This window comes from Neobittarella massiliensis (ex Bilen et al. 2018) (genome assembly GCF_900289145.1).
GTDB lineage: Bacteria > Bacillota > Clostridia > Oscillospirales > Ruminococcaceae > Neobittarella > Neobittarella massiliensis.
In genome coordinates this window covers 1-57,671 of the sequence record NZ_OKQO01000004.1, presented here as the reverse complement: position 1 = coordinate 57,671, position 57,671 = coordinate 1, and the positions used below count along the sequence as shown (strand labels likewise).

50 protein-coding genes, 1 tRNA gene and 2 rRNA genes (1 of these 53 running past the window's edge) are annotated in these 57,671 nt (G+C 59.6%); 14 read left to right on the top strand and 39 right to left on the bottom strand.

The window, feature by feature from the left end; genetic code table 11:
- The 3 genes in view from C6Y32_RS06260 to C6Y32_RS06250 are tightly spaced (at most 5 nt apart) and all read right to left on the bottom strand, a layout consistent with a single transcriptional unit that may run on beyond the window.
- On the bottom strand, positions 1-26 hold the 5' end (the start) of the coding sequence (locus C6Y32_RS06260; protein ID WP_105204495.1) for an ABC transporter ATP-binding protein. It extends 1,990 nt beyond the left edge of the window; the window shows 26 of its 2,016 coding nt (coding positions 1-26); it begins with the start codon at positions 24-26; its stop codon lies off the left edge, out of view.
- The gene (locus tag C6Y32_RS06255) at positions 23-1,753 is read right to left on the bottom strand and encodes an ABC transporter ATP-binding protein (protein WP_105204494.1); all 1,731 of its coding nucleotides are present in this window, start codon (positions 1,751-1,753) and stop codon (positions 23-25) included. The genes C6Y32_RS06260 and C6Y32_RS06255 overlap by 4 nt, the downstream gene beginning before the upstream one ends.
- A 5-nt stretch (positions 1,754-1,758) precedes the next feature.
- Positions 1,759-2,232 (bottom strand): MarR family winged helix-turn-helix transcriptional regulator, encoded by a 474-nt coding sequence (locus C6Y32_RS06250; protein ID WP_105204493.1) that lies wholly within the window; start codon positions 2,230-2,232, stop codon positions 1,759-1,761.
- A 332-nt stretch (positions 2,233-2,564) separates the two neighbouring features.
- Here C6Y32_RS06250 and C6Y32_RS06245 point away from each other — a divergent pair, with 332 nt between their 5' ends.
- Positions 2,565-3,926, top strand: a complete 1,362-nt coding sequence (locus C6Y32_RS06245) for an aldehyde dehydrogenase (protein ID WP_105204492.1) — start codon at positions 2,565-2,567, stop codon at positions 3,924-3,926.
- Between the two features lie 249 nt (positions 3,927-4,175).
- Here C6Y32_RS06245 and trmB read toward each other — a convergent pair whose 3' ends face one another.
- The 11 genes from trmB to C6Y32_RS06190 form a co-directional block, all read right to left on the bottom strand.
- Positions 4,176-4,838: a tRNA (guanosine(46)-N7)-methyltransferase TrmB gene (trmB, locus tag C6Y32_RS06240; protein ID WP_105204491.1), complete on the bottom strand. Its 663-nt coding sequence runs from the start codon at positions 4,836-4,838 to the stop codon at positions 4,176-4,178.
- A gap of 215 nt (positions 4,839-5,053) precedes the next feature.
- Complete coding sequence (locus C6Y32_RS06235; RefSeq protein WP_105204490.1) at positions 5,054-5,458, bottom strand: secondary thiamine-phosphate synthase enzyme YjbQ; 405 nt, start codon at positions 5,456-5,458, stop codon at positions 5,054-5,056.
- 16 nt (positions 5,459-5,474) lie between these two features.
- Positions 5,475-6,653, bottom strand: a complete 1,179-nt coding sequence (locus C6Y32_RS06230) for an SIS domain-containing protein (protein ID WP_105204489.1) — start codon at positions 6,651-6,653, stop codon at positions 5,475-5,477.
- A 22-nt stretch (positions 6,654-6,675) separates the two neighbouring features.
- Complete coding sequence (locus C6Y32_RS06225; RefSeq protein WP_105204488.1) at positions 6,676-7,083, bottom strand: secondary thiamine-phosphate synthase enzyme YjbQ; 408 nt, start codon at positions 7,081-7,083, stop codon at positions 6,676-6,678.
- A gap of 15 nt (positions 7,084-7,098) precedes the next feature.
- Complete coding sequence (locus tag C6Y32_RS06220; RefSeq protein WP_105204487.1) at positions 7,099-8,247, bottom strand: SIS domain-containing protein; 1,149 nt, start codon at positions 8,245-8,247, stop codon at positions 7,099-7,101.
- Positions 8,248-8,313: 66 nt separating this feature from the next.
- Entirely contained in the window at positions 8,314-9,258 is a 945-nt protein-coding gene (locus C6Y32_RS06215; RefSeq protein ID WP_105204486.1) for a carbohydrate kinase family protein, read from the bottom strand.
- A gap of 726 nt (positions 9,259-9,984) precedes the next feature.
- A complete protein-coding gene (locus tag C6Y32_RS06210; RefSeq protein ID WP_129589403.1) occupies positions 9,985-11,808 on the bottom strand; it encodes a hypothetical protein in 1,824 nt (607 codons plus the stop codon).
- Entirely contained in the window at positions 11,805-12,524 is a 720-nt protein-coding gene (locus C6Y32_RS06205; RefSeq protein WP_105204484.1) for a formylglycine-generating enzyme family protein, read from the bottom strand. The genes C6Y32_RS06210 and C6Y32_RS06205 overlap by 4 nt, the downstream gene beginning before the upstream one ends.
- A 72-nt stretch (positions 12,525-12,596) precedes the next feature.
- Positions 12,597-13,160: a pyruvate kinase alpha/beta domain-containing protein gene (locus C6Y32_RS06200; protein WP_105204483.1), complete on the bottom strand. Its 564-nt coding sequence runs from the start codon at positions 13,158-13,160 to the stop codon at positions 12,597-12,599.
- Positions 13,161-13,329: 169 nt separating this feature from the next.
- Complete coding sequence (locus C6Y32_RS06195) at positions 13,330-13,788, bottom strand: HNH endonuclease (RefSeq protein WP_129589402.1); 459 nt, start codon at positions 13,786-13,788, stop codon at positions 13,330-13,332.
- Entirely contained in the window at positions 13,778-14,914 is a 1,137-nt protein-coding gene (locus C6Y32_RS06190) for an aldo/keto reductase (protein ID WP_105204481.1), read from the bottom strand. Before C6Y32_RS06190 ends, C6Y32_RS06195 begins: the two co-directional genes overlap by 11 nt.
- A gap of 1,074 nt (positions 14,915-15,988) precedes the next feature.
- Here C6Y32_RS06190 and C6Y32_RS15845 point away from each other — a divergent pair.
- Positions 15,989-16,093 carry a helix-turn-helix domain-containing protein gene (locus tag C6Y32_RS15845; RefSeq protein WP_164998159.1) on the top strand — a complete coding sequence of 35 codons (105 nt, stop codon included), beginning with the start codon at positions 15,989-15,991 and terminating at the stop codon, positions 16,091-16,093.
- A 12-nt stretch (positions 16,094-16,105) separates the two neighbouring features.
- Positions 16,106-16,279: a hypothetical protein gene (locus C6Y32_RS15300; protein WP_164998158.1), complete on the top strand. Its 174-nt coding sequence runs from the start codon at positions 16,106-16,108 to the stop codon at positions 16,277-16,279.
- Positions 16,280-16,359: 80 nt separating this feature from the next.
- On the opposite strand, the gene C6Y32_RS06175 is transcribed toward C6Y32_RS15300, so the two are convergent.
- Together C6Y32_RS06175 and fabD are read right to left on the bottom strand one after the other, a co-directional pair.
- Positions 16,360-16,848, bottom strand: coding sequence for a MarR family winged helix-turn-helix transcriptional regulator (locus tag C6Y32_RS06175; protein WP_105204478.1), 489 nt, complete (start codon positions 16,846-16,848; stop codon positions 16,360-16,362).
- A gap of 33 nt (positions 16,849-16,881) precedes the next feature.
- Positions 16,882-17,802: an ACP S-malonyltransferase gene (fabD, locus tag C6Y32_RS06170; protein ID WP_105204477.1), complete on the bottom strand. Its 921-nt coding sequence runs from the start codon at positions 17,800-17,802 to the stop codon at positions 16,882-16,884.
- A 354-nt stretch (positions 17,803-18,156) separates the two neighbouring features.
- Between fabD and C6Y32_RS06165 the strand changes: the two genes are divergently transcribed.
- From C6Y32_RS06165 to C6Y32_RS06130, 8 genes are all read left to right on the top strand, one after another.
- Positions 18,157-19,122, top strand: coding sequence for a beta-ketoacyl-ACP synthase III (locus tag C6Y32_RS06165; protein ID WP_105204476.1), 966 nt, complete (start codon positions 18,157-18,159; stop codon positions 19,120-19,122).
- A gap of 107 nt (positions 19,123-19,229) precedes the next feature.
- A complete protein-coding gene (gene fabG / locus C6Y32_RS06160) occupies positions 19,230-19,991 on the top strand; it encodes a 3-oxoacyl-[acyl-carrier-protein] reductase (protein ID WP_105204475.1) in 762 nt (253 codons plus the stop codon).
- 663 nt (positions 19,992-20,654) lie between these two features.
- On the top strand, positions 20,655-21,890 hold the full coding sequence (gene fabF / locus C6Y32_RS06155; RefSeq protein WP_105204474.1) for a beta-ketoacyl-ACP synthase II: 1,236 nt from the start codon (positions 20,655-20,657) through the stop codon (positions 21,888-21,890).
- 37 nt (positions 21,891-21,927) lie between these two features.
- Positions 21,928-22,374: an acetyl-CoA carboxylase biotin carboxyl carrier protein gene (locus C6Y32_RS06150; RefSeq protein ID WP_105204473.1), complete on the top strand. Its 447-nt coding sequence runs from the start codon at positions 21,928-21,930 to the stop codon at positions 22,372-22,374.
- 89 nt (positions 22,375-22,463) lie between these two features.
- Complete coding sequence (gene fabZ, locus C6Y32_RS06145; protein WP_105204472.1) at positions 22,464-22,898, top strand: 3-hydroxyacyl-ACP dehydratase FabZ; 435 nt, start codon at positions 22,464-22,466, stop codon at positions 22,896-22,898.
- Between the two features lie 26 nt (positions 22,899-22,924).
- Positions 22,925-24,304, top strand: coding sequence for an acetyl-CoA carboxylase biotin carboxylase subunit (accC, locus tag C6Y32_RS06140; protein WP_105204471.1), 1,380 nt, complete (start codon positions 22,925-22,927; stop codon positions 24,302-24,304).
- Positions 24,301-25,152 carry an acetyl-CoA carboxylase, carboxyltransferase subunit beta gene (gene accD / locus C6Y32_RS06135; RefSeq protein WP_243562584.1) on the top strand — a complete coding sequence of 284 codons (852 nt, stop codon included), beginning with the start codon at positions 24,301-24,303 and terminating at the stop codon, positions 25,150-25,152. The genes accC and accD overlap by 4 nt, the downstream gene beginning before the upstream one ends.
- Before the next feature lie 15 nt (positions 25,153-25,167).
- The gene (locus C6Y32_RS06130) at positions 25,168-25,971 is read left to right on the top strand and encodes an acetyl-CoA carboxylase carboxyltransferase subunit alpha (RefSeq protein ID WP_105204470.1); all 804 of its coding nucleotides are present in this window, start codon (positions 25,168-25,170) and stop codon (positions 25,969-25,971) included.
- Positions 25,972-26,383: 412 nt separating this feature from the next.
- On the opposite strand, the gene C6Y32_RS06125 is transcribed toward C6Y32_RS06130, so the two are convergent.
- From C6Y32_RS06125 to C6Y32_RS15510, 8 genes are all read right to left on the bottom strand, one after another.
- Entirely contained in the window at positions 26,384-27,115 is a 732-nt protein-coding gene (locus C6Y32_RS06125; protein ID WP_164998157.1) for a GntR family transcriptional regulator, read from the bottom strand.
- Between the two features lie 327 nt (positions 27,116-27,442).
- A complete protein-coding gene (locus C6Y32_RS06120; RefSeq protein ID WP_105204468.1) occupies positions 27,443-27,922 on the bottom strand; it encodes a CD225/dispanin family protein in 480 nt (159 codons plus the stop codon).
- Positions 27,923-28,043: 121 nt separating this feature from the next.
- Positions 28,044-28,775 carry an amino acid ABC transporter ATP-binding protein gene (locus C6Y32_RS06115; RefSeq protein WP_105204467.1) on the bottom strand — a complete coding sequence of 244 codons (732 nt, stop codon included), beginning with the start codon at positions 28,773-28,775 and terminating at the stop codon, positions 28,044-28,046.
- Positions 28,768-29,448 carry an amino acid ABC transporter permease gene (locus C6Y32_RS06110; protein WP_105204466.1) on the bottom strand — a complete coding sequence of 227 codons (681 nt, stop codon included), beginning with the start codon at positions 29,446-29,448 and terminating at the stop codon, positions 28,768-28,770. The genes C6Y32_RS06115 and C6Y32_RS06110 overlap by 8 nt, the downstream gene beginning before the upstream one ends.
- A 109-nt stretch (positions 29,449-29,557) precedes the next feature.
- Complete coding sequence (locus tag C6Y32_RS06105) at positions 29,558-30,355, bottom strand: substrate-binding periplasmic protein (protein WP_164998156.1); 798 nt, start codon at positions 30,353-30,355, stop codon at positions 29,558-29,560.
- Between the two features lie 72 nt (positions 30,356-30,427).
- The gene (locus C6Y32_RS06100; RefSeq protein ID WP_105204464.1) at positions 30,428-31,321 is read right to left on the bottom strand and encodes an MBL fold metallo-hydrolase; all 894 of its coding nucleotides are present in this window, start codon (positions 31,319-31,321) and stop codon (positions 30,428-30,430) included.
- A gap of 190 nt (positions 31,322-31,511) precedes the next feature.
- A complete protein-coding gene (locus C6Y32_RS15295) occupies positions 31,512-31,682 on the bottom strand; it encodes a hypothetical protein (protein ID WP_164998155.1) in 171 nt (56 codons plus the stop codon).
- 827 nt (positions 31,683-32,509) lie between these two features.
- On the bottom strand, positions 32,510-33,781 hold the full coding sequence (locus C6Y32_RS15510) for an HAD-IA family hydrolase (protein ID WP_207204813.1): 1,272 nt from the start codon (positions 33,779-33,781) through the stop codon (positions 32,510-32,512).
- 371 nt (positions 33,782-34,152) lie between these two features.
- On the opposite strand from C6Y32_RS15510, the gene C6Y32_RS06085 reads away from it, so the two are divergent.
- Positions 34,153-35,325 carry a MalY/PatB family protein gene (locus tag C6Y32_RS06085; RefSeq protein ID WP_105204463.1) on the top strand — a complete coding sequence of 391 codons (1,173 nt, stop codon included), beginning with the start codon at positions 34,153-34,155 and terminating at the stop codon, positions 35,323-35,325.
- Between the two features lie 132 nt (positions 35,326-35,457).
- On the opposite strand, the gene C6Y32_RS06080 is transcribed toward C6Y32_RS06085, so the two are convergent.
- From C6Y32_RS06080 to rrf (C6Y32_RS06060), 5 genes are all read right to left on the bottom strand, one after another.
- On the bottom strand, positions 35,458-36,423 hold the full coding sequence (locus tag C6Y32_RS06080) for a DUF308 domain-containing protein (protein ID WP_105204462.1): 966 nt from the start codon (positions 36,421-36,423) through the stop codon (positions 35,458-35,460).
- 42 nt (positions 36,424-36,465) lie between these two features.
- On the bottom strand, positions 36,466-37,023 hold the full coding sequence (locus tag C6Y32_RS06075; protein WP_105204461.1) for a hypothetical protein: 558 nt from the start codon (positions 37,021-37,023) through the stop codon (positions 36,466-36,468).
- 347 nt (positions 37,024-37,370) lie between these two features.
- Positions 37,371-37,970, bottom strand: coding sequence for a chromate transporter (locus tag C6Y32_RS06070; protein ID WP_105204460.1), 600 nt, complete (start codon positions 37,968-37,970; stop codon positions 37,371-37,373).
- Positions 37,967-38,566 (bottom strand): chromate transporter, encoded by a 600-nt coding sequence (locus C6Y32_RS06065; RefSeq protein ID WP_105204459.1) that lies wholly within the window; start codon positions 38,564-38,566, stop codon positions 37,967-37,969. The genes C6Y32_RS06070 and C6Y32_RS06065 overlap by 4 nt, the downstream gene beginning before the upstream one ends.
- Before the next feature lie 149 nt (positions 38,567-38,715).
- Positions 38,716-38,832: ribosomal RNA gene (rrf, locus tag C6Y32_RS06060) — 5S ribosomal RNA — on the bottom strand.
- A 310-nt stretch (positions 38,833-39,142) separates the two neighbouring features.
- Between rrf (C6Y32_RS06060) and malQ the strand changes: the two genes are divergently transcribed.
- Both malQ and C6Y32_RS06050 read left to right on the top strand, forming a co-directional pair.
- On the top strand, positions 39,143-40,690 hold the full coding sequence (gene malQ, locus C6Y32_RS06055) for a 4-alpha-glucanotransferase (protein WP_105204458.1): 1,548 nt from the start codon (positions 39,143-39,145) through the stop codon (positions 40,688-40,690).
- Between the two features lie 168 nt (positions 40,691-40,858).
- Positions 40,859-42,583: a phospho-sugar mutase gene (locus tag C6Y32_RS06050; protein ID WP_105204457.1), complete on the top strand. Its 1,725-nt coding sequence runs from the start codon at positions 40,859-40,861 to the stop codon at positions 42,581-42,583.
- A 1,986-nt stretch (positions 42,584-44,569) separates the two neighbouring features.
- On the opposite strand, the gene C6Y32_RS06040 is transcribed toward C6Y32_RS06050, so the two are convergent.
- The 10 genes from C6Y32_RS06040 to C6Y32_RS05995 all read right to left on the bottom strand — a co-directional run bounded on the left by C6Y32_RS06040 (position 44,570) and on the right by C6Y32_RS05995 (position 57,660).
- The gene (locus tag C6Y32_RS06040; protein ID WP_105204456.1) at positions 44,570-46,576 is read right to left on the bottom strand and encodes a glycoside hydrolase family 13 protein; all 2,007 of its coding nucleotides are present in this window, start codon (positions 46,574-46,576) and stop codon (positions 44,570-44,572) included.
- A 200-nt stretch (positions 46,577-46,776) separates the two neighbouring features.
- A complete protein-coding gene (locus C6Y32_RS06035; protein ID WP_105204455.1) occupies positions 46,777-49,218 on the bottom strand; it encodes a glycogen/starch/alpha-glucan phosphorylase in 2,442 nt (813 codons plus the stop codon).
- 220 nt (positions 49,219-49,438) lie between these two features.
- Positions 49,439-50,947, bottom strand: a complete 1,509-nt coding sequence (gene glgA, locus C6Y32_RS06030) for a glycogen synthase GlgA (protein WP_105204454.1) — start codon at positions 50,945-50,947, stop codon at positions 49,439-49,441.
- A gap of 1 nt (position 50,948) precedes the next feature.
- The gene (gene glgD / locus C6Y32_RS06025) at positions 50,949-52,079 is read right to left on the bottom strand and encodes a glucose-1-phosphate adenylyltransferase subunit GlgD (protein ID WP_105204453.1); all 1,131 of its coding nucleotides are present in this window, start codon (positions 52,077-52,079) and stop codon (positions 50,949-50,951) included.
- Positions 52,080-52,092: 13 nt separating this feature from the next.
- A complete protein-coding gene (locus C6Y32_RS06020) occupies positions 52,093-53,280 on the bottom strand; it encodes a glucose-1-phosphate adenylyltransferase (RefSeq protein ID WP_341480862.1) in 1,188 nt (395 codons plus the stop codon).
- A gap of 15 nt (positions 53,281-53,295) precedes the next feature.
- Positions 53,296-55,143 (bottom strand): alpha amylase C-terminal domain-containing protein, encoded by a 1,848-nt coding sequence (locus C6Y32_RS06015; RefSeq protein WP_105204451.1) that lies wholly within the window; start codon positions 55,141-55,143, stop codon positions 53,296-53,298.
- 1,159 nt (positions 55,144-56,302) lie between these two features.
- The gene (locus C6Y32_RS06010; RefSeq protein WP_105204450.1) at positions 56,303-56,557 is read right to left on the bottom strand and encodes a hypothetical protein; all 255 of its coding nucleotides are present in this window, start codon (positions 56,555-56,557) and stop codon (positions 56,303-56,305) included.
- Between the two features lie 168 nt (positions 56,558-56,725).
- The gene (locus C6Y32_RS06005; protein WP_129589401.1) at positions 56,726-56,965 is read right to left on the bottom strand and encodes a hypothetical protein; all 240 of its coding nucleotides are present in this window, start codon (positions 56,963-56,965) and stop codon (positions 56,726-56,728) included.
- Positions 56,966-57,303: 338 nt separating this feature from the next.
- Positions 57,304-57,420: ribosomal RNA gene (gene rrf, locus C6Y32_RS06000) — 5S ribosomal RNA — on the bottom strand.
- A gap of 165 nt (positions 57,421-57,585) precedes the next feature.
- Positions 57,586-57,660 (bottom strand) — tRNA-Glu (locus tag C6Y32_RS05995).
- Between the last annotated feature and the right edge of the window lie 11 nt (positions 57,661-57,671).

Sequence of the window (57,671 nt, the reverse complement as noted above, 5' to 3'; positions counted from 1 at the left end):
TGGCGGCGTTTCTGGGCGGCGCTCATGCTAATTCCTCCTTTGACAGCTGGGACTGGGCGATCTCGCGGTAGACCTCACAGTTTTCCATCAGCTCTTGATGGGTGCCGATACCGGCCACCTCGCCGTCGTCCATGACCACGATCTGCTCGGCGTGCATGATGGTGGAGATGCGCTGGGCCACGATGAGCACGGTAGAATTTTTGGTCTTGGGTTTTAGGGCGCGGCGCAGAGCGGCGTCGGTCTTAAAGTCGAGGGCCGAAAAGCTGTCGTCAAAAATGTAGATCTCGGGCTTTTTGACCAGTGCCCGGGCGATAGCCAAGCGCTGTTTTTGGCCGCCGGACACGTTGGTACCGCCCTGGGAGACCTCGGTCTCGAAGCGCTCGGGCTTCTCGTCGATAAACTCGGTGGCCTGGGCGATCTGGGCGGCCTCCTCCAGGGCGTCCTGCTCAGCCTCGGGGTCGCCAAAGCGCAGGTTGTCGGCGATGCTGCCGGTAAAGAGGATACCTTTTTGCGGCACCAGGCCGATCTTCTGGTGCAGGTCGTGCTGACTCATCTGCCGCACGTCGATGCCGTCGACCAATATCTGCCCCTGCGAGACATCGTAAAAGCGGGGGATGAGGTTGATGAGCGTGCTCTTGCCGCTGCCGGTTGAGCCGATAAAGGCGGTGGCCTGGCCGGGCAGGGCGGTAAAAGAGACGTTGTGGATGACGTTTTCGTCGGCGCCGGGGTAGGCAAAGCTCACGTCTTTAAACTCCACTACACCAGTCTGGTCGGCTTTGGGGGCCTGCGGCGTTTTGGGGTCTTTAATAGCCGGTTCGCACTCCAACACGTCGAACACGCGCTGGGCCGAGACACTGGCCCGGGGGATCATGACGAAGGCCATAGAGACCATGAGGAACGCCATGATGATCTGCATGGCGTACTGGATAAAGGCCATCATGTCACCGATCTGCAGTGTACCGGCATCGATAAAGTAAGAGCCCACCCACACGATGGCCACCGTCAGCAGGTTCATCACCAACATCATGGCCGGCATCATCAGGGTGATCATGCGGTTTACAAAGAGGTTGGTCTTGGTGAGATCGTTGTTGGCGTCGTCAAAGCGCTGTTCCTCGTGGGCCTCGTTGCCGAAAGCGCGGATGACCAGCATGCCCACCAGCGACTCGCGGGTGACCCGGTTGAGGCGGTCTACCAGCTTCTGGACCATTTTGAATTTGGGCATTGCCAGCGCAAACAGCACGATGATGAGGGTCAATATCATGACCACCGCCACGGCGATGAGCCAGGACATCGAGCCGCTTTTGCCCACCGCGCGGATGACGCCGCCCACCCCAACGATGGGGGCGTAGAATACAAAGCGGAGCATCATCACCACCACCATCTGCACCTGTTGGATGTCGTTGGTGGTGCGGGTGATGAGCGAAGAGGCGCCGAAGTGATCGAACTCGGTCAGAGAAAAGCTCTCGACCTTTTCGAACACATCGTCGCGCAGACGCATCGAGATACCGGCGGCGATGCGGGCGGCCAAAAAGCCCACCGCCACGGTGCACACCGTGCCGATGAGGGCCACTCCCAACATCTTGAGGCCGGCGGGCAGGATGTAATCGAGGTCGCCTACGGCAATACCGTTATTGATGATATCGGACATGTAGTCTGGCAGTGCCAGATCCGCCTGGGCCTGAAAGTACAGCAGTATAAATACCGCTGCGATCTGCCACAGGTAGTACTTGACGTATTTTTTGAGTTTTAACACGTTTTCTACTCCCCCTTATCTGTTTCGTGCTGTAATTGGTGGTAGTCGCGCATGTAGCCAACGGCCAACTGACACAGGCGCAGCATCTCGTCGAACTGCTGCTCCCCCATCTGTTTGGCCACATAGGCCAAGCTGTCGAGCGCGTGCTGGACGCGCCCGGCGATCATTTGACGGCCCTGATCGGTGACGGTGATCACTGCCCGGCGGCGGTCGCTGGGGCTGACGGTGCGCTGTAAAAAGCCTTTGGCCTCCAGCCCGTTGAGGGTAGTCGTCACCGAGGCCCGGCTGACTTCTAGTTTTTTGGCCAGCTGTGACGGAGTGACCCCCTGTATGCCCTGCTGATCGGCGTTATACAGGTGCATCATCACTGCCATCTCGCCGTGAAACAGGCCGCCGGTTGGCGATCTGCGCAGGCGCCTGGCTCCCAGTGAACAGCCCCACTCTAAAAAGCGGCGCGCCTGCTCCTGGTCCCTGTCCATAATACCCCCCCTGAAAAAATTGGTCTGCCGCACAGACAATAGCCCTGCACAGCATTTTTTGGACGTCACTGGCGGCGGCAAAGCGGATCTTTTTACTGCCGCTGTCTCACACAAATAGTTAACCTTATAAATTATTAATGCACCTTATTATACGCGTCTCTATAGTAATTTGCAACAGCCAGTTTGTAACGAAATTGTGAATTATAGACAGTTATCCTGTAAACAGGCGTATTTTTTACCGGTACAGGCCCGCCTTTCGCTGTTTTTCGTTAGGCTGTTTGGGGCAAACGTGGTACAATGCCTGTAAAGGAACACTGTTGGGGAGGTCCGCCATGCACACCGAAATTCTCACCGCTGCACACAACTTTTACGATACCGGCACCACCCGCCGCCTCTCGGAGCGCCGTCGGGCCCTGGGCCATTTATACGCTGCCCTGCAAAAGCACAAAAAGGGGCTGTTGGGCGCACTGCAACTGGATCTGGGCAAGAGCCCCTTTGAGAGCTACGAGACCGAGTTGGGCCTGCTGCTGCAGGATATTGGGCACACCGTAAAAAACATGCGGCAGTGGGCGGCACCGCAGCCACAGCCCATGCCGCTTCTGCACTACCCCTCTAAGAGCTGCGTGACGCCTGAACCGCTGGGCACGGTGCTGATCATCGCCCCCTGGAACTACCCGCTGCTGCTGGCGCTGCAGCCGCTGGTGGCGGCCATTGCCGCCGGCAACTGTGCCGTGGTCAAGCCCTCTGAGTATGCGCCACACACCGCCCGCGCTCTAAAAAAACTGCTGGCAGACTGCCTACCCGCCGGCTGGGTGCAGGTGGTATGCGGCGGTGTGGAGGAGACCCAGGCACTTTTAGACCTGCCTTTTGACCACATCTTTTTTACCGGCAGTACCCGGGTGGGCAAGCTGGTAATGGAGAAAGCCAGCCGGCACCTGACCCCGGTGACGCTGGAGCTGGGGGGCAAATCGCCCTGCATCGTGGAGAAGTCGGCAGACATCCCGCTGGCGGCACGGCGCATCGTGTGGGGCAAGTTTATAAACGCAGGGCAGACCTGTGTGGCCCCCGATTACCTGCTGGTGCAGCGCCAGGTCCTGCCCCGACTGCTGCATGAGGTCGCGCGAGCTATCGAGCGCTTTTACGGGTCTGATCCGCTGCACAGCCCAGATCTGGCGCGCGTGGTCAACGCCCGCCATTTTGACCGGCTGGCCGGTTACCTGTTAAAAGAAGAGGTACTGCTGGGCGGTGACTGCGACCGGGCAGCTTTGAAGATCGCCCCCACGCTGGTGCGGGCCACCGAATCGTCCCCCACCATGGAGGACGAGATATTTGGCCCGATCCTGCCGGTGCAGGTATTCGACACACTGGATGATGCCATTAGCTTTACCAGGCGTTACCCCAAGCCGCTGGCGCTGTACCTGTTTACCCGCCACCGCGATGTACGCCGCCGGGTGCTGGCTGCGTGCCCGTTTGGCGGCGGCTGTGTAAACGACACCATCATCCACCTGACCAGCCCTTTATTGCCCTTTGGCGGAGTGGGGGCCAGCGGCATGGGCCAGTATCACGGCAGGGCCGGCTTTGACACCTTTAGCCACTATAAAGCTGTGGTGCAAAAGGGCTGCTGGCTGGATATCCCGTTTCGCTATCCCCCCTACCGGCACAAGTTGGGACTGCTGCAGCTGCTGATGCACTGACTGGTACCCAGCTCACTCCACCGGTCTTTACATACCGCTGCCGCCGGGTCCGGGATATGGTTTTTGCCGCATATGTGCGCCACCAACGGCGAAAGCATTTTATAGAAGTGTGCTGCTGTGGCCGGAATGCTCTCGGTGTTGCCGGCCACAGGGACAACATAAAAGGTACAAAAAGGCCCAGATATCTGCTGTATGCCAGATATCTGGGCCTTTTTCTATGTATTTATGATCTGCCTACCGGAACCACACTCACCAAAGCGGTGTTTTGGCGATACAAAATTTGATGGGGATACCCTGCTGGGCAAACATCTGCTCGTGCTCGGTGACGATGTTCTCGGTATAATCGCTGTGGTGCAGGTCGCGGGTGAGATAAGTGATCACGAACCCGGCTGTTTTAAAGTACAGCTGCGACTCCTCGAACAGCTCGTCGTCATCGGTCTTAAAGCGGATCTCGGCCCCCGGGGCCAAAAACTGCCGGTACTTGACCAACTGCCGGGTATGGGTGAGCCGCCGCTTTTTATGTTTGCCGCGGGGCCAAGGATTGGGGAAATTGATGTAGATGCGCTCCACGGTATCTTCCGGCGCCAGCAGCTTCTCGATGACCTGTATCTCCTGAGGCATGATCTTGAGATTGTCTATCGGTCGGCCGACCGCCTCGTATGCGGCCTGACACTTGCGCCGTGCCTCGCCCATGACCTCGGTCTTGATATCGATAGCCAGGTAGTTGGTCTGTGCGTTGGCGCTGGCCAGCTGCGAGATAAAGCCGCCTTTGCCGCAGCCCAGCTCGAGGTGCAGCGGCTGGCGGCGCACAAATTGTTCGGCCCAGCGGCCCCGGTACTGGGTGGGTTCTTTTATATAGTAGGGGCACACAGCCAACTCGCGGTGGGCCCACTCTTTTCTACGCATCCTCATGGGGTGTTTCTCCTCTGCCAAATGATAGGCCCGGGCACAGCCTTGACTGCCTGCCGCCCGGCCGTGGACATTGTACCACAAAATAGAGGTCGGCGCAAAGCGGCCGCTTTACCGGCGGCAGCCCTGGTGTAAAAAAGCAGCCGGGCACGCAAGTGCTGCCCAGCTGCTTTTTTATGTGGGAGTATAAGCCCTTAACGGGGACTTGAGGGAGGTGCTTAGCCCTCGATGACTTTTACCCAGTACTCGCGGGAGCGGGGGCCGTCGAACTCGATAAAGAAGATGCCCTGCGACGAGCCGTGGGTCGCTTTGCCGTCTTTGACGATGCAGCTGACCGAACAGCCCATCAGGCTGCTCTTGATATGGCCGGCGGCGTCGAACGGCGTGTCGAACTGGTGCAGGTAGTTGGCCCTGGCCGGTACCATGCGGCCCAGTTCTTTTTGCATATCGGTGTGGCCGCGCTTATCCCAAAAAGAGGTGATGATGATGCCCGAAGTGGTGTGCGGGCAGGAGATGACACAGATGCCGTCTTTGATGCCGCTTTTGGCCACCACGTCGTTTACCTCTTTGGTGATATCGTGTACGCCCTGAAATTCGGTATTTATTTTGATGATCTCCAGCATGTTTCTTGGCCCTCCCTTAAATGATGACGACAGCCGACTCGCGGAAGCGCTTCGCTCCCTCATCCAGCTGGTGGACCGGCGAATCGGGACGGAAGTCGGGGATGCCCTTGATCAGGCCCCAGAATGCAGCCACGTAATCCATGGGGATGTGCTGCATGAGCGGATTGGCCCAGGGGTATTTGGGCTTGGGTAGGGTGATGACATCGACCCCGTCGGGGAACAGGCTGGCGTCGCCGTCGGTGATGACCACGGTGGGGCGGCCGATGACGGTGCAGGTGTGGATGGTCTCGAGCAGGCGGTCAAAGCTGGGGCAGGTGGTGTTGGCCACCACAAAGGTGCCCACCTTCTCGGGGTTTTTCATAAAGTAGTTGATGTGGTTCCAGTCCTCGGAGTCGTCGTTGGTGGTGAGACCGCCAAAGCTCTCGACCATTTTGGCCGAGCCGTAGAAAGCGGTGGCATAGTCGGCGCCGTCACCGATAAAGTCCATATTGTCCACGCCGGCATCGATCCATTTCTGGGTGATGGCCAGCATCTTGTTTTCGAGGTCCTCCATCACGGCGGGCGTGTAGGCGTGGGCGTAATCCACCAGCGCCTGACGGGCCTCTCTCTCCTGTTCCTCGGTCATTTTACCGCGGGCCACGCCGTGATAGAGGCCAAATGCCATCAGGCCGAAGGTGCTGCCAAAATAGCTGGTCACGCAGGGGGCCGGGTGGTTTTCGGGCACGCCCAGGCTCACCACATGCTGTGCCTCTTTGGCAAAATCGCTCTCGGGGTTATCGGTAAAGGCCACCGACACACCGCCGTAGTGGTTGGTCCTGGCCATGGCCTCGATGACCCGGCGCACCTTGCCGGAGATGGAGACGCCCAGCACCAGCGGGATGTCGTTTCCCTCACCGATCCACCAGCGGCGGTAGGTGTCGTAATAGCGGGTGAACTCGATGTTGCGCCAGGCCTCGGCCTTGACGGCGCCCACGTTGTTGATACCGGGGTTTTCGTACACCGGGCGGGCGGCGATGCCGGCGCAGTAGCTGTCGCCGCAGCCGGTGAGGATCACCTTGCGGGTCTTTAAAATATCCTCTTTGGGCACACAGCGGGCAAAGTGCTCGTAGGGCATCGTGGCATTGAGCGAATCCACTGTTTCTACTGCGGTGCGCACCTGGCGCAGCAGCTCGTTATTCATGCTTTTGGGGTCCATATATCTATACCTCCTCGCTGTGTCAGCCGTCGTCTCTCATGACCCGCACGATAACGTTGCGGGTGCGCGGTCCGTCAAATTCCAGCAGCAAAATATCTTCGCTGCGGCCGGCGACGAGCTCGCCGCCGGAGATGATCAGGCTCAGGGTAGAGCCGAACAGGGCGGTCTTGATGTGGCCGGCTGCGTCGTATGGGCTCTCGTGGTGGCAGAAGTCGATGCGGGACGGCACCAGCCGCTCCAGCTCTTCCTGCAGGTCGGCGCGCACGTCGGGGTAACCGGTGGTGGAGCAGATACCGGCGGTGGAATGGGGGATCTGCACCACGCAGATACCTTCCTGCACGCCCGACTGGGCCACTGCCTCTTTGACGAAATCGGAAATGACCACTACATCGAACCTGCAGCTGGTCTCTAAAGTCTTTTTATACAGCATAACTTCACTACCTCCTTACACGATGGTGATCTTGCTCTGCCGGATGCGGGTGCCGCCCTGCTCGACATAGATAGGGTTGTCGCGGCGGAAGTTCTCGACACCCAGCAGCTCGGCGCTGTAGCCAGAGATAAAGTCGTAAGGCAGGTGCTGCATCAGCGGCGACAGCCAGGAGTAGGGGGCCTTGGGGGTGGTGAACACCTCGAACCGGTCGGCAAACTCCGACTTGTCGGCGTCGGTGACCACGATACAGGGGCTGCCCAGCTGATCGACCGCCACCAGCGTCTCTTTTACGCGGTTAAAGCTGGGGGTGTCGGAATTGGTGATGAACACCCGGCCGATGGTATCGGGATCGCGCAGGAAGTAGTTGATGTGGCACCAGTCCTCCGAGTCGTCGTAGGTGGTGTAGCCGCCGTAGGTCTCGAGGATCTTGGCCGAGCCGAAGAAGGCGGTGGCATAGTCGGCATAGTCGCCGACAAAGTCGACACAGCGCAGGTCTTTCCAGGTGCCGGCCAGCTCAAAGCAGCGCTGGTCCATCTCCTCGATGAGCGGCGCGTAGGAGGCGGCGTAGTCCACGATGGCCTGCACCATTTTTTTGTGCTCGCCGTCGGTGATGAAGCCTCTGGCTCTGCCGATGCGCAGGGCCAGGCACATGAGGGCCGAGACCGAGGCGCAGTAAGAGAGCAGGCCGGGGCCGTACTCGCCGGGCTTGGGCATATCCAACAGCAACACGTGGCGGGCTGCCTTGGCTGCCGGGCTGTCGGGGTCGTCGGTGATGAGCAGGCTGTTGGCGCCGTAGTGCTGGGCGCGCTCCATCGCTTCAACTACCCGGCTGACCGTGCCGGAGATGGAGATGCCGATGACCAGCGGCGTGTTGGGCGAGAACCCCAGCTGGCCTTTGTCCATGTAGCGGTTAAACTCGATATTGCGCATCACCTGCACATTTTTCACCCCGCTGACCGATTCGAACAGCGGCCGCGCGGCGATACCGGCCAGCCAGCTGTCGCCGCAGCCGGTGATGACGATCTGCTGTGCGTCCCAGATCTCGGTCAGGGGCAAGGCATTATTGAGCTTGTCGTAGCCCATGCTCTCGACGATGGTCCGCACAAAGCCGGGTGCCAGGCGGGCCTGTCGGGCCATTGCGTTGTCGAACTGCATTTTGTCCATGAGATTCCCTCCACTTGATAATATTGTGACGGCGCCGCCGGAGAGAGGCGCCGGACTCCACTCTATTTAAATATAGACTTCCTCGTAGCTGGCGCTGTACCGGTCGAGCATATCGTGCGCCTGCTGGCGCAGCTGTGGGGTATAGTCGCCGATGAGGCCCATGTGCTGGGCGTTGATGGTGGCGGTGATGGTGCCGATAAGGCCGATATCTTTCATGCTGTGACCGCTGGCGTAAGCCCACAGCACCGCCGAGGTGCTGGTGTTGCCACAACCGGTGGGATCGGCTTTTCCCTCGGCGCGGATGATGGGGAAAAACAGCGCTTTACCGTCCTGTATGTAGTAGCTCCCCTTCTCACCCACCCGGAAGAATACCGGCACGGGGAATTTTTTGAAGAAACTGACCAGCTGCATCTCGTCGCTGATGCCAAACAGTTCCTGGCTCTCGAAGCCGTTGATAGAGAACATATCTACATAGCGCAGGCAGCGAAACAGCGTCTCGATCTTGTTGTAGCTGGCGGCGCGGAAGTCAGAGTACTCCCACATCACCTTGAAGCCGTAGCGCTGGCGGTACAGGTCCATCTCGCGAAACAGGTGCTCATCGGCGCTAAACAGCACATCCAGGCCGGCACAGTCGGCCAGATAGGGCTGCAGCAGCTCCATATCCGGGTCCATGAGCGCGCGCAGTTTTTCGGTGTAGGCCTCGGGGTTCTCTTTGGTGGGGACGCACACATAGGTGCCGTTTTCGGCGTATACCAGCCGGTAGTGTATCGTGTACTTGGCCCGCACACGGTTTCCCTCTAACGGGATGTTGTTTTTGCCAAACCAGCCGCCGAAATAGTCGACGAAATCCTCGCCCACATAGTTGACCGACAGCACATCGTCAGTCCACAGCTTCATGCCCGACATGGCAAAAACTGCCCCGCCGCCCAGGCGGTTTTTGATGGTCTTACCGTCGGCATACTCGATGTCGTCGATGATGACATAACCCGACGCCATAAATTTTTTTGACAAACAAGTGCACCTCCTAATTTATAGGGCAAAACGCCCCTCACCCCTGAACAGACCGGCAACAGTGCTGCCGGTCCACTCAGAAAATATATAATCTGTACATGTTACGTCTCTATATTACACCTAAACCAAGCATTTTGGCCATAAATCGGTGGGAGAAGTTTGTACAAAAAAACTGTATACCTGTGCCAGAGGTTCCTTTTGTTAGGGGCAATTTGCATGTTGTGCTGTGCTGTCGCGTCACTTTTTAAGCAGATTTTCGGGGTGCGGCGACGAGACACCAGGCGGACGGACAGCGCCTTGACCGGTGGCGAGATCTGCATAGAGGTAGCCACAGGCGTACTGTGCCGGCCAAAACCGGCGCGGGTCGGCGGTCGTGAGGTAAAAAAGGCTGGTGACCGGCGGGCCGATAAACTGTAAAAGGAAGTGCCCGGCGCCGGCCGGACAGCTATTTGGACTACCGCCGGCACGGCGCACCGCGCGATGATATGCGGCTTAGTGGCTGGTGGCTGGTGTTAAATATCATAAGCGACAGCAACACTGCGCCCGCTTTCGGGGCTACGGCGACAGCGGGTGCAGGTCCGTCATCTTCGCGACCACACATTGCCCCGATACACATAAAGAGAGCCCCACTGCCCAGATCGGGCGGTGAGGCTCTCCCCATTTGCAGATATTTCGTTTTCCAGCACCGGCGCATAAGACACTGTACCCTGCGCACCGGTAAACGCCCTACTGTACCCGAACGTGGACCACGGTCCTGGCCGGCAACCTGCCGCTGAGCAGGCCGTTTTGTATATCGGCCTCACCGCTGCCCAAAATGATCTCGCAGCTGGCACCGTCTGCCCGGCACAGCGGACCGGTATAGTCGCTGTCGGTATCGTTATAGAAGCTGTAAATGGTCTCGCTGCCGTCATCAGCGGCAAAGCGGTTACAGTATACGTCGTCGGCTCTGGTGGGCCAAAACGGTATGGGATCGGCGCACTGATAGGTGAGCCGATGGGCCATGTACACCGCTTTCCAGCCCTTGATGGTCTGGCGCTGCTCGGCGCAAAACGGCATCCAGCGGCCAAAGATATCCTGCCAGATGACCATGGGCACCGCCGAGAACTGGGAGTACTGGATGAGCAGGTCTTTATCCTCTTTGCGGTACCAGCGGGAGATGACCGGTGCAATGTGCCGCGGCAGCAGATAGCGCAGGATATCTACCTGCGGCATGGGCCGGGTGGCCCAGAACTCGTCCCAAGAGGTGGTGATGATCTCCATGGGGCGTTTTTTGGTGGGGTGAGACTGGGTGGTCATCACCAGACCCGGGCGCACCGCATTACATTTTTCACGGAACGACTCGGGGATCGCGCTGAGCGTATCCAGCTGGTAGCCGTCGGCGTCGGTATCGGCCAACAGCTTGGCAAACTCGTCGCCCAAGCTGTCGGTAGACTCGTGGCTGCCAGCATCCCAGGGGATATAGGGCATAAACACCTGCACGCCGTGCCGGTGAAACTCTTCCACCGCCTGGCGGATGGCCGGGCGCCCGCCGGGAAAATCGTCGAAGAACTGCCACTGGCTGCGGCGGTCGATACCCAGGCGGGGGTACTGGTTCCACACGGTGACGGTGTCGAAACCGCCGAATTCATCCCCCTCGGCCAACAGTTTTTCCACATCGATCTTCTTTTTTACCGGGTCAAAGCCCTCGGTGCCGTAGAGGAAAGTAAAGTTGTGTAAAAACTTTTCGCTGAACCACTTGAGGTCGGGCTTGTCGTACTCTCTGAAATCGTACGGGGCCTCCCACTGGGCGCGGTAGCGGCGAAATGCCTCCGGCCATCCATCCGTGAGGCCGGTGATCTCTAACTCGATGGTGTCGGCATAGGTGGCATCGGGGTTGATGGGCAGACTGTGCTCATGCAGTTCCTCAGCGCTGGCGATGGTAGAAAGACTCATGTTGCGGTTTTGTACCGCCCCGTCATCAGACAGATCGGCCAGCGACGGAAAGCGCACGCTGAAGCCGTACTGGTCCTCGGCATCGGTGACCACCAGCGGGGGCTTGATATCCGAGTTCATGAAACTCTCTTTAGCCAATTTCAGCAGCTGCTTGCCCTCCCGGTTCTGCACGGCACCGGCCGGGTAATAGTACTTGTCGCCGGCACCGGTCATCTGCATCGCGGCCAAAAATGGGCTGTGGATAAACAGCTCGTAGGGGACTTTTTCACGGTAGAGATCTTTTACCTGTAAGAGCACGGTGACCGTATCTTTTTTGTCGCTGATCAGGTGCAGCCGCATAGACAGCTGCAGGTCGCGGTTCTCCAGCAGCACCGTGGCCATCTCGCGGGTATTGTCTTGGGCGGCATAGGCGCCGCAGACCGACAGATCGGCCGAGGTGTACTGCCCGCCCATAAAGGTAAAGGTGAGCAGTTCGCGGTCGGTGTTTGACACCCGGCCGCTGTGCAGGTTGGAAAACTCCTGCATTCTGAGCCCGTTTTGGTAGCAGAGCACCGCCCGGACACTGTTATTTTCCAGGATAAAGGTCTGTTTTTCTCGGTTGTGGGTGATCATGGTCACAGCTCCTCCCCGTCACAGTCTTTGACGCAGCGAAAACCCACCGTGGCGTTGCGGTCCATACCCGGGGCCAGCAGGTGCATCTTCAGATGTGCGTCGTTGGGTTGGGGGCCGCCTTCGGCGTGCCAGTAGTGGTGGGCGCGGTAGTAGCAGCCGCCCCGCAACAGAGTAAAGAAGTGACAGCCGTCATCGTGGGTGTCCTCGACCATCTCCCAGCTGTTGCCGCACATATCCATACAGCCCACCGGCGACACCCCCTGTGGATAGGCGTCGACCCGGCTGAGCGCGTCGGTGTAGAAATTCCCTTTAGAGAGGTCGAGTTTATCGCCCCACGGCCACTTGAGCGCGTCGGGGCCGGCGGCCAGGTACTGCCACTCGAAATCTTTGGGCAGGCGCTTGCCGTAATGGGCGGCGTAGGCGCGGGCATCGTTCTGGTCGATATTGGTGACCGGCTTATCGGCGTCCCCCTCTAAGTACTTGCCGTCTACCCAGTGCTTTAAAAAGTTGGTGTCGTCGGCAGGGCGGTACCCGCTCTCCTGCATAAAGAGCCAGTACATGTGGTTGGTCACCGGGTACACATCGGCCTGTAAGGGGCCCACCGTCACCGGTATAGGGCCGTGCTCACATTGGCAGTCGCCCTCCATCACCCGGTGTACCACCCGGTAAATGTAGCTGGCACGCGGAACTTTCACCAGCTTTTGCTCTAAATAGTTTGCCATAGGTATCTCTCCTGTCGGTCGCGCCGCGGCCCGCCGCCGCGGCAGTTTGAAAAGGCCGGTCGTGACCGGCCCTCAGGCCTCTTCTTTGAGCACCGATTTATCGGGCAGGCACAGCACATCTTTGATGCTGCTCTTTAAGATGGTCTTGGAGTATCCCGGCCGCAGCACCACTGCTGTGTCGGCCCCGTGGCCGGTGCCGCCCACGGCGACGATATCCTCCCCGTAAGGGATGTAGCCGCCATCTAGTGCCATAGCTGCACACTCGACGCAGACCTTGGCCCCCTGCGAGAGCATATACAGCGTGTGGGCGATAAGCTCGAGCGGGTACATACCGCCGGCATCGGTGGAGATGCTGCGCTCACCGGCCGAGAGCGCGTGAGCCGCCGTGCACACGGCAAAGCCGTCGTCTTTTAGCTGCTGGCGCACCGTCTCATCCATCACATTTTGCCCGGGCTTGCGCGAGCCGTAGGCCAGCGTGACGACCGTCACCTGCACCCCGCAGTTTTTAAAGTACTGGGCGGTATAGCCGGTAGAGCTGGCGATGACGATATGCCGGATGCCCCGCTCCTTGGCGGTCTGTATGGCGATACGGGCGGTCTCCTCGGTACCTGCTTTGCCCATTTTAGTAAAGATCATAGTCGTTTCCTCTCTCATTTCGTATTGGCGGACGTCGCTCACCTGACCGGCGGCGCATGCCACTTCATCCAGTCGAGCGCACACGAAAACCGCCGGCGACAGCTGCCGGGATGGGGCAGCGCGCGCTTTTTGATCACGGTCTAATACCTCCTGCCCTCTGTAGACACGGCTACTGAGCTTGTGAAAAGCCCGGCCTATACACCGCGCGCACCAGCCGGTGGCTGTCGGCGTAGAGCGAGAACTGCGCGCCGTCAAAGCGCACCAGTTCCCCCTCTAAAGTGACCCGCTGTACCCCCTGCGCCACGGCCTGCAGCACCTTTTCACGGCTGCCCGGAGGCAGCGGCAAGGCGCCGTCGGCCACCGCGCGGCAAAAGCTATCTATCACGTGCTGCTGCCAGTCCTCGGGCACGGCATCCCCCTTTTGCCGGTTGCAGGACCGGCAGCACAGCACCAGGTCGTAAACGCTGTCAGGCCCGCCGGCTGTTTTGGGCAGGTAGTGGTCGAGGGTGGCATTTTTCATGTTCAGCCGCTTGCCGCAGTAAAAGCAGCGGCCGCGCTCGCGCAGGTAGCAGTATCGGCGCTTGGTCTTATCAAATACGTAGTCGTGCATCGCGCATCTAGCGGCCAAACACCTCGGCCGCCCGCTTCATGTTGGCGATGACCGGCACCGCAAAGGGGCAGGCCCGTTCGCAGGAGCCACAGGCGATGCAGTCGCTGCCGGTATGCTCCAGGGCGTTATAGTGTTCGCGGACGCTGGGGGGCACCTGCCCGCCGCTGACAGTGGCCAGATCGAGGTACTTGTGCACCGAGGCCACATCGATATTTTTGGGGCAAGGCAGGCAGTGGTTGCAGTACATGCAGTTGCCGCGGAAGCTCTCTTTCAGGTCGCCGGCGATGACCGAGAAGTCGCGCTCCTCCTCGCTGGCATCCAGATAGCGCAGCGCCTCCTCCAGCTCTGGCACTGTCTGCACGCCCACCAGCGCGCTGGCTACGGCGGGTTTTGACAGCGCATAGTGGATACACTGCGTGACGCTCAGCGGCACCGAGAACGGCGTCTGGGCCGGGTCCATCAGCTTGCCGGCGCCCAGACTCTTCATCACCGTGATACCGATGCCGTTGGCCTCACAGTACTCGTACAATTTGCGGCGCTCGGGGTCGAGCTGGCCGGCAATGGCCCCGCCGATCATTTCATTGAGCGGCGTGCCGGTGGGGATCATGTCGTAAGCGGGGTTGATGGCGAACATCATGCTGTCAAACACCCCGTGCTGCAGCGCGCGGTAGGCGGTGCTGGCCATATGGGAGCTAAAGCCCAACTTGCGCACCACGCCTTCTTTTTTCAGCTTGAGACAGTAGTCGATAAAGCCGGTCTCGAAAACCTCTTGATAGTCTTTTTCGGTATCGATAAAAAAGACCATGCCCAGGTCGATATAGTCGGTGTGATAGCGCTTTAAAAAGTCGCGCACATAGTACTCAGCCGTCTTTATATCGCGCGAGCGGGAGCTCTGCCCGTTTTGCAGCACCGAGCCGATATGGCCCTGCAAAAACATCTTTTTCCGGTAAGGGGCCAACCCTTTACCCATCTTGTCGCGGTAGTCCTCTTCGGGCATAAACAGGTCGACAATATTGACCCCCGCCTCCACCATGCGGCCGATGACCGCATCGATCGTCTTCTGGTCGCGGGTGCACAGGTGCTCTCCGCCCAGGCCGATGGCACTTACATGAAAGCCGGTCTTTCCCAGTTCCCTGTACAACATGCTTTGGTCCACTCCTTTTTTACTGGCTGATTTCAGTCTAATTGTATCAATTCATCCAATTATATACAGTATAGCACACCCCCGATGGTGCTCCTATCCGCGAAATGCATAACAGTTCTTTCTGTTCCTAGTCAATTTGCTCTATGTATCTCCCTACAAGAGGTGCTCCAGACAGGATCTGTTGGCCGATACAGTTCCTATCACCGTCAAGCAGCGCATAAGCATCTCAGATCCAGTGCGGCGAAGTACACGGCGATCGGGGCTGGAGAAACAAGAGATCCGCTGTAAACAGCGGATCTCTCACAAATATATACTGCATTTTTCGACGCATATTGCGCATCTGGGATATGAGCTGAAAGACGACGTGGGGAGGAGCGTCTCTGGGCACATCACCGAGCACCTCCAGCATGGCCGCACATGCTGTTGGCAGCGCCTCTTTCATAGAAAAGCGCCTGTAGATCTCGACGGTAAGCGGGTCTTTTAGCGACTCCTTATTCTAAAACAGTCCGTTAAGGCAGCCTCAGGGGGCATTCCAGATTTCGCCGTTAATACGACGGCAATCTGAATTTTCCTTTTTAAAGACTGTAGACTGCCCCCAAGGTACGGCAGCCGGTAGAGTCTAAGATCGGCTGGTCTTCTCTGATCCTCCTGAAAGCATTGCGCGTATGGCGCGTGTCGCGTGTATATATCGTATGCGCCCATCTGTATTCCTATATACGATTACGAAAAAGGTCTTATAATGACCATAGCGGACGAAAACCAACCCGTCATTTGAAAACACGATGCGGCCTGCATGCGGTATGTGCCCCGCCAACCCCGCATGTAGTTCATGCCTGACCCGTATCAAATTCGCCCCGATGCAGCGGGTAGATGTCCGTTTCTATCTGCTTTATATATGAAGGCAACTTCTCACCTCTCATGGTTTTTTGACCACCAGCTTGTTCCATTGACCCCATTTATTGTAGCTGTACCAGTCAACCGTACCCTCAACGATTCTTCGCACACCGGCAGTTGGGGTGCAGCGGTGGGGCCAGAGATATTTTTTGCTATTACACATGTATATTGGGGATAAATGTGACCGCCCTCTGTAGGGAAACCGGTATCTCCCCGTCGGCCCTATCCAACTACAGGGTCGGGCGGCTCAAGCGTCTCTCTGCCGACAAGCTGTCAAAAATTTAAGACTACTTTGGTATGACAACAGGCAGACTGTCGGGAAAATCCGCATCGGCCCAGGATGCAGTGGCTGAAACGTCTGATATGGATGTGGCAACTCCAGTCGCCTTTACATACGCCGTGTATCGCGAGAGCCGAACGCTTTCCGGCGAGGATAAAAGCGCGCTGTTTGACATGGCCCGCCTGCTCTAAAAAGGCTCTCCCCCAAAGACGTACATCTATAACGTGCAACAAAAAAGTCTCCCCGAAAAGATGTTTCGGGGAGACTTTTTCTATTCCAGATCTTCCAGTACCTGCTGAGCCAGGATCCCTTTACCCACCAGGTCGGTAAAAAAGTGGTTGATACGGCCCAAAAAGCTCTGCAGTTGGGCGATCTCGGCGTCGCTGAGGGCGGCCGTCAGGTTCTCTACCAGCTTTTCGTGAAAGATCTGGTGCAGCAAAAAGATCTGGCGGCCGGGGTCGGTGAGACTGATGTTGACCACCCGCCGGTCCTGCTCGCTGCGCCGGCGCTGGACGAGCCCTTTGCGGCACAGGCGCTCGATGGCGATGGTCATGGTGGGCATGGTGACCCCCAGCCCGGCGGCGAGATCGCCCATGCGCTGGGACTGATCGAGGCCCACCTTTTCGATGATGTGGGCCTCGGTCACCGAAATGCCCGGGGTGTGGTCGCGGTTGACGGTGGCGATGAACTCTTCCTCCAGTGTGAGGATGCTGCTGAATATATCGGTCAAAAAAAGGTTGATCTGGTCTTTTTCATCCAACGCCCGTCACCTCCTCTACCGGCAGGGGCGGTTTTAAAAACTGTCGAGTATCTTTTTCACATCGTCGGCGGTCTGTAGATTGTGCACCTTCATCTCGCGGCTGATGCGGCGGCCGTTGCCGGTGAGCACCTTGCCCGGCCCGCACTCAGCAGCTTTCAGATGGCCGTCGGCGACCATGTTGCGCACCGTATCTACCCAGCGCACGGGTGAGCACATCTGCCGGCCCAGGTGGGCGGCCAGGTCGCATCCAGACTCCAGCGGGCGGCCGGTCAGGTTGGTGTAGACCGGCAGCTGCAGCGATGAAAAGGCCATGCCTGCCAGCCGGGCTGTCAAGGCCTCGCCTGCCGGTTGCATGTACCTGGTGTGAAAGGCGCCGCTGACTGCCAGCGGGACCACCCGGCTGGCGCCGGCGGCCAGGCACCGCTCGCCGGCCGCCTGCACGGCGGCGGGGTCGCCGGCGATGACGGTCTGTGCGGGAGAATTGTAGTTGACCGCCTCTACATACCCGTCGCTCTCGGCACAGCAGGCCTCGATCTGATCGGGGGCCAGACCCATCACCGCAGCCATAGTGCCGCCGTTATCTGCAGCCGCCTGGCCCATGAGCTGGCCGCGCAGCGCCACCAGCTGAAAGCCCTGCTCCAGTGAAAAGGCGCCCGCCGCGCACAGAGCTGAGCACTCGCCCAGCGAAAAGCCGGCGGCGGCCTCGACCTCGGCCCCGCCCGCCCGCAGCACCGTGGCGATCGCCATGGAGTGGGTAAAGATACACAGCTGCGCATTCTCGGTCTGGGCCAGCTGCTCGGCGGTACCGGTAAAACTCATGCCGCACACGTCTTTGCCGGTGATGTCGCCGGCCATCGTGTACACCTCTTTGGCCAGTGAAAATTGCTCGTACAGATCTTTTCCCATACCGGGGTACTGGGCCCCCTGACCCGGGAACAACAGCGAAATCGACATACTGTCCTCCTGCAAAACGGGCGCTGCCGGGCCGGTGCCGATGCGGGTCTCCCCACCGCTGCCGGCCGCCCACAGGCGCCGCTCGTTTGACAAATATACTGTGATTTATTATAATAAAAAACAATTAGTTTGTCAATCAAACTAATTGCCGGTAGCTGTTGCTCCCGCGCGGTCGGCGCACATTTTGTCAAAATCACCGCGGCTGTATAGAGCCGGGTCCGGTTCGGCAAAAACTTTCAAAAAAGGGAGGTCCCTACCGCCGGTTTGTGCTAAAATAAGAGGTAGTGCCGCCACCGTTTTGCGGCGCCTTTTACGACCTACCGCCCAGTTGGGATAAAAGGAGATATAGGATTTATGGGAATGAGAGTGTTGTCCTGCGGCAGCTATTTGCCCGAGACTGTTTTGACCAATGCCGACCTAGAACAGATGGTGGAGACCAGCGACGAGTGGATCACCGAGCGCACCGGCATTAAAGAGCGCCGCATCTCGGCCGAGATGGGCACCGCCCAGATGGGCCATCAGGCCGCCGCACAGGCACTACAGCGGGCCGAGCTGGCACCGGAAGATATCGACCTGATCGTGGTCACCACCGTGACCCCGGACAACTTTACCCCGTCGGTGAGCTGTATGATCCAGGGCCTGCTGGGATGCAAAAACGCGGTGGCTTTTGATGTGAACGCCGCCTGTACCGGATTTGTGTTCGCGGTGGACATTGCCGACAGCTTTGTGCGCGCCGGCAAGGCAAAAAATGTTTTGATCGTGTGTACCGAGCGGCTCTCGGGCATTACCGATTACCGCGATCGCTCGACCTGCGTGCTGTTTGGGGACGGCGCGGCGGCGCTGGTGCTGTCCAGCGACGACAGCTGCAGTTACCCGATCTCGAACTGCCAGTGTCAGGGGGATAAAGGCGACGTACTGTTGGCACCGGCACTGCGGGGCAACAATATGCACGGCGACAGCGCCCCGGTGGACAGCTTTTTGTCGATGAACGGGCGCGAGGTGTTTCGCTTTGCCGTATCGAACATTCCCAAGGCCATCGACCGGGTGCTGGCACAGGCAGAACTCACCATCGACGATATCGACCGGCTGGTGCCACATCAGGCCAACCTGCGCATCATCGACAGCTTTTCCCGCCGCTATGGGCTCGACCCCAGCCGTATCGCCATCGATCTCGACCGCTACGGCAACACCTCCAGTGCCAGTATACCGCTGTGCATCTGCGAGGAGGTAGAACAGGGCCGCATACGCCCCGGCGACAAGGTGCTGGCCGTCGGTTTTGGCGGCGGCTTAACAGTGGGGGCCACTATCCTGCAGTTTTAAATGGGCGACCTGCTGCGGCCGGTCACCATGATATAGATATATTTTTGATACATCGCGGCTGCACCGGCCGTTGGCCGGCAGCCCCTACCCTACGGAGTGTGTAGAATATGGCAAACGAGAACAAAAAGCCACTGGCACTGGTCACCGGCGGTACCCGCGGTATCGGCGCGGCCATTGCCTTGAAACTGGCCCAGGACGGTTTTGACCTGGTCATCAACTGCTTAAATGACGACGAGCTGGCGCAGGAGATTTCGCAGCAGTCTATCGCCGCCTGCCAGGCGGCTGGTGCCGACGTGTACGCGTTGGCATGGGATGTGTCGGACTATGCCGCCTGTGAGGCGGCGGTGGAGAAGATCACCGCCGACCGGGGCAATGTAGATGTGCTGGTAAACAACGCCGGTATCACCAAAGACGGGCTGATGCTGCGTATGAAACCCGAACAGTTCCAGCAGGTGCTGAATGTCAACCTTAACAGCGCCTTTTATATGAGCAAGCTGTGTGCCAGAGGCATGACCCGCCAGCGCAGCGGCAAGATCATCAACATCTCGTCGGTAGCTGGGGTGTACGGCAACGCCGGACAGGCCAACTACGCTTCCTCTAAAGCCGGGCTCATCGGCCTGACCAAGACCATCTCGAAAGAGCTGGGCAGCCGCGGGATCACCGCCAACGCCGTGGCCCCCGGTTTTATTGACACTGCCATGACCCAGGCCCTGCCTGAAAAGGTAGTAGAGGCCGCCAAGCAGGGCATTTCGCTGCGGCGCTTTGGCACAGTAGAAGATATTGCAGGGGTGGTGGCTTTTCTGGCCTCCCCTGCTGCCGACTACATCACCGGACAGGTGCTGGTGGTGGACGGCGGGCTGGCCATGTAATCTTTTCGCACAACCGGTCAGATAAGACTTATTTCGTCTGGTCTGTCTCATATCCCCGCCAGGCAGTGCGAAAAGCGCAAGATATGCTCTCGGGGCCAAGCCCCTCCCGCCGCTTACGCGGCAACGCATTTCTTGCGGTCTCAGTGCTTTTAGAAGATGCTGTTCGCACGACCGGTCAGGTGAGACTTATTTCGTCTGGTCTGTCTCATATCCCCGCCAGGCAGTGCGAAAAGCGCAAGATATGCTCTCGGGGCCAAGCCCCTCCCGCCGCTTGCGCGGCAACGCATTTCTTGCGGTCTCGGTGCTTTTGGAAGATGCTGCTCGCACGACCGGTCAGATAAGACTTATTTTGTCTGGTCTGTCTCATATCCCCGCCAGGCAGTGCGAAAAGCGCAAGATATGCTCTCGGGGCCAAGCCCCTCCCGCCGCTTGCGCGGCGCGGCAGGCGCGCAGGGGATAGAATTTGATAGGACACACAATTATTAAAGGGCAGTGGCAGCGACGCCTTGCCGGCAACTGTCTTTATATGTTCCATACCCCCAACAGATAGATGGGCCGCCGCAGCTAAAGCGGCCCGCAAAAACGACGGTCTTTGTGCTCTGATCTTGCCGCACAGGTACGGCCGGGCAGAGCGGCACACCCTATATGCAGGAGGAAAAACATATGAACCGTGTAGTCATCACCGGTATGGGTGCCATTACACCTATCGGCAACACCGTGCGCGACTTTTTTGATGCGGCGGTGGCTGGCAAAAACGGCATTGGCCCCATTACTCGCTTTGATACCGACGGCTATAAGGCTACCTTGGCTGCCGAGGTAAAAGATTTTGACCCCACCCAGTTTATCGAGAAAAAAGAGGCCCGTAAAATGGACCGCTACTGCCAGCTGGCCATGGCCGCCGCCGCCGAGGCGATGGGGCAGGCCGGGTTGGACAGCGCCAATATCGACCCCTACCGCTTTGGGGTGATCGTGGGCAGCGGGATCGGCGGCATCGAGACCTTCCAAAACGAGTTTGAGAAGATCTTTACCAAGGGCCCCGGCCGGGTGTCGCCGTTTTTTATCCCCATGATGATCTCGAATATGGCGTCGGCTCAGATATCCATCAAGTACGGGCTGAAAGGCACCAGTTTTTGTCCGGTAACGGCCTGTGCCAGCGGCACCCACGCCATCGGCGAGGCGTTTCGCACCATTAAGCACGGTTACGCCGACGCGATGGTAGCCGGCGGCGCCGAGAGTTGCGCCGTGCCCATTGCGGTGGCCGGTTTCTCGAACATGCACGCTTTGAGCCAGTCGACCGATCCCGACGCCGCCTCGCTGCCGTTTGACAGCCGGCGGGCCGGTTTTGTAATGGGGGAAGGCGCGGGAATTTTGGTGCTGGAGAGCTTAGAGCACGCCACCGCCCGCGGCGCCACCATTTTGGGGGAGATCACCGGATACGGCAGCACCTCAGACAGCTATCACATCACCAGCCCCGACCCCACCGGCCAGGCGCCCAGCATGGCCATGAAATTGGCACTGCAGGAGGCGGGATTGGCCCCGGAGGAGCTGTGCTACATAAACGCCCACGGCACCGGCACCCCCATCAACGACAAGTATGAGACCAACGCCATCAAGCTGGCGCTGGGCGAGGAGGCGGCCAGAAAGGTACATATCTCCTCGACCAAGTCGATGACCGGGCACCTGCTGGGGGCCGCCGGCGGCATTGAGGCCATCGTCTGCGCTATGGCCGTGGCCGAGGACGTCATCCCCCCCACTATCAATTTAAAAGAGCCCGACCCCGCGTGCGACCTGGATTACGTGCCGGGCACGGCGCTGCACACGGCGGTGGAGACGGCCATGAGCAACTCGCTGGGCTTTGGCGGCCACAACGCCACCATCGTGGTGAGAAAATACCGCTGACTGCCGGCGGATACCAGGAGAGAAGAGGAACTGTAGTATGGATATTCGTATTGCCAAAGAGACAGCGCTGGAACTGCTTTCGCGCGCTAAGGCCGAGGGGGCCACAGCCCTCTCCTTTACTGCCGACGAGTTTTCTTTCTCGGTGGAGTTTGCCCCCAAACAGATCGCCGTGGCCGCCCCGGCAACAGCACCTGCCGCCCCGGTAGCCGCGGCCGAGGAGGCCCCGCCGCCGGCGGAGCAGGATGTGCCGGGCACACCGGTGCGCTCGCCCATCGTGGGCACCTATTACGCCGCCCCCGACCCGCAGAGCCCGCCGTTTGCCACCGTTGGCCAAGAGGTGAAAAAAGGCGACACGCTGTGCATCATCGAGGCCATGAAGATGCTCAACGAGATAACGGCCCCCTGCGACGGCAAGATCACCCGCATCTTCTGCCAAAACGGAGATCTGGTGGAGTACGATCAGGTGGTCATGGCCATCCAGTAGCGACCCGCCGCCTGACCCCTGAGTGAGCGCAGATCAGGCGCGGCGCAGAGACGACCGACACGGCATCTTTTTAAAGAGAGGTAACACAGATGAGCGATATACTGCTGGATCAAGAGCAGATCAAAAAGATCATCCCCCACCGGGACACCATGCTCTTAGTTGACGAGATCACCGAGCTAGAGCCCGGTGTACGCGCCAAGGGGCGGCTGCACGTCACCCCCGACAAGATCTTCTTTCAGGGGCATTTCCCCGGCAATCCGGTGATGCCCGGGGTGTTTATCATCGAGGCGTTGGCCCAGACCGGCGCGGTGGCCATTTTGTCGCTGCCGGAGTTCGAGGGCAAGACCGGCTATTTCGGCGGCATCGACGGCGCCCGCTTTAAGCAGAAGGTGCTGCCCGGCGACACACTGGACCTGGAAGTCGAGATCGTCAAGCGCCGGGGCCCCATCGGCATCGGCAAAGCCACAGCCTACGTCAACGGGAAACGGGCCGCCTACGGCGAGCTCACCTTTGCCATCGGCTGATCACATACCCAGGGAGGTCCCCACTTATGTTTGATAAAATTCTCATCGCCAACCGGGGCGAGATCGCAGTGCGCATCATTCGCGCATGCCGGGATATGGGCATCACCAGCGTGGCTGTGTACTCCACCGCCGACGCTGATGCGCTGCACACTACTCTGGCCGACGAGGCGGTATGTATTGGCGGGCCGGCCCCCAAAGACAGCTACCTGAACATCCAAAACATCATCGGCGCCGCCCAGGGCTCCGGCGCCCAGGCCATCCACCCCGGCTTTGGCTTTTTGTCGGAGAACCCCGACTTTGCCGCTGCCTGCGAGGCGTGTGGTCTTACCTTTATTGGCCCCAGCGCCCACACTATCGCCCTGCTGGGCGACAAGGTGGCCGCCCGCGACACCGCCAAAAAGGCCGGCGTACCGGTGACCCCCGGCAGCGACGGCGCGGTCTCTACAGCCAAAGAGGCGGCCGCCATCGCCGGTGAGATCGGCTACCCGGTAATGCTCAAGGCCGCCTCTGGCGGCGGCGGCAAAGGCATTCGCAAGGTGGATGACCCGGCCGACCTGGTGCACGAGTTTCAAAATGCCGCCGCCGAGGCGGGCATGTCGTTCGGCGACAGCCGCGTGTATGTAGAAAAATTCGTGGCGGACCCGCGCCACATCGAATTTCAGATACTGGCTGACGCTCATGGCGACACTATCCACCTGTTTGAGCGGGAGTGCTCCATCCAGCGGCGGCACCAGAAGTTGGTGGAGGAGGCCCCTTCCTCGCTGCTGAGTGCCTCGCTGCGGCAGGAGATGGGCGACGCCGCGGTGCGGGTGGCCAAGCAGGCCGGGTACCGGGGCGCCGGCACGGTGGAGTTTTTGGTGGACAGCGACTTAAATTACTACTTCTGCGAGATGAACGCCCGCATCCAGGTGGAGCACCCGGTGACCGAACTGGTGTGTGGGCTGGATCTGATCCGCGAGCAGATACGCATTGCCGCCGGTGAGCGGCTGCCGCTGCGCCAGGACCAGCTGCGGCCGCTGTGCCACGCCATCGAGTGCCGCATAAATGCCGAGGACCCCTACCGCAACTTTGCCCCCTGCCCCGGCCAGATCACCGGGCTCAACGTGCCCGGCGGCGCCGGGGTGCGGGTGGACTCGGCGGTGTACCAGGGATATCGCATCCCCCCCTACTACGACAGCATGCTGGCCAAGCTCATCTGCTATGGGGAGGACCGGGCCCAGGCGATCGCCCGCATGAAACGGGCGCTGTCGGAGTACCTGTTCGAGGGGGTCACCACCAACATCGACCTGGCCATGGCCATCATTCATGCGCCCCAGTTTGCCGCCGGCGATTTCGATACCAATTTTTTGGAGCGCAGTCAACTGCTGGCGCGCTTTAGCCAGCCCGATGGAGGTGATGCGCAGTGATTTTAGACATGTTTAAGAAAAACCGCAACATCGCCAAGGAGCTGGAGGGCGTGCCGGAGGTGGAGCAGCCCAAAGACGTTGTGGTGTGCAAGCGGTGCAAAAACGAGGTGCTGCGCGAAAATTACCAGCGCAACCTGTATGTGTGCCCGCTGTGTGGGCACCAGAGCCGCATGTCGGCGCCGCAGCGCATCGAGATGCTCTGCGACGAGGGCAGCTTTAAAGAACACGACCGGCGGCTGCGCACCCTCAACCCCCTAAAGTTTAAAGGCTATACCGACAAGATCGAGAACCTGCACCAACAGACCGGCTTGACCGAGGCGGTAGTGACCGGCAGCGCCAAGATCGGCGGTATGCCGGTGGCCATTGGGGTGATGGACACCCGCTTTTTGATGGCCTCGATGGGCAGCGTGGTAGGTGAAAAGCTGGCGCGGCTGTTTGAGTACGCCACCCGCAAAAAGCTGCCGGTAGTTTTGTTCACCGCCTCGGGCGGGGCGCGGATGCATGAGGGGATCTTTTCACTGATGCAGATGGCCAAAGTCAGCGCGGCGGCGGGCAAGCACAGCCAGGCGGGCCTGCTCTACATCACTGTGCTCACCGACCCCACCACCGGCGGGGTGACGGCCAGCTTTGCCATGCAGGGCGACATTATTTTGGCCGAGCCGCGGGCGGTGATCGGCTTTGCCGGGCGGCGGGTCATCGAGGGGACCATCGGCAGCAAGCTGCCGGCGGGTTTTCAGTCGGCAGAGTTTGCCCAGGACCACGGGTTCGTAGACAAGATCGTGCCCCGGGGGGAACTCAAAGAGACGCTGCAGCGTATTTTGGCGCTGCATGTGGGCCATCACAAGTAGGGGGGAGCGGAAATTATGTCTAAATCGGCATTTGAGCGCATGCAGCTCATCAAAAATATTGCCCGCCCCAACATCGACCAGTATGTATCGGCCCTGTTTGAGGACTTTATAGAACTGCACGGCGACCGGGCATACGGCGACGACCCGGCGGTACTGGGGGGCATTGGCACCATTGGCGGCAAGGCGGTGACGGTGATCGGCCACCGCAAAGGAAACTCTACCGAAGAGAACATCCGCTACAACTTTGGCATGCCCCACCCGGAGGGGTACCGCAAGTCGATACGGCTGATGCAGCAGGCGGAAAAATTTGGCCGCCCGGTGATCTTTTTTGTGGATACCCCCGGCGCCTATTGCGGTGTGGGGGCCGAGGAGCGCGGACAGGGGCACGCGATAGCCCAGAGCATTCAGCAGCTGATGTTTTTAAAGACGCCGGTGCTGACCATCATCACCGGAGAGGGGGGCAGCGGCGGCGCGCTGGCTATGGCGGTGGCCGACAAGATCTACATGCTGGAAAACGCCGTGTACTCGGTGATATCGCCCCGGGGGTTTGCCAGCATTTTGTGGAAGGACCCCAGCAAGGAAGAACAGGCCGCCGAGCTCTTAAAGATGACGGCGCCGGACCTGCTCTCGTTTGGGGTGATCGACGGCATCGTGCCCGAGCCCAAGGGGGGCGCCCACACCGACCCCGCCCGCACCTGTATCGAGCTGCGGCAGGTGATTGAAAAAGAGCTGGAGGATTTTAGCTTTTTGGGCACCAAGACACTGCTGGAAAACCGCTACCGCAAATTTCGCGGTATGGGCGTATTTGCCAGCAACTAAACAGAATTTGAGATATCTGCGCCAAACAGGCCGGCCCCGGTGGGGCCGGCCTGTTTTTTGTTGTGGTGTCAAATTTTTCGGCCGGTGGCGGAGAAAAGATCCGCGAGCAGTGGCACCAAGTGGCGGCAGGTATAAAAAAGAGCTACTGAGGAGCTGCATCTCCCCAGTAGCCGGGCGCGAGGTGCCGCCACGATGGCACCTGACCATATCTACGATACGCCGCCGGCGGCGGGCTGTCAAGGCCCTATGATACTGCCGCCCAGCAGAACTCGGCAATACCCGGCGGCTCCCCATATAGATACGGGGCGGACAGCGGGGCGCTAAGGGACCGGGAGAGGAGACAGGCGGACGGATCATATAAAAAGCTGTGCGGACACGCGATCCTACACAGCTGGGTGGCCGTTTGCGGCGGCTACTTTTCGGTTTTGGGGGCCTCGCTCAGGTGGGAGGCAAAACGGAACATATCGGCGCGGTAGATGGTCTTGGAGACCTCCAGCGGTTGGCCGGTATTGTCGGTGGTGAGACTGCGGCCCAGAAAAGCGGGGGTGCCGGCTTTTTGGCCCAGATACCCGGCCTCGTCGGGATTTAAGAAGGTGATCTCGAGCGTTTCCTCGGTGTGGACCGGGTAGATGTGCTTGATCTTGCGCAGGTAGCCGTAGGACAATACCGTGGTGGGGTCGTAGTGGAGCACATTGCCGAAACGGGGGTGGCTGCGATAGGTCTCGTTGAGCAGGGCGGGCACTTTGTCGGCGTAGCGTATGCGGTAGACGCGAATCGCCTTTTCGCCGTCTTGCAGCTGCAAAAACTTTTTGACATGGGCGGGCGGATCGACCACCTCGTAGGCCAGCACCTGGCTGGTGGACTCTTTTTTGTTCTGCTCGAAGATGCTGGAGATGCTGCGGACGTAGGAGAGATCCTGGGTGATCTTCTGGTTGTCGACGAAGGTACCTTTGCCCTGATGGCGCTTGGCGTACCCCTCGGTGACCAGATCGTTGAGCACGCGGCTGGCGGTGTTGCGGCTGACGCCGTACTCGCTCACCAGCTGGGCCTCGCTGGGCAATTTATCGCCCGTCACATAGAGACCCTGCTCGATCTGCTCCATGATGTCCTGCTTGATCTTGTTGTACAGAAAGCTCCGCTCCACACCACTGCCCCCCTTAGACATGCTACCTCAGTATTTGGTATCATTATAGCGCAATCCGGCGGTGGATATCTAGCGATATTCTCTCCATAAATTTTTATGTTTTTTTGTCATATTTGTTATTTCACCTGCGTATTTCGCTGCATTTTCATAATATTTATAAAATGATCTTAAAACAGCTTGTGACATTGGCACGGGGCAGGCGGGCGCCGCCTGTATGCCCGAACAGGCGACAAAAAAGCCCCCTGACCGTTTGCCGGCCAGGGGGACCTTTGTTGGGCGCTATCTATCCCTTTTAAAAGGGGCGATCTTATGTAGCTACCGGTGCGATCAGTAGTAGTAGCCGCCGCCGATGCTGACGCCTACCACGACCACAAAGACAAAGTAGATGATGACGGCCAGCAGGCCCAGCGCTGCGGCCAGGATGGAGAACAGCCGCGATTTTTTGGCTGCCTCCTGCGCGCCGGCGATGTTGCCCATGGCGACCATCTGGTCGATCTTGGTGGCAAAGACGATGGCCGGGATGCCCAGCGGCAGACAGCACAGCAGGGTGGTGAGGATGCCGAACACCAGGTAGATGGTGCCCTTGATGGGGGGCTGGCCACCCATGTAGGGCTGCTGGGGCTGCATGGGGGGCTGCTGGGGCGGGGTGCTCCACTGCGGCTGCTCGCCGCCGGGAGCGGGGGTCTGGTTGTAGATGGGGGGCTGCTGCTGAGACTGCTGGTCCTGGGCATCGAGCGGGACGCCGCAGGTGGTGCAGAAAGCTGCCCCGTCGGGCATGGTGGTGCCGCAATTTTTACAGGTAATCACAGTGGTCACTCCTCCTCTGATATGCGCCCGGCAGGCCGGGCCACAGACTGGTGCAGGCGCCGGGCGCCCGGTAAGTCCTTAATTTTAGTGTATCAGTTTTGTCGGGGAAATACTACTATTTTTACAGAACTTTACTCAAAAATTCGCGCAGGCGGGGGTGCTGAGGATTTTCAAAAATGTCTTTGGGGGTGCCCTGCTCGAGGATCTGGCCCTCGTCTAAAAACAGCACCTTGGTGGCCACTTCGCGGGCAAAGCCCATCTCGTGGGTGACCAGCACCATGGTCATGCCGCCCCGGGCCAGCTCTTTCATGACGTCGAGCACCTCGCCGACCATCTCGGGGTCGAGGGCGGAGGTGGGCTCGTCGAAGAGCATGATCTCGGGCTCCATGCAGAGGCTGCGGGCGATGGCCACCCGCTGCTTTTGGCCGCCGGAGAGCTGGGCGGGATAGGCGTCGGCCTTTTCGGCCAGGCCCACCCGGGCCAGCAGCTCGCGGGCGCGCTTTTCGGCCTCCTCTTTGGAGACGCCCAGCACCTGGATGGGGGCCAGAGTGAGGTTATCGAGCACGCTGCGGTGGGGAAAGAGATTGAAGTGCTGGAACACAAAGCCCATCTTGGCGCGCATCTGCTCGAGCTCTTTGGGGTTTTTGGCCTTGGTATCGACCTTTTTGCCGTCGATGTAGACCTCGCCCTCCTCGGGCTCCTCCAGGCCATTGATACAGCGCAGGAAGGTGGATTTGCCGGAGCCAGAGGGGCCGATAAGGCAGATGATCTCGCCTTTCTCGACTTCCAGACTGGCGTCGCTGACGGCCTTGAGCTGACCGAATTTTTTGGTGATATGGCGCAGACTAATCACTTTCTGCAAGCCTCCTCTCCAGGCGTTTTGAGAAGTGGGAGATGGTGAGCGTCATGGCCAGATAGACCACCGACGCCAGCAGTAGGGGGATGACGTAGTTGTAGAAGCGGGCACCCAGGACCTTGGCGCTCTGCAGCAGCTCGACCACGCCGATGGTGGACAGCAGCGAGGAATCTTTGATGAGGGTGATGAACTCGCTGACCAGCGGCGGCACGATGCGCTTGAAGGCCTGGGGCAGGATGATGTAGCGCATCATTTTGCCGTAGGAGAGGCCCAGCGACTTGCTGGCCTCCCACTGGCCGCGGTCGACGGCCTGGATGGCCGAGCGGATGAGCTCGGTGGAGTAGGCGCCGGAGTTGATGCTGATAGCGACGATACCGATGAGGTAGACGCTGGGGTTTATTGGGGTGCCGGTGATGGCCCGCATGATGGCCGGGACGCCCAAGTAGAAAAACAGGATCTGCAGCATCATAGGGGTGCCGCGGATGACCTCGACGTAGACGGTGGCGATGCCGCGCAGCAGCTTGCTCTTGGAGATCTTGGCGGCGGCGCCGAGCACGCCCAGGATGGTGCCGAACAGCAGCGAGGCGGTGGCGATGACCACCGACAGACCGGCCGCCTTGAGCATGAAGATCAGATTTTCGGCGGTGACGATCTTCTGAATCATTTCCATAAGACAGTTCCTCTCGTATATTTTCGGTGGCTGGCGAAGGGGCCTTACAGCAGAAAACAGGTGACGGGCCCTGCCCGCCGCCTGCCTGCTGTGTTTTTTGACTTTTGCTCTAGGCCTCGGTCAGGCCCCATTTCTGCTGCAGCTCGACATAGGCGTCGGAGGCCTTGAACTGCTTGACAGCTTCGTTTACTTCTTTGAGCAGCTCGTCGTTGCCCTTTTTGACGATGACCGAGTTCTCCTCTTTTACCAGGGGCTCTTCCATGATGACGAAACCGTTGGCCTCGGCGTTGTTTTTGGCCACCTGGCCGTCGCAGACCACCGCGTCGAGAGCGCCATTTTTGAGGGCCTCGAACATGACGGTGTAGTCGCCGGGGCTGGTGACTTCGGCGCCGGAGATGTTCTCTTTGGCGGCCTTTTCACCGGTGGTGCCGGTGCCGGCACCGATCTTTTTGCCCGACAGCTCGTCGAGGCTCTTGACGGTGGAGCCCTTGGGCAGCACCACCAGCTGCTCGGAGATCAGGTAGGGATCGGAGAACAGGCAGTCGCGCTCGGGGTCGTAGGTGAAGGCGGAGATGCCCACGTCGATCTGGCCGGACTGCAGGGCGGTGATGATGGACGAGAAGTCCATATTCTTAAAGGTGACTTTTACGTCTTTGCCCTCGGCGCCCATGTACTTGGCCAGCTCGTTGGCCATGTCGACATCGAAGCCCTCTACTTTGCCGTCGGTGCCCATGCTCTCGTAGGGGGGATAGTCGGCGGAGATGCCGACGACGATCTCGCCGGGGGTCATGATCTCTTTTTCGTAGGCTTTGCCGGTGAAGGTCTTGTCTTTGTCGCCGCAGCCGGCCAGCGACAGCAGGATGCCGCAGGCGGCCAGCATGGCGGCCAGTTTTTTCATGGTTTTCATAAGTGTACTCTCTCCTCTTTTTATATGGGTGCGGCACATGGCCGCTCAGTTTACCTGTTTTTCCGGGGGATCTTACACGGTGACGATGCAGAAGCCGTCGAAGGTGTATTTTTTGAGGCCCTCGGCGTCGATCTGGTAGTCGACCTCGCCGTTTTCGATCTGGGCAAAGGCCTTGGCCACCTGACCCAGCACGCTGCCGGGGCGCAGCGGCTCGTTGTGGGAGCAGATGAGGGTATAGTCGCTGTACTGGGCCGCCAGCCGCTCCATGGTCTGGCGGTAGGTGCTCTGTACCGACTTGAGCCCGTCGTGGGAGTCGAGGTGGGCGTAGAGGGTGGCGGGATAGAAGGTGTCGCCGGTGAAGAGCAGCTTGTTTTGCTCGTCGACGAGCATGAGGCTGTCGGGCGAGTGGCCGGGGGTGGACAGCACGGTGAGCGTTCTGCCGCCCAGGTCGAACACATGGCCCTCTTTGATGGTGGTGAAGTTACAGGGCTCGATGTGGTAGGTATCGGGATCGAACTCTTTGGGGTAGGGGTACCAGGTGGAGTCGTCTTTTAAATTGTCGGCGACCTCCTCGTGGGTGAGCCCCTCTTTCATTCTTCGCACAGCACCGGGGTGGTCGAGCACGTGGACCAGCTCGAACAGGTGGTTGCAACCGATATGGTCGAAATGGGTGTGGGTGTTGACGACTACCAGCGGCAGGTCGGTCAGCGCGTCGACGACATTTTTGATGTTGCCGATGCCCATGCCGGTATCGAGCAACATGGCTTTTTCGCCGCCCAGAATGAGATAGGAGATCACTTCCTGGAAGTGGCCCTGCTCATAGATGGCGAAGATGTCGTGGTCGAGCTTATAGACATCGAACCATGCCTCGGGCTGGTCTACCTTGGTGAGAGTGCTGTACTGCGGCCGGGGCAGCGCTTTGTACCAGGCCTTGGGCTGTACAGCGTCGGCGATCATTTCAGACATCTGTGCTCCTCCTTAATCGGTGCTGTGCGCCTTTTGTAAGGCGCATGTATAATTATACGCACAGAAACGGCAAATGTCTACCCTATTTTTCAAAAATGTTGCAACAACTCGGGATTATTTTTGTTTCAAATCTGTACACAATGCCCATTTTATACATTTACGCCAGAAAATATGCATATTCATGCAGCATTTACGGCTGCTGGATGCGGTAGGAGAGCATTTCGTAGACCAGTGCGTCGCCCACGTCGACGCCCGGCGGCAACAGGGCCATAGCCACGGTGTTCTCGATGCCGTTTTGGTCTAGCAGGATGGCGTAGTCGCCGCGGATATCCTGCACGGTGTAGTAGATGGGTTCGAACATTGGTATCCTCCTCTCCCCCGCCCGGACGGCGGGAGACGATCTATTTGGTCCAATTCTGCGCAATTCCGGCCGGTGCTGACTGATGCCGGCTGATGCCGGTCAGGTTGCCGCGAGGCGGCACAAAGCGCGGGGCCGGTGAGCTGACGGACTGTTTACTGTATGCCGTCTACAGTGAACTGTGGACTGTGGACTGTTCACTGTGGACTGGCGGCCGGATGGCTGGTGGAGCGGGCTGAGGGGACCGACCGGTAAATGGGTAAATAAGTTGGCGCTCCACCGGGCGGGGGCGCAGGTGGGCAGGTGGGCAGGCGGACGGGTAAACGGTGTTTTTGCGGGCGACAGCGGCGGTGGCGGCGGGCAGGGACCGACAAAAAGCGCATAGGTATGCGGTTTTATAGAGAAAGCACTGCGCGGTGAAGTGCTGCTGACGGCTGTTCAAATTGTTACGAAATTGTAAACTCGGCCTTTTTTATGCTGTTTTAGCCCTTTTGGCCGCTGGGATGGGGGCCCGCGGCCCGAATGCGAGGCTCTTTTTTAGGGCCGGAGCGGGCGAGCACCGCCGGCAGCGCAAACAGAGGCGGACTACAGCGCGACCACCCCCGACCGACCGGCCGCGGCGGAGCGCCGGAGCAAGAGCCGGCAGTGGGTGGGGGCCGGGGAGCTCACCGCCCCTACCCCCTACACATTATAGCGCGTTTTTACGCCTGTATGGGGCTTGTGCGGGGCCTTTAAAACGCCCGGTGATGGGCCGACGCCGCCGGCAGCAGGGCTGCGGGGCGCGGGCGGCAAAACTTTTTTGCGGGCGGCAGCACCGGGTGCGATACGATCTAGAGCGCATACTGGAGCTGGCAGTCGAAGGGTTCGGGACCGGTGTGGCACGCCAGCTCCTCGGTGGCGGGGACACAGCCCATGGCCCGGTAAAAGGCCTGGGTCTCGACGGCGGAGTGGGCGGAGATATACAGCGCCTCGGCACCTCTTGTTCGGGCAAAGGCGGCGGCCTGGGCGAAGAGCTGACGGCCGATGCCGCGGCCGCGCCGGTCCTGCGAGACGTGCAGGCTGGTGAGGTCGCTGAACTGGCTGCGGTTGCCGGTGAGCGGGCCCTCGACCGAGCAAAAGCCGGCCAGCCGGCCGCCGATGAAGGCGCCGTACACCGCCCCGCCGCCGGACAAGGTGCCCTGCAGGCACTGCACCAGATAGCCGTAGTCTGACGGGGACCACTGGTCGATAAAGGGGCAGCGGCGCACCGCCCAGTGCCCCGCCTCGCGGCGCCAGCAGTCGGTGACCAGCTGGCGGCGGGAAAAGCCGGCAAACAGGCCCGGGCGCAGCATGGCTGCGGTGAGCGGGCGGATACAGGGCGGCAGTTCGCCGCGGGGGGCGCTGCCGCGGATGGCGGCCAGCAGCTGAAAGTAGTCGCCGAACTGCCAGTCGGCCAGCGCGACGATCTGCTCTGCCTCGTGCTGGGCGTAGCGGTCGGCGATGGCGGCGACCTGCAGGCCGGCGGCTTTGGCGGCCTGCACGCCGATGAGCGAGTCCTCCAGCACCAGGCAGTCGGCGGGAGCGAGGCCCAGACCGGCCACCGCCTTTTGATAGATCTGGGGATGGGGCTTGAGCTGGGCGGCGTCTTCGCGGGTGTAGATGACCGCGAAGGTGCTGTCGAGCGGGGCTTTGGCCAGCAGGTTTTTATTTTTGGTGCGGTAGATATCCATATTGGTCTTTTTGGTGGTGGTGGCGATGGCCAGCAGCAGGCCCCGCTGCCGCAGCTGGGCCAAAAAGAGCGGGACGCCGGGCTTGTAGTCTACCTGCGAGACCAGAAAGTCGCCGGCGATCTGGTAGCGCAGATCGTGTATCTGCCGGGCGCTGAGCGGGCTGTGACACAGCGCGCCCAACTGCCAGCAGTAGTCGAGATAGGGCTGGGGGCGGTGGCTGTAGCGGCGCAGCAGATCGTCGCGCTGCCGCAGCACCGCCTGCTCGGACAGCTGGGGGCCGCCCAGCTGCCGGATCAGCGCCGCGTCGACCTGGTTCCAGATGCCGACGGAGTCGATGAGCGTGCCGTCCATATCGAAGATGACGGCTTTTTTACCTTGTAGCAGATCGGCCATAAAGGACTCCTTTGCTGGATAGAGCGGTGTACGGGCGGGCACCAGCCAGTATACCACGGCGCCGGCGGGCCGCACAAGCGCGGCGGGGAGCGGTGGGCGGGGCCGTAGCCTGGTCTGGTGCTGACTTGGGGGGTGGTTTGGGGGCGGCTCGAGGCGGGCTTGGGGCGGATTTGGGGCGGGCTTACAGGGGCATATGCCGCGCTGGGGCCGGACCGGGCGGGGCAATGTTGGGGCCGGATCGGGGCTTGGCTGAGTTGGGCTGAGTCGGGCTGAGTCGAGGGCGTGCTGGCCGTACTGGGGCGCGTTTACAAACCGCCGGCGCTGTGCTATAGTAAAGCGGTAAACACCACTTATATAGAGGAGGAGATACTGTGTTTGACTTTTCACGGCCCATCGACCGGCGCGGCACCGGCTCGCTGAAGTGGAACCAGCCGGACCCGGCGGTGCTGTGCATGGGCACGGCAGACCTGGACTTTGCCTCGGCCCCGGCCATTAGACAGGCGCTGCTGGACCTTGCCGACAGCGGCATGTACGGCTACTACGCCAAGCCAGAGGCCTATTACCGGGCGGTGACCGGCTGGTATGACCGCCGCTTTGGCTGCCATATAGAGCCCCAGTGGGTGCTCAACGCGCCGGGGGTATGGGTGGCCGCACGCATGTGTATCGACACCTACTCGCAGCCGGGAGACTGCGTTTTGGTGCAGGCACCGCACTTTTCGCCGATCGCCCGCATCATCGACTGCGCCGGGCGCCGGATGGTGACCAACCCCATGGTGTTAAAAGACGGGCACTACACCATCGACTTTGCCAACTTTGAGGAGAAGTTGCGGCAGTACCGGCCCAAGATCTATTTTATGGTGAACCCCCACAACCCCACCGGGCGGGCGTTTACGGCCGGGGAGCTGCAGCGGCTGGTGGAGCTGTGCGACGCCTACGGGGCGGTGCTGGTGGCCGACGAGGTGCACTCGAACGTGCTGTTTGACGGACACGCCCACCACCCGATACTGGGCCTTGGCCAGCGGGCGCAGAAAATCGCGGTGCTGATCACCAGCGCCAGCAAGGCCTATAACATCATGGGGCTGACCTACGCCACGGTGCTGATCGCCGATGAGGGGCTGCGGGAGCAGTTTGCCGCGGCCATGGGCGGTTACTCGATGGATTTTGCCACCAACATTTTTAGTGTGGCGGCGATGACGGCGGCCTACAGCCCCGCATGCGACCAGTGGCTGGACGAGCTGGGCGCCTATTTGGCGGGCAACCTGGACTTTTTGTGCCAGTACATAGCGGCGCACATACCGGCGCTGCAGGTGATACGGCCGGAGAGCAGCTACCTGGTGTGGATCGACTGCCGCCAGCTGGGGCTGCCGCCAGAAGAGCTGCGGGCACTGTTTTTAGAGAGGGCCAAGGTGGGCCTTACCTGGGGCGAGGATTACGGCCCGGAAGGGGTGGGCTTTGAGCGCATCAATATCGGCTGTGCCCGGGCCACCTTAGAGGAGGCGCTGGCGCGCATAGAGCGGGCGGTAAAGGCCCTGGGGGCACAGTAGGCCCCAGGGCAGGCGCCGGCCGACGCCCGGCGGCCGATGGGACGGCCGCCCAAAGACAGAGCGCCCGCCCAGGAGAACGATCTCTGTTCTCCTGGGCGGGCGCTCTGTTTTGCCGGTGGGGGATCGAGGCGGTCAGTCCTCGTAGTCGGTGTAGTCGTCGGCCACGTTGTGGACCTTGAGAGCCAGCTGATCGGCCCCCATCTTGATCTGCAGGTCGCCGGCCAGCTCCAGCTCGAAGCCGGAAGTCTCATCGCTGTTATTATAGGAGTAGAAGTCGACCGAGAAGAGCGGCAAGCCGGTCTTTTGGAAGCGGTCGAGGATACCGCGGCAGGCGGCGGCGAACTCCTGCGCGTTGGCGTAGCCGCTGCGCAGAGTGACGTTCACGTGGATGTTGGTGCTGTCTTTGAGCTCGTCGAGGGTGGGCACTTTGCCGTCTTTGAGCCGGTAGAGATTGGTGTAGACATCCACGTCCCAGACATCGCTGGCGTCGGCCACCTGGTTATACAGCTGGTTGTAGACGTCTTTTTCCAGCTGCTGCTGGGCCTCGTACCGGGCGGGGCCGTACTCGTCCCAGAGCGTGCCGGCGACACTGCCGCCCACGCTGCCCAGCACCAGCAGCAGAGAAAAGAGGATGCTGAGACCGTCGTAGCGGAATTTTTCTTTTTTGTAGACAAAGCTGTAGACGATGATCTCGGCCCCCAGCAGGATGAGCACGGCGGGGGAGAATTTTAAGAAGGTGCCCATGGTGAACTTGGGATCGACGATGCTCAGGATAGCGGCGACGCCGATGGCCACCAGCGCCACCCCCAGCGTTAGGGTGCCGACGCGGCGGGTGGGCTGTTTGGCCGGGACCCGCACGGCGGCGGGCTGCCGGTAGGCCCCGGCAGGCGGGGCTGACGGGCCGGCAGTACCGGGCCGGGGGCCGGACTGGGGAGCGGATTGAGGGCCGGGTTGGGGGCCGCCGGCAGGGGCGGCACCCTGACCGGGGGCGCCGGTGGGCTGTTCGCTCTGCGTGGGTTGGGTGGACTGGGTGGGCTGGGTGGGCTGAGTGGGTCGATCGGGTCGCTGCTGGAAGTTTTCGTTATTGGGCTGATCCATAAGTAAATGCCTCCTCTTTTCATGTTTTGCTGGTTGTTGCCGCTACTGCCCGCATTGGGGGCCGCCGGGGGCGGACTGGTCTTTACCCGCTTTTTGGCGGGTGCTGCGCACCAGGTAGACGCCTAGCGCGATGAGACCGAGGCTGAAGAGCACGGCGGGTATGTTGCAGAGCAGATCGTACAGCCAGGGAATGAGGTCGTAGAGATCCCACAGGAAGGGGCGCAGGAAGTTGTAGAACACGGCGTACACCCCCAACACCACCAGGCCCCAGCCGGCGATCAGGCGGGCCTTGTGGGCGTTTTGCGGCTGCTGGCTGTGACCGATGAGATCCTCGAACAAGAACTTATCCTGGGTCTTCCAGTAGGAGAGCTGTTGCAGGGTGAGGTTGGATTTGTTCACCGCGTCGAACAGGCTGTAAAACCAGATGACCGGGATGCCCAGCCACAGCAGGTGCAGGCCGGGTATGCTGCAAAGAAAGCAGTCGGCGAAAAACAGCGCCATGAGCGAGGCACCTTTTTTAGAGAGCCCCAGGTACATGTGCCCGGCGCCGGGGACGATGGAGAACAGGCCGGCGAGAAAACCAGATTTTTTTTGATACATGATATATGCTCCTCTCAGCGCCGCACCGGTCACCGCCGGGCGGTTACTTCTTTTGTTCTGTATTCAGTATAGGCGGCGAACATTTCGTTTTCCCGCGCAAAATTCTGAAGAAATGTTTACGACTTGCCGCAAAAAATACAAAACGCGGCCGCCTTGAGCTGAGAGGGGCGCAGACGAGGCCTAAATGGGGGCGTTGGGTGAGGGGGGCAAAAGGCGGGCGGGGGGCAGGTCTGAGGCAGCTCTGAAGTGGGCCTGAAGTGGACCAGGAACGGACCAGGAGCGGGGCAGAAAGAGTGGGGCGCGTGCTCGGATACCGAATACACGCGCCCCACACGGCAAAATGCCGATCAGGTGATGGGCAGGAACATGGGCAGCACGCCGAAGAGCAGGCAGCCCAGCGCCCCCGAGAGCAGCACCACCACGATGGGGTGCAGCTTTTTTAAGCGGGTGATGACGAACATGACGATGAAGATGAGCACCGCCCGCCAGTTGAGAAAGTCGGTGAAAAAGCCCTCGAGACCGGTGAACACCGCATCGAGGTGCAAGAGCGCGGTTTTGCCTACCGAGAACACGGCGGCGGCGATGAGACCCACCACTGCCGGGCGCAGGCCGGCCAGACCGGCGCGGACACGGGGGTCGTTTTGCACCGTCATAAAGCACTTGGCGACGATGAGGATGATGATGAACGAGGGCAGGATGACCCCCAGCGTGGCGCAGATGCCGCCGATGGGACCGGCGCACTCGGTGCCGACGAAGGTGGCGATGTTGACCGCGAAGGGGCCGGGGGTGGACTCGGACACGGCGATGAAGTCGACCACGCCGGACAGCGGCATCCAGCCGCGGGCGGTGACCTCCTGCGTGATCATGGGGATCATGGCATAGCCGCCGCCGAAGGTGAACAGGCCGATCTTAAAAAAGGTGAAAAACAGCTCTAAGAGGATGCTCATTCCTGCACCTCCCCGCTTTTGATGGCCCGCAGCCTGAATACCAGGCCGCAGATGGCCGCGCCGATGAGGATGAGGATGGTGCTTATCTCGGTGAAGGCGGCCAGCGCGAAGGCGGCTAAAATGAGGATGATATTAAAGGCGTTTTTCTTGAGATTTTTGGAGAGCTTGACCACCGCGTTGAGGATGAGCAGCACCACCCCGGCGCGGATGCCCATAAAGGCGTACTGCACCCAGGTGAGGGCGCGGAACTGGGCGTAGAACACGGCGATGAGCGAGATGATGAAAAAGGAGGGCAGCGCCACGCCGATGGTGGCCAGCGCGGCGCCGAGGAACCCGCCGACTTTGTAGCCCACGAAGGTGGCCGAGTTGACCGCCAGCACACCGGGCGTGCTCTCGGCGATGGCGATCATGTCGAGCATCTCGTCGTCGTTTATCCACTGGTGGTTCTCGACCACGTCGCGCTGGATGAGCGGGATCATGGCGTAGCCGCCGCCAAAGGTGAACAGGCCGATGCGAAAGAAGGTGGAAAACAGCGTCCACAGTATGCCGGGGGCGCGCTGTGCGGGCTGCGCGGGTTTCGCGGGGGGCTTTTTCATGAGATCCTCTCCTTTTTTGGGTTTGACTTCCTCTTTTTTACCGAAACAGCGGGTGCCGCGGACACCGTGCGGCCGGGTGCGGCCGGCGGCGGTGGGGGCGCGGGTACAGACATGAAAATAGCCCGCTTAGAAAGCGGGCTATCGGTGCGTGCTGGCATCTACCTATTTTCCCAGGCAGCTTCCCGCCAAGTATTTTCGGCACGACATAGCTTAACTTCTGTGTTCGGGATGGGAACAGGTGGGGCCTATGCGTTATCAACACCAGCAGTGCGGGGACTTTGTTACCCTGCACATACAAATATAGTATAGCGGCCGGCAGGGCTGTTGTCAATACTTTTTTTTGAAAGGTAACGCGGGCGGACAGCGCTGGGGCCTAACTTGGGTCTGCTTGAGCTTGCTTGGGAGGCGGACAAAAAATGCGCCCGACTTATTGACTTACGCGGTGGAAACCCGTACAATATTCTATACAAATATAAGAATTTTAGCCAGCTATTTTTAGTGCATACAGTACAATTACACCATTGGATTTTATGCGTTTTTATGAAGTTGGCCACGGATTGGAGCTGACATCACCGTATGGAACGCGCGAGCGGCATTTTGTGCCACATCACCTCGCTGCCGGCCCCGCAGGGCATCGGCACGCTGGGGCGCACCGCCTACCGATTTATAGATTTTTTGCACGGCGCCGGGCAGCGCTACTGGCAGATGCTGCCCATCGGCCCCACCACCTACGGGGACTCGCCCTACCAGTCGCCCAGCGCCTTTGCCGGCAACCCCAATTTTATCGACCTGGATATGTTGGCCGACGAGGGACTTTTGGATATTGAGGACTACGCCGACTTTGATTGGGGGGACGACCCCCAGCGGGTGGACTACCAGCAGATCTACCGGCACCGACAGGCGGTGCTGCAGCTGGCTTGGCAGCGGGGGCGCGACCGGGACCGCCGGCAGGTGGATGCTTTTTTGCAGGAGCAGGCCTTTTGGCTGCCGGACTACGCGCTGTTCGTGGCGCTGAAGCGCCACTTTGACCAGCAGCCGTGGTACACCTGGCCGGAGGATATCCGCAGCCGGCAGCCACAGGCGCTGGAGCACTACCGGCAGCTGTTGCGGGAGCAGGTGGACTGCGCGGTGTACATCCAGTACCTGTTTTTTAAGCAGTTTGTCCGCCTGAAGCGGTATGCGGGGAAAAAAGGGGTGCTGCTGTTTGGCGACACGCCGCTTTACGTGGCGCTGGACTCGGCCGACGTGTGGGCCCAGAGCCGGCTGTTTTGCCTGGACGAGCAGCTGCGGCCCACGGCGGTGGCCGGGGTGCCGCCGGACTACTTCTCGGCCACCGGACAGCTGTGGGGCAACCCGCTGTACCGGTGGGAACAGATGGCCGCCGAACAGTACAGCTGGTGGATCGAGCGGCTGCGGGTGGCGTTTTCGCTGTTTGACCTGCTGCGCATCGACCACTTCCGCGGCTTTGCCGGGTACTGGTCGATCCCCTACGGGGACCGGACCGCTGCCGGCGGGCACTGGGAGAAAGGGCCGGGACTCAACTTCTTTCGGGCGGTGGTCACCGAGCTGGGACGGGTGTCGATCGTGGCCGAGGACCTGGGGGTGCTCACCGACGATGTGCTGCAGCTGCTGGAGGAGACCGGCTTTCCCGGTATGAAGGTGCTGGAATTTGCCTTTGGCGGCGGGCCGGACAACCTGTACCTGCCCCACAACCACACCCCCGGCAGCGTGGTGTACCTGGGCACCCACGACAACGACACTCTGGCCGGGTGGATCGCCACTGCGCCGCGCAAGACGCTGCAGCACGCACAGGCATACCTGGGCGCCGCCCAGCCCCGCCTGCTGGCTGACAGCATGCTGCGGGCAGCTTGGCAGAGCGTGTGCGATCTGGCCATCGTGCAGGTGCAGGACCTGTTGGGGTTGGGCAGCGAGGCGCGGATGAACACGCCCTCGACGGCCAGCGGCAACTGGACCTGGCGGCTGCGGGAGGGGCAACTGACCCCGGCGCTGCAGGAGCAGCTGCGGCAGATGACCGAGCTGTACGGGCGGATCGTGGCCGAAAAGGAGCAGTCTGCCGGCGAGGGGGGCCATAATCGGCCAAATTTTGAGCGGGCGGACAGGTAAGCTTTTAAACGTGTAGAAAAGGCGGCGCTGCCGCTTTGATAGCCGGACCGACCGCACCCGACTGCGGGCGCGGGACAGGACCGGCCCGATAGACCGAGACCACACGGGCAGGCGCCCGCGAGACCGGCGGCTTAAAAGCCGATGGAAGAGAGCATGGAGGGAATAGATATGCGCTACACCGACGTTTATAAACAGTGGAAGACCGCGCTGGCGGGCACCGAGTACCAGCCGGAGATCGACGCGCTGGAGGCCGACGAGGCCCTGTGCGAGGACAGTTTTTACCAGTACCTGGAGTTTGGCACCGCCGGTATGCGCGGGACCATCGGCCTGGGGACCAACCGCATGAACGTGTTTACGGTGCGGCGCTCGACCCAGGGGCTGGCCGACTATGTAAACAAGATCGGCAAGCAGGAGCAGGGCGTGGCCATCGCCTATGACTCGCGCCTTTACAGTGACAAATTTGCCCTGGAGACGGCGCTGGTACTGTGCCAAAACGGGGTAAAGGCCTATTTGTACGACTGCCTGCACAGCGTGCCGCAGCTCTCGTACGCGGTGCTGAAGCTGGGCTGTGCCGCCGGCGTGGTGATCACTGCCAGCCACAACCCGCCCCAGTATAACGGCTATAAGGTGTACGGCGAGGACGGCGGCCAGCTGGCCGTGGAGGACGCCGCCACTGTGACCAGCTTTATCGACGCCATCGACGACCCGTTCGCCGTTGTGGGCATGGACGAAAAGGAGGCGCTGGAAAAGGGGCTGCTGGTGTATATCGGCAAGGAGATCGACGAGCAGTACTACGCCGATGTGCTGAGTTTGTGCTACAACCCGGCGGTCATCGAGCAGGAGCGGGATTCGCTGAAGGTGGTGTACTCGCCGCTGCACGGCTCGGGCAATATTCCGGTGCGCACCGTGCTGGAGCGGCTGGGTATCAAAAACCTGAGCGTGGTGAAGGAGCAGGAGCTGCCGGACCCCAAATTCCCCACCGTCTCGGCCCCCAACCCGGAGGACCCCAACGCCTTTTCGCTGGCCACCAAGCTGGCTGACGAGGTGGGCGCCAACATGATGTTTGCCACCGACCCCGACTGCGACCGTCTGGGTGTGGCGGTGCGGCAGGGAGACGGCAGCTTTAAGGTGCTCACCGGCAACCAGACCGGCGTGCTGCTGATGGATTACATTTTGTCGCAGACGGCGGCAAAGGGCTTTAAAGGCGACGAGTTCGTGGTGCGCTCTATCGTATCGACCGAGATGGCCGACGTGGTGGCAGCCAGCTACGGGGTGGAGATGCGCAGCGTGCTGACCGGCTTTAAGTTTATCGCCGAGCAGATCAAGCTGGCCGAGCAGACCGGCAAGGGGACCTTCTTATTTGGATTTGAGGAGAGCTACGGCTGCCTGAGCGGCACCTTTGTGCGGGACAAAGACGCCTGCATCGCCTCGATGCTGGTGGTGGAGATGGCCTGCTACTACAAATCTAAGGGTATGACCCTGTATGACGCCATGCAGGAGATGTACAAAAAACACGGCACCTACAATGAGACGGTACTGTCAAAGACGCTGAGCGGCATTGAGGGCATCGCCAAGATCACCGGCGCGGTGCAGACACTGCGCGACCAGCCGCCCAAGGAGATCGGCGGGATGCCGGTGAAGGCGCTGGCCGACTACCAGCTGCAAAAGGCGGTAGACCTGCAGAGCGGCGCCGAGACGGCACTGACTCTGCCCAAATCGAACGTGCTGGCCTACACGCTGGACGACGCCAGCTTTATTCTGCGCCCCTCGGGCACCGAGCCCAAGCTGAAAGCCTATGTGTCGGCCCACGGGGCGACTGCCGAGGCGGCCAAAGCCAAGTTTGACGCGGTGGTGGCGGCAGTGACCCAGCTGATGGATGAGCTGACCAAGTAGTTTTTGTAAAGATACCTGATCCTATAAAAAGCAGTGCCGGCCGGCACTGCTTTTTTTGCTGGAGAAAGATAGGTATTTTTTTTTGGGGGGGGGAATTATGCGAGGACTTGCGGCACCGGGCATCCAGTCATGTGTTGTGGGATGTGGTGCGGCATGGGTGCAACAGTTTGGATAAATGTGGGGTACGGGGTCATATTCTGCCGGGCGAGGATGAGATGGGCTGTGGGCTGCACGGTGCTGCGTGCTTGGGGGGCTGTACACTGTGTACTGTTTACTGTATGCTGTGTACTGTGCGCCGTGTACGGCTTTACTGCCGTTGGGCGGAGTTTACTTAGGGGCAGCTGTGGGTATTTTTACGTTTATAGGGGGTTGGGGGGCGGCTGAAAGTGATTGTACATACGTCTTACACTGCGAGCAGGGAGAGAAACGTCACCCTGTACACAACTGCGGTAAAAGGCAGCGCAGAAAAAGTTGACGGCAGAGCCAAAGGCAGCGCACATGGCGGACAACAGGCAGTTTGGCAGAGAATTTTGGTGGGCGGCGCTGATGTAGGAAGTGGGAGAGGTGTATGCGGATGGGGATGGGGTTTTTATAGAGCGGTGTTGAGCTGGTGGAGCCAGTTTTGGGGAGGCGGCCATAATTCGGTACCGGTGGTAAATGATACGCAAGACGATTTTATAACTTTGGCGGTGGGCCTTACCCAGGCAGCCACAGATGTGCAGGAGAGCCGGTTTAAAATGATCTTATGGCTGTTTTGACAAGCAGAGCAGTGTGGCAAAAGCCGGATGCTGGGGCGTGCCGTGTTGAAATACCGGCGAAGAGCGACGCCGCAGCGCTAAGCATGGGCATGTATGCACGTTTATAGAGTATGACCAGAGACGCGCACAAGATACTGTCATCGTGTCATCGTGTCATCGTGTAACCGTGTAACCGTGCAGCAGAGTCGCTCTGGTTGGTGATGAGATCCACCATCTCCTGCCGGGAGTACTGGCCCGAAAAACACATGTCGATGACCGGCACCAGCGGCAGCGCCCGCTGCGCTCGGGGGTGAAGGGGCTCTCCCCCATCGTGGCGTCATTAATGTCGATGACCCGCCCATAATGGTGGGTACCGACGGTGATGCCGCCGCCCATGTGGGCCACGATGAGCCGGCTGTTTTGATAGCTCTTGCCCAGCTCTGTACAGGCCCGGCGGGCCATGGCTTTGAGTGCGGCGGGGATGGCGGCAGATCTTTTGCTGGGCAGCCACGGGAAAGATGGGCGGAGGCGAGACTTTTTGCGAGGTGGGCAGCAGAAACCGCACAGACTGCATAGGCCGCATAGACAATATAGGCGATGGAAATTTTGCAGGGGCGCTATGGCCGTATTGCTGTATTGCCATATTGCTTTATGTGGAAATATGGCGCTTTATGGGAATAAGGCTGTGGTGTTGAAGCGGGGCCCCGAGAGGTCTTGGTTACAGTTGGCCGTAGTTGTCCGTAGAGAGTTACTCTGGTTTGGGCTGGCAGCGGCGGGCGGTAGTGTATAGCGGTGGGCAGCAGTGGGCAGCAGTGGGCAGTTTGCCGGCTTGACGATCCATATCGTGCACAGAGGGCCGGCTGGGTGGGCGCGCTTGTCGTGTTGGGAGGTCTTTTTAAGAGCAGTATATTGTTTGGTTGGGAGTATATCTGTAGATGATCGGGAGGGAAAAAAGCGGCACTATTGGGCGCTGCACAGTGGTGGCGGAGGTAATTATCTATTCTGGGTGGGACAGATGTAACTTTGCAGCGGGCCGGGCCTATTGTGGGGCTGGGCGGCGCATGCGTTATACTGATGTTATGCCCGTGTTATACTGATGTTGTAGCAGATAAAAGAGCCGCCGGCATAACCGGTGGCTCTTTGGCAGTTTATGAGGGGGCACCCCACCCCTGTGTTTGTAACTGGGGCGTATAGGGGCAGCTTGCACCGTTATCGGCGGTGGGACTTGCACAGGGCCGCATACCGCACACTAGGGCTTTAACTGGAAGATGGCGGCGGACAGCGGCGGCAGGGTGGCGGTGAACTTGCTGCGGGCCACATCGACGCTGTGGCCGCTGAGCAGGTCTACCGCCAGCGCATAGCTGTGCCGCCGCAGCAGGTGCAGGCCGGCGGCGTTGAGACCACTGGTGATGGCGTGCAGGTCGATCGTCTGCGTGCAGGGGGCATCGGCGCGGTTGATAAGGGTGAGCGTGACCCCGTTTTGGGCCGGGGCACCAAAAAAGTCGTGTTCGCGGCCACAGAGACGCAGGATGCCCAGCAGGTCATCGTCGTAATGGACAAAGCCCACGTGGCCGGTCTTGAGCGCGTCGCTGCCGGCGCGTACCGCCGACAGCCGCTTGGTAAAGGAGGCCATATCGCGGTCGCGGCGCATAAAGGGGCCGCGGTTGAGGGGATCTTGCAGACCGTGCATGCCCCACTCGTCACCGTAGTAGATACAGGGCACCCCGGGCAGCGAGAAGATAGCCGCCATAGCCAGCTTTTGCCGGGCGGCGGCAGTCTGGTCCTGTGCGGGGGTGATGGCCCGGGTGGCTGCCACCTGGCTGGGGCGGTCCATGCCCTGACCGGTAAGGCCGGTGGCCAACCGAGTGCGGATGCGGGCGATATCGTGGGAGGAGAGCAGGTTCATGAGACAGTAGTACATGTGCTGGGGGTAGTTGACCCGCTGCATGAGCAGCAGATCGACCAGTGCCCCGGCCGACTGCTCACCGAGCAGATAGCGGACCAGCCCCTCTTTGAGGGGGTAATTCATGACGCTGTCGAGGCCCTGACCCAGGGCGTAGGTGCGCTTGGCACCGTAGCTCTCTTTGATGGTGGCGTCTTCCCACACCTCGCCCAGCAGCACGTCGTCTTTACTGTGGCGCTTGAGGGCGGTGCGCATCTTCTCGATGACGTCGTCGGGCAGTTCGTCGGCTACGTCCAGCCGAAAACCGGCGGCGCCCCGGGCCAGCCAGGTGTTAAACACGCTGTCTTTGCCGGTGATGACGAACTGCTGCCAGTCGGCGGCCTCCTCGTCGACTTCGGGTAAGGTGTCAAAGCCCCACCAGCTCTTGTAGTCGTCGCGGTCGGCCCCGAATTGATACCACTTGTAGTAGGGCGACTGCTTGCCCTGATAGGCGCCGGGGCCGGGGTAGTTCTCGTTTTTATTGAAGTAGACGCTGTCGGAGCCGGTGTGGGAGTACACCCCGTCGAGCAGGATGCGGATCCCCTTCGTAGCGGCTTTTTGGCAGAGGTGGATAAAGTCCTGTTCGCTGCCCAGCACCGGGTCGACCTTTTTGTAGTCGGCGGTGTCGTAGCGGTGATTGGAGGCGGCCTCGACGATGGGGTTTAGGTACAGCACGGTGACCCCCAGGTCGCGCAGGTCGTCGAGGTGCTGCTCGATACCCTTTAAGTCGCCGCCAAAAAAGTCGCAGGGGGCGTAGTAGGGCTGACCGGGCAGCGGCTCGTACAGCGGAAGCTCGTCCCAGCGCTGGTGTGGGTATACCAGGCGGCCCATCTGCCGGTGGTACTCCAGCCCTTCTTGGGCGCCGGCCCGGTCGCCGCAGCTGTAGCGGTCGGGGAAGATCTGGTACATGGTGGAGCGCTTGAACCAGTCGGGGGTGGTGAAGCCCCGCTTGTACACGGTGAGCTGGAACGAGCAGGGCGGCCCATCGTAGAGCTGCCCCTCCCCCGCTGTTTGCCCCATGGGCAGGCCCATGTACAGGGTGTGGCCGGCGATGGTGTGGATGATGAAATAGTACCAGTCGACACCGGGGGCGGCCTGGGCGGTAAAGGTATAGGACCACAGCCCCTCGCGGTCGAGGGCCATAGGGTGATCCTGCCCCTGGTCATTTATGAAGATGCGCACGGTGACGCCTTCGACCTGGGCGGGGTCGGCCTGCAGGCGCAGGGTGACTTTTTGCCCGGTACAGACGGCGCCCATAGGCAGCCGGTAGGCGCACAGGGCGCTGTTGTGGCGGATGTCCTGCATAGAGGTCATAGGGCGTGTTCCTGCCTTTTTAGAGAGTGTGGGGGGCGGCACCCGGCGGGTGCACCCATAAACTCCACGACGCGCCACACGCCCGGGCAAAGCCGGGGCGTGTGGCGCTGGTGGGAGCTGTTGACAGCTGGTGAATTGGTGAAGTCTGGTGAGAGCTATACAGTTTACAGCGTACTGTTTATTGCCCGACGCGGGCCAGACTACTTGAGTTTTTCGAGTTTCCAGACGCTGCGATTGTACTCGGAGATGGTGCGATCGGAGCTGAAGAAGCCGGACTTGGCGGTGTTGATGGCCGCCTTTTTGTACCAGTCCTGGCTGTTGTCGCAGTACAGGGCATAGGCCTTGGCGAAGCGGTGGATATAGGAGGGCAGATCGTAGAGTACGAAGTACTTGTCGGCCCCGTCGAAATCGCCGAACAGCAGCGACTGGTACAGGTCGGAGAACTGGTGGGCGGAGACGCCGGGCAGCGTGCCGTCGATGAGGCGGTTGATGGCGTCGCGCACGTGGAGGTTCTTCTCGAACAGCTCGCCGGGGCGATAGCTCTTGTGGGCCTGCATCTGGCTGATCTGCTGGATGTTGGCGCCGAAGATATAGATGTTATCCTTGCCGACTTCGTCGAAGATCTCGATATTGGCGCCGTCCATGGTGCCCAGGGTGATGGCGCCGTTCATCATGAACTTCATGTTGCCGGTGCCGGAGGCCTCCAGCCCGGCGGTGGACAGCTGCTCGCTGATATCGGTGGCGGGGATGAGCAGCTCGGCGATGGAGACGCCGTAGTTCTCGATGAACACCACCTGCATTTTGTCTTTGCTGCGCGGGTCGTTGTTGACCAGGTCGCCGATGGCGTTAATGAGCCGGATGATATTTTTGGCGCGGGCGTAGCCCGGGGCGGCCTTGGCGGCAAAGATAAAGGTGATGGGGGTGGTGATGATGTTGGGATTTTCGGCCAGTGCATTATACAGGTAGAGGATGTGCAGGCACTTGAGCAGCTGGCGCTTGTACTCGTGCAGGCGCTTGGCCTGCACGTCGAAGATCGAGTCGGGGTTAATGGTGATGCCCTGCGTGCGCTGCAGGTACTGGGCCAGGCGCACCTTGTTCTCTTTTTTGACCTGGGCGTATTTGGCGAGGAAAGCTTCGTCCTCGACAAAGTCCATCAGCTTTTCAAACTGGGTATAGTCTTTGATAAAACCGTCGCCGATATACTCGGTCATGAGGGCGGTGAGGCCGGGGTTGGCCACCGCCAGCCAGCGGCGGTGGGTGATGCCGTTGGTGATGGCCAGATATTTGCGGGGGTAGATCTTATACGAGTCGGCGAACAGGCGGTTTTTGAGGATCTCGCCGTGCAGCTGGGACACGCCGTTGACGTGGCTGGCCACCGCCACGCAGAGGTTGGCCATGCGGATCTGGCCGTAGGCCACCACCGCCATATCGCTGATGCGGTCCATATCGCCGGGATAGTAGCGGTTGAGGCGCTCGCAGTAGCGCTGGTTGATCTCCTGCACGATGGAGTAGATGCGCGGCAGCAGGGCTCTGAACATATTCTCGTCCCAGCACTCCAGCGCCTCGGAGAGGATGGTGTGGTTGGTGTAGTTGAAGATGCGGGAGACCAGGTTGTAGGCCTCGCTCCAGGTGTAGCCCTCCTGGTCCATGAGGATGCGCATGAGCTCGGGGATGGCCAGTGTGGGATGGGTGTCGTTGATCTGCACCACCACGTGGCTGGGCAGCGTGTGCAGGTCGCCATAGCGCTCTTTGTGGGAGCGGACCATGCTCTGCATGGTGGCGGAAGTAAAGAAGTAAAACTGCTTGAGCCGCAGGATCTTGCCCTGTTCGTGGTTGTCGTCGGGGTAGAGGACCTTACAGATGGACTCGGCCAGCTCTTTTTCCTGCATGGCCTGCAGGTATTGGCCCTGGTTAAAGGTCTTGATATCGAACGGATCTTTGGAGCGGGCGCTCCACAGACGCAGGGTGGCGGGCATTTTGCTCTCGTACCCGACGACCGGCATGTCGTAGGGGACGGCGATGACGGTGCTGTAATCTTTGTGCACCGCATGCATGCCAGCTTCGTCCCAGAACTCCTCTACGTGGCCGCCAAAGCGCACCTCGACCTCTTCGTCGGGGCGCTCCATCTCCCACACGCAGCCGTCTTCTAACCAGTTGTCGTCCATCTCGACCTGCTCGCCGTCGACGATCTTTTGGCGGAACAGGCCGTGCTCGTAGCGGATGCCGCAGCCGATGGCCGGCAGATCGAGGGTGGCCAGCGACTCTAAAAAGCAGGCCGCCAGGCGCCCGAGGCCGCCGTTGCCCAGACCGGCGTCGCGCTCCTGCCAGGCGATGTCGTCGAGATCGAGACCCAGGCTGGAAAACGCCTTTTGATAGCGCTCTTTGAGGCCCAGGTTGACCAGATTGTTGGTGTAGGCGCGGCCCATGAGAAACTCGGCGGACATGTAGTAGACCCGCTTGAGGCCCCGCTTTTCGACCTGGGCGTTGGCGGCCACCCACTTATCGATGATCTCGTCGCGGATGCAGATGGCGCTGGCCTTATAGAGTTCCTCTTTGGTGGCGTTCTCGAGCGTTTTGCCGAAATGCCGTTTGAGCTTGCCGACGATATTTTTGACCTCGGCGGACTGTTTTGGTTGTCTCATAAACTAATAACCCCTTATATCCTAAAAAACGGTGTTGTCATCATAGCGATTGCGGTGACTGGCCCCTTACAAGACAGAGCAGGCCGAACAGGCTTTTACACCTCTTCGGTCTGCTCCCATGTCCCCTGTATTGCGAAAGTGTAAGGACCGATGCGGGGCTGCGCCCCTCGGTCCGGATGGGCCTTTTGCTCGGTGTAGTTTTCGTAAAATGCAGTTGTTACTATGCTATGCTCGTAAACATATCATAATACTTTTTCGCGGAGACTGCAAATGCGTTGTCACAGGCAAAGGCATTTTTGACTAAATTGCTCCGTTTTTCCGGGTCACTGATGGTCTCCAGTGCGTAGCGGATGACGTAGAGCATGTCGTGGGCGTTAAAATTGGTAAACGAAAAGCCGTTGCCGGCCCCGTTTTGCTCGTCGTAGGGGAATACGGTATCGCGCAGGCCGCCGGTCTCGCGCACGATGGGCAACGTGCCGTAGCGCAGGGCGATCATCTGCGAGATGCCGCAGGGCTCGAACTTGGAGGGCATCAGGAACAGGTCGCTGGCCGCATACAGCTTGTGGGCCACGGCGTTGGAGTAGCTGATGTAGGCGCAGACCCGGCCGGGGTACTGCTTTTCCATCTGGCGGAAAAAGTCTTCGTACATCGCATCGCCGGTGCCGAGGATGACCACCGCCACATCTTCCTCCATGATCTCGTGGAATACGCGCATGACCAGATCAAGGCCCTTTTGGTGGGTGAGACGGGTGACCATGCTCATGAGGGGAGTGGTGGGGGGCACAGTGAGACCCAGCTCCTCAAACAGCGCCTCTTTGCACAGCTGTTTGCCGGCCAGGTCGCCGGCCGAGAAGTGGTAGGGGGCGTAGGCGTCGTTCTCGGGGTCGAATTCCACCGTGTCGATGCCGTTTAAGATACCCACGAAGTCGTCGGCCCTAGAGGCCAGCACTCCGTGTAGGCCATAGGCGTAATATGGGGTCTTGAGCTCCTCCACATAGCTGGGGCTGACGGTGGAGATCTTGTCGGCGAAGACCAGGCCGCCTTTCATAAAGTTGGCGCTGCCGCCCATCTCGATAAAGTCGGGGGTGTAGTAGCGGGGGTCTACATCCAGCCAGTCGTGCACCACGCCGAAGTCGAACTGGCCCTGATACATGATATTGTGGATGGTAAACACCGTTTTTATACCGCCCTGCGGCCGATTTTGGTACTGGGTCTTGATGAGCATGGGGATCATGGCGGTGTGCCAGTCGTTGACGTGCATCACATCGGGCATGAAATCGATCTTTTCCAGGCACTCCAGCACGGCGCGGGTGAAGTAGGCGTACTGCTCCCCCTCCTCGTAGCCGCCTTTATAGATGGGGCAGCCGCCGAAGTAGTAGTCGTTGTCGATAAAGTAGTAGGTGACGCCGCCCAGCTCCAGCTTCTCGACCCCCACGTAGACCTCGCGCCAGCCCAAAAACATCTTGAAGTCGGCCAGGTGCTCGGTCTGGGTGGCGTATTTCTTTTTGGCCTCGCTGTGGAAGGGGATCATCACCCGGCAGTCGATCCCCAGGGCGATGAGGTCTTTGGGCAGGGTGCCCATCACATCGGCCAGGCCGCCGGTCTTGGCAAAGGGGACACATTCCGCCCCCACCATGAGCAGTTTGAGCCTGGGCGCCGGCTTTTTGACGCTTTTGGTCCGGGGTCTTGCCGCCGGTTTTTTGGCTGTTGTTTTTTTCGTCTCGGCCATATTAGACCACCGCACCTTTCGGGATGATGAGGGGGTAACTCTCGTTGCCCTTTAAGTTGGAGTAGGGGCGCACATTGACCCGCTTATCGACGATGACCTGATCCAGCGAGGTGTTCTCGTACACCCGGCCGTCCTGCATGACGATGCTGTTTTTGATCTTGGCGCCTTTACCCACGTACACGCCGCGGAACAGGATGCTGTTTTCCACTTCGCCCTCGATGATGCAGCCGGAGCCGATGAGGCTGTTTTTAACCACGGCGCTCTGTCCGTATTTGGCGGGGGCACCGTCTTTGACCTTGGTGTGGATGGGCCGGTCTTTGCTGAACAGGTCCTCCTGCACCTCGGGCCGCAAAAAGTCCATATTGGTCTTGTAGTAGGCGGAGGTGGAATTGAGCCGGGCCACGTAGCCGTTGTGGCGGTAGCCGTAGATCTTGAGGCTCTTGATATTTTTGATGAACACGTCGGTGATGAGGTTGTATTTGCCGTGGGCCATAGCGTCGTCGACCAGGTATTCCAGCAGGTCTTTGCGGATGAGGTAGACATCCATGGCCACCTTTTTCTCGCTGGATTTTTGGGATTTGTACTGCATGTCGGTGACGCGGCCGTCGTCGTTGAGTGTGAGCCGCAGATCTTTGAAATGGCCGCCGCTCTCGGCGCATTTTTTCTCCTCGTTATAGAGGATGGTAATGTCGGCGCCAGTATCGATATGCTGCTCGAACATCTCGTTATAGGTGCCGCTGTACAGGGTGTAAGAGCCGGTGAGCAGGCAGTATTTCTGCCGCGCCCGGCGCAGATAGGCGGCGGCACCTTTGATGGTATCGACCAGACCGTTGTAGGAGCCGGTGTTCTCGAAGGTGTCATAGGGGGGCAGGATGAACAGACCGTCGTTTTTGCGGTTGAGATCCCACTCCTTACCGGAGCCCACGTGGTCGATGAGCGACTGATAGTTTTTCTTGGGGATGATACCGATGTTGCGGATGCCGGAATTGACCATATTGGACAGGGTGAAGTCGATCATCCGGTAGCGGGCGCCGACCGGCAGCGCCGACACCGAGCGCAGGTTCACCAGCTCCCGCAGATTGATATTTTCCTCGCCTGCATAGACCAGGCCGAATACGTCGTTGCGCATCATAATCTACTTCCCCCTAATCCTGTTTGAGCACTCTGCCGGGCTCGATCATATCGCCCTCGGCGATCACTGAATTTTTGGTGGCGTACACGCCGGTGCCGACCACGGTGATCTTTTTGTCGCCGCCGATGACCACCCCGTCTTCACAGGTGACCTCCTCGTCGATAATGGCGCGGTCGATGGTGCAGGCTTTGCCGATATCGGATTCCTGCATGATGATGCTGTCGCGCACGGTGGTGCCGCGGCCGATGGTGACGCCGGGGAACAGCACGCTGTTCTCGACTTCGCCCAGCACCTTGCAGCCGTCGCCGATGATGGAGTTTTTCACCCGGGCGCCGTCACCGATGTAGTGGGGCGGCTTGGCGTAGTTGCGGGTGTAGACGCGAAAACCGTCCTCGTGCAGATCCAGCTGCGGGGTCTCGTCGAGCAGCTCCATGTTCGACTCCCACAGACTCTCGATGGTGCCCACGTCTTTCCAGTAGCCCTTGAACACATAGGCGTACATCTTTTCGCCCGCCGCCAGCATGGCCGGCAGCACGTTTTTGCCGAAGTCGTTGTCGGAGTGGGGGTCGTCATTGTCCTGCATGAGGTAGCTGCGGATGGTCTTCCAGTTGAACACATAGATGCCCATCGAGGCGGTGTTGGATTTGGGGGCCGGGGGCTTCTCCTCAAACTCGACGATGCGGCCCTCCTCATCGGTGTTGACGATGCCAAAGCGGGAGGCCTCCTCCATGGGGACCTCGATGACGGCGATGGTGGCGTCGGCACCTTTTTCGCGGTGGTAGTCGATCATCTTGGAGTAGTCCATCTTATAGATATGGTCGCCGGAGAGCACCAGTATGTAGTCGGGGTCGTAGCGCTCGATAAAGTTGATATTCTGGTAGATGGCGTTGGCGGTACCGGAGTACCACTCCCCTTTTTGACCGCTCATGTACGGCGGCAGCACCAGCGCGCCGCCGCTGCTGGCATCCAGGTCCCACGGGGCGCCGGTGCCCACGTATTCGTTGAGCTCCAGCGGCTCGTACTGGGTGAGTACGCCCACCGTATCGATGCCGGAATTGGCACAGTTAGAGAGGGGGAAATCGATAATCTTATACTTTCCCCCATAGGGAACGGCCGGTTTGGCGCGCTTTTTGGTAAGTACGCCCAGGCGGCTCCCCTGACCGCCGGCCAAAAGCATTGCCACACATCTCTTTTTGGTAATCATCTCTCCTGCCTCCTAGTTTTTTGCTCTGCCGGTACCGGACAGCCTGCTGGCCGGTACATATTCAAAAAACGCAGCGCCCAGTGGGGGCAACGTTATTTCTGCACTCGCCGCAAAACCGGCGTAGGACTCGCCGCGGACGGCGATCTCCTTGGCGTTTTTGACGCCGCTGCCGCCGTAGCGGGCGTCGTCGCTGCTGAGTATCTCGCGCAACACCCCTTTACCGGGCAGCCCCACAGTGTAGTGGTAGCGGACCACCGGGGTGAAGTTGACCGCACAGACGATATGCTGCACCCGGCCCCGCCAGGGCCTGGAGTTGCGCATGAACACCAGCACGCTGTTGTCGCGATCGTCGCGCTGCAGCCAGCTGCAGCCCCCGTCGCCGCGGTCGTCTTCGTACAGCGCCCGGTATTTGGTGAGGATGCGGCCCAGCCGGGCGATATAGCGGGACATGCCGGCGTGGGAATCGTACTCGTGTAAAAACCAGTCGAGCGAGCCGTCGGTATCCCACTCGACGAACTGGGCAAATTCGTCGCCCATGAACAGCAGCTTTTTGCCCGGCTGGGCGTAGAGCAGGCCGTACAGGGCGCGCAGGGTGGCAAATTTCTGCCAGTAGTCGCCAAAGCAGCCTTCGATCATCGAGTGGCGGCCGCCCATCACCTGGCTGTATGGGTAGCCCAGCAGAAAGGTGTTGTCGCCCCGCTGGTCGATGGGCAGGACCGGCTTGTCGTGGTAGTCGCGGCGAAAGAGGTGGTCCATCTGCACATAGGCAGCCATCTCGCCGGGATAGTCGCCGCGCAAGACCATATCGAACCCGACGCCCCCCTCCTCCTGCGGCAGCGTGAGTGCGGGATCGCCTTCGCCGCCGCGGGCAATGAGCAGCGCCCGCGGATAGATGGAGCGAACTGTAGCGGTCAGCTTCTTGGCAAAGCTGGTGTCGCCGGGCGACTGGTGGCTTGTCCCGTCGAGACAGAGACCATCCAGATGGTAGGTGCGCAGCCAGAAACAGGCGGCCGAGAGCAGGTAGCTCTGCACCTGTGGTTTTTGCAGGTCGAGCAGCGGCAGCTGACCGGACTGGGGCGGCTGCTCGTAGAGATCAGTGCCGTCAAAGCGGACCAGCGTGTGCTGCCCCTCAGCCAGCGCTGCGCCGGGAAAGTCGAGCAGGGCGCCGATGCCTTCGCGGTGGAGCATGTCGATGAGGTACATGAGCTCTTGCGGGGTGCCCATCTGCGACAGTGGGGCGAAGAGACCGGCAACACGGTAGCCGAGACTGCCGTCGTGGGGGTGCTCGCAGATGGGCATGAACAGTACATGAGTAAAGCCCATCTGCTTTAGGTAGCCGGGCAGCTCCTGCGCCAAGTCGCGGTAGGTGTAGGCGGTGCCGTCGTCGTGCCGCCGCCAGGAGCCGGGATGCATCTGGTAGATGTTGACCGCGTCTTCGCGGCCGGGGCGGCGACCCCGCTTGCGCATGTAGATGCTGTCTTGCCAGGCGTAATGGGTGATATCCCACACGCGGGAGGCGGTATCGGGCCAAACTTCGCTGTACAGGGCATAGGGATCGGCCTTATAGCGGCGGACGCCGTCGGCCCCGGTGACCAGGTACTTGTAGTTGCAGCCGTTTTTGACCCCCGACACCTGGCAGCTATAGATGCCACCCTGCTGCTGCATGGGGGTGGCGGTGTCGTCCCAGCTGTTAAAATCGCCTACCAAGTGCACCGCCTGGGCACTGGGGGCCCACACGGAAAAGCGGTGCTGCTCGTCCTCTTCTATGTAGTGGCAGCCCAGCAACTGCTGGCAGACGTCGAGTTCGCCGCTGTCGAAGCGCTGCCTATCGGACTGGGTGAAAATTTCTGTTGTCCCCATACGCTCTCTGCCCTCTCTTTATAAATAGTATTACAGGCGCCGTGCTAAAATGCTTGGACTTTGTCAGCCGCAGTGCAGTTTTGACCGGGCCTGTGCCGCCCTGACCAATAGGCAAAAGCGACAACAAAAACGCAAGGCGTCTGTGCACACAGATACCTGAAAAGTTACTCATCAATGTAACATTTTGCCTATATTTTGTGTTTTCATTATATCACGATTTATTTATTGTTTATACTATTTTTTGGATAGTTCTTTGATTTCTCCCTTTTGGCAATTTTTGTTTAGCTTTTTTCGTTCTATTGAACAGAACGCTCGTTTAAGTGGCGAGATCGCTGCACAGCTTGTACGAAAAAGCGGCAGAGAGACTGTAAAAAGGGACGAAACTTTTGCCCTGAAAATGACCGGCAGTCAGGGGAAATCATGGAGCATGGCTGACCGCGGGAGTGGGAGACTGTAGATGGAAGGCAGGCAGCTTGCCAGATGAAAAGAGTGGTGTCGAAATGAGGGTGGGTATTGGGGGAATTAAAGCTTGGAAACCGGTAGGGTCTGGTAGTGGGATGGGGCGCACTGGAGGAGTGGCCGCTGACTGTTGGCTGTATTTTTAAATATTATGGGTGCGGCGGCAGGATAGGTTCGTATGGAATATAGCAGTGAATGGTGAATGGTGACTGGGGAAGCGGACGCTGGGCGACAAGGCATTTTGCTTTTGAAGTAAGGTGTGTGAGGAGCGATAAAAGTAAGGGTTGTGGTTAGGATTGAGGGCGGAGGCCTGATTGACGAGATTCGTATAGGTGAAACAGGACATGCCGACTACTGGGCAAGGTAGAAGATCGCTACTGTAGGTAAAAGTTGGGGAAAACGATTAGGCAGCAAGCGTGACATTTTTGAAAAAGGCACTGCTTGCTCTATATAGTTGGCGGGCGAATTCATGCTCATGTTCATATTCGCTGCGTAACGGAGCAGGGGGAAAACTCACCCGGTTTGTGGATCTGCCGGCGGTCAAAAATAGTGAGCGATCAATTTTTCGGGGGTGAGTAGGGTCTACTAATGAGGCTGTGGTGGGACAGCTAGGTCGGCTTTGGGGACCGTATACGTATATGCTGCATTGGTTTTTTGCCTTTTTGTTTTTAGGTGATAATGCGGCCATGGTCTTATTTCTTTATGGTGGGCATAAAAAAAACGCGACCTGTGCGGTCGCGTTTGCGTCGGGTCCCGGTTCATAGTCGACAGAGTGAAAACCTTTGGGAAAGAGCGCAGGGAGCAGGATCAGAGCCAGCAACACCAGTGCCAAAATGACAGCGGCTACGGTGTAGGCCACTTTGTGACGGCCGCGCTCGTTGGGAGGCAGCGGCTTGATGAATACCTCACGGCTACTTTTTAAGTTGGGCAGATTGCGGGCAGAGCGGTCATCCATATCAGACACCTCACTTTTTGCGCTGTTGGTCTTGTAAATACGATCTGTTATTATAATGTGCCAGTACAGCGGCAAAATACCGCCATTTACCTACGTATGTCAAGCAGTACCGGGAGACAACGATTTTAGAAGCGGCGGGCGCGGTTTAAGGGAGCGCACTACGCATCGTCACAACATAAAGTCAGTGGTTATGCCGGCAGGTACGCCGAGCAGATTCTCCTCTGTAGGGGTGCCATCTTTGAGCCAGCAGAGGATGGGGATCGCCACCAACACAGCTATCAGCAGCAAAAACAAAATAGCTGCCAGCGTATAGCCCCAGTGGTGACGGCGATTGTCACTTATGGTGCGCGTGAGCATTGCACCACCAGTTTTTCGTGTGAAAAGATTGTCGCGGGAAGACCGGTCCACGGGTATCACCCCTTTTTGCAGGTAAGAGCAGCAAGTTCTAGGGTAGGTTTTTCTATGCGCTATCCCTATAAAATGTGGAGATCATCTATGGGATAGATGTCGAAAAATCGGAAAGTCCTCTCTGTAATTTTACAGTAGCACAGGGCTGTTCCTTTTACAAGCGGTGACATTTGAATATCATTTAAACGGCGAGATCTTTGGCGTTTATGTGCAAACAGTACCTATTTTTATAGAATAATACACAGGAAAAATTAGTGTTTGGGATAAGACACATTAATTGGACATGTAGAGATATATAAACATAAAAAAACACCACCTTATTCAGGTGGTATTTTTTATGTCGGCGTCTACCTATTTTTCCAGGCAGCTTCCCGCCAAGTATCTTCGGCACGACATAGCTTAACTTCTGTGTTCGGGATGGGAACAGGTGGATCCTATGCGTCATCAACACCGACTCTATATATGAATATCAGCTTCTCAGCTGTACCCAACTTGTCAAAAAAGGTCTCTGGCCGCCTTCTCGCTTTGCCCTGTGACCCGAAAAACACTGTGTTTTGCTCCAGCAAAACTGATGAACTTCGTTCATCAAAGGGTTTTTCTAGCCACAACGCTCTGCGTTGTGGTGACCCGTGGGGGAATCGAACCCCCGTTACCGGCGTGAGAGGCCGGTGTCTTAACCGCTTGACCAACGGGCCATGTGGTGCAC

Coding starts and splice junctions, on each gene's coding strand:
- C6Y32_RS06250 (WP_105204493.1), bottom strand. CDS start 2,232: ATGGACAGGGACCAGGAGCAGGCGCGCCGCTTTTTAGAGTGGGGCTGT.
- C6Y32_RS06245 (WP_105204492.1), top strand. CDS start 2,565: ATGCACACCGAAATTCTCACCGCTGCACACAACTTTTACGATACCGGC.
- trmB (WP_105204491.1), bottom strand. CDS start 4,838: ATGAGGATGCGTAGAAAAGAGTGGGCCCACCGCGAGTTGGCTGTGTGC.
- C6Y32_RS06235 (WP_105204490.1), bottom strand. CDS start 5,458: ATGCTGGAGATCATCAAAATAAATACCGAATTTCAGGGCGTACACGAT.
- C6Y32_RS06230 (WP_105204489.1), bottom strand. CDS start 6,653: ATGGACCCCAAAAGCATGAATAACGAGCTGCTGCGCCAGGTGCGCACC.
- C6Y32_RS06225 (WP_105204488.1), bottom strand. CDS start 7,083: ATGCTGTATAAAAAGACTTTAGAGACCAGCTGCAGGTTCGATGTAGTG.
- C6Y32_RS06220 (WP_105204487.1), bottom strand. CDS start 8,247: ATGGACAAAATGCAGTTCGACAACGCAATGGCCCGACAGGCCCGCCTG.
- C6Y32_RS06205 (WP_105204484.1), bottom strand. CDS start 12,524: ATGGCAAACTATTTAGAGCAAAAGCTGGTGAAAGTTCCGCGTGCCAGC.
- C6Y32_RS06200 (WP_105204483.1), bottom strand. CDS start 13,160: ATGATCTTTACTAAAATGGGCAAAGCAGGTACCGAGGAGACCGCCCGT.
- C6Y32_RS06190 (WP_105204481.1), bottom strand. CDS start 14,914: ATGTTGTACAGGGAACTGGGAAAGACCGGCTTTCATGTAAGTGCCATC.
- C6Y32_RS15300 (WP_164998158.1), top strand. CDS start 16,106: ATGACAACAGGCAGACTGTCGGGAAAATCCGCATCGGCCCAGGATGCA.
- fabD (WP_105204477.1), bottom strand. CDS start 17,802: ATGTCGATTTCGCTGTTGTTCCCGGGTCAGGGGGCCCAGTACCCCGGT.
- C6Y32_RS06165 (WP_105204476.1), top strand. CDS start 18,157: ATGGGAATGAGAGTGTTGTCCTGCGGCAGCTATTTGCCCGAGACTGTT.
- fabG (WP_105204475.1), top strand. CDS start 19,230: ATGGCAAACGAGAACAAAAAGCCACTGGCACTGGTCACCGGCGGTACC.
- fabF (WP_105204474.1), top strand. CDS start 20,655: ATGAACCGTGTAGTCATCACCGGTATGGGTGCCATTACACCTATCGGC.
- C6Y32_RS06150 (WP_105204473.1), top strand. CDS start 21,928: ATGGATATTCGTATTGCCAAAGAGACAGCGCTGGAACTGCTTTCGCGC.
- fabZ (WP_105204472.1), top strand. CDS start 22,464: ATGAGCGATATACTGCTGGATCAAGAGCAGATCAAAAAGATCATCCCC.
- accC (WP_105204471.1), top strand. CDS start 22,925: ATGTTTGATAAAATTCTCATCGCCAACCGGGGCGAGATCGCAGTGCGC.
- C6Y32_RS06130 (WP_105204470.1), top strand. CDS start 25,168: ATGTCTAAATCGGCATTTGAGCGCATGCAGCTCATCAAAAATATTGCC.
- C6Y32_RS06110 (WP_105204466.1), bottom strand. CDS start 29,448: ATGGAAATGATTCAGAAGATCGTCACCGCCGAAAATCTGATCTTCATG.
- C6Y32_RS06105 (WP_164998156.1), bottom strand. CDS start 30,355: ATGAAAACCATGAAAAAACTGGCCGCCATGCTGGCCGCCTGCGGCATC.
- C6Y32_RS06100 (WP_105204464.1), bottom strand. CDS start 31,321: ATGTCTGAAATGATCGCCGACGCTGTACAGCCCAAGGCCTGGTACAAA.
- C6Y32_RS15295 (WP_164998155.1), bottom strand. CDS start 31,682: ATGTTCGAACCCATCTACTACACCGTGCAGGATATCCGCGGCGACTAC.
- C6Y32_RS15510 (WP_207204813.1), bottom strand. CDS start 33,781: ATGGCCGATCTGCTACAAGGTAAAAAAGCCGTCATCTTCGATATGGAC.
- C6Y32_RS06080 (WP_105204462.1), bottom strand. CDS start 36,423: ATGGATCAGCCCAATAACGAAAACTTCCAGCAGCGACCCGATCGACCC.
- C6Y32_RS06075 (WP_105204461.1), bottom strand. CDS start 37,023: ATGTATCAAAAAAAATCTGGTTTTCTCGCCGGCCTGTTCTCCATCGTC.
- C6Y32_RS06070 (WP_105204460.1), bottom strand. CDS start 37,970: ATGAGCATCCTCTTAGAGCTGTTTTTCACCTTTTTTAAGATCGGCCTG.
- C6Y32_RS06065 (WP_105204459.1), bottom strand. CDS start 38,566: ATGAAAAAGCCCCCCGCGAAACCCGCGCAGCCCGCACAGCGCGCCCCC.
- malQ (WP_105204458.1), top strand. CDS start 39,143: ATGGAACGCGCGAGCGGCATTTTGTGCCACATCACCTCGCTGCCGGCC.
- C6Y32_RS06050 (WP_105204457.1), top strand. CDS start 40,859: ATGCGCTACACCGACGTTTATAAACAGTGGAAGACCGCGCTGGCGGGC.
- C6Y32_RS06040 (WP_105204456.1), bottom strand. CDS start 46,576: ATGACCTCTATGCAGGACATCCGCCACAACAGCGCCCTGTGCGCCTAC.
- C6Y32_RS06035 (WP_105204455.1), bottom strand. CDS start 49,218: ATGAGACAACCAAAACAGTCCGCCGAGGTCAAAAATATCGTCGGCAAG.
- glgA (WP_105204454.1), bottom strand. CDS start 50,947: ATGGCCGAGACGAAAAAAACAACAGCCAAAAAACCGGCGGCAAGACCC.
- glgD (WP_105204453.1), bottom strand. CDS start 52,079: ATGATGCGCAACGACGTATTCGGCCTGGTCTATGCAGGCGAGGAAAAT.
- C6Y32_RS06015 (WP_105204451.1), bottom strand. CDS start 55,143: ATGGGGACAACAGAAATTTTCACCCAGTCCGATAGGCAGCGCTTCGAC.
- C6Y32_RS06010 (WP_105204450.1), bottom strand. CDS start 56,557: ATGGATGACCGCTCTGCCCGCAATCTGCCCAACTTAAAAAGTAGCCGT.